The organism is Polaribacter sp. Asnod6-C07, assembly GCF_045063625.1.
Taxonomy (GTDB): Bacteria; Bacteroidota; Bacteroidia; order Flavobacteriales; family Flavobacteriaceae; genus Polaribacter; species Polaribacter vadi_A.
On the sequence record NZ_JBEFOF010000005.1, the window covers coordinates 3,344,546 to 3,402,216 of the forward strand.

Sequence of the window (57,671 nt, forward strand, 5' to 3'; positions counted from 1 at the left end):
TAGAGTTTTAAAAGAATTGACGGGTTTAACTGGCCAATATAAGAAACAATTTAAGGCTTTTGGAGACCCTGATAGACTGAATAATGAAAAAGATTTAATATGGGTAGAAAACCAAAAGTTTAATGTAAGAACAGTTACTATTGCCTATTACTTTTTACTAAAAACTGAAGATGTAGATGTAACAAACAATACCTACCAGGCAAAATGGCATCCTATAAATCAATTGCCTAAAATAGGTTTTGATCACAAACAGATTATCTTAGAGGCTTATGAGGATTTAAAAACTAAATGTTTGTCTGAACCTATTATATTTGAGTTATTGCCTGATAAATTTACAATTAATGATGTACAAGACTTGTATGAATCTATTTTAAATATAGAAATTGACAATCGTAATTTTAGACGTAAAGTAATCAACAAAAAATACATTATTCCTTTAGATGAAAAACAAGTAGGTGTTTCTAAAAGACCTGCTCAATTGTATATGTTTAGTAAAGACATTTATCAGAAAATATATCAAAAAAGTTATTTGATTAATATATAACTTATCTGTTTAAGTTTTTGTCTATAAAAATTCAGTTATTATAATCTAATTATAGTAATTAATAAAAGTTTACAGCAGTGTATGCTAAAAAAGAAGAGCACATAAAATTTTACAGATATGTACTCTAACTATTCAATCCCCCAACTGAATTACTATTAGTTCATTTTATAAGCCTACTTTTTAGTAGGCTTTATTTTACCCTTTTTATAATTGGGTGTTCTACTACTTTTTAGATATCCCTTATAATTCTTATTAATACTAAGACCTCAATTTGTATTAATAGTTCTAAAATAGTTTATAAATAAATGTTAAAAAAAGAAAATAGATATATGCCTTGTAAGTGTCTACAAATAGAAGTTTTATATAGATGAACCTTTTTAATTTCTTTATCACATTGATTGTCAAATACCTATAATTCCATAATTTAGGAGTTTCAAAAAAAACAGAATATAAAAACTCATGTTTTTGTACTGATTTTTATCATTTCAATCGTAGAATTCACTCAAATGGAAAGCGTTTTATCAAAATACATTACAGTTGATCCAAAATAAAAAGAGCACATATAATTTATATTATATGCACTCCTCAATCACTAACCAATCAACCAAATTGATACTTAATTCATTTCTATAATACCTACTATTTCGTAGGCTCTCATGCCATCTACTTGTACTTTTTCGTAAAGTATATTGGCAAATTCATAATATGTTTGTCCGTCTATTACTACCTTTTCTACTTCATTTGGTAATTCATAAACTATGGTACCTATTTCTGGGTCTACCACTTCATAAACATCATTGCTTTGTATGTAAAAAATACCTTCTGTGTAATAATAGTTTCTGTTGTTAAAACGGATTCTTCTGTGGTTACTAGGTAAAGTATTTATACGAAAGCCTACTTTTGGTGCAATCGCTATATAACGTCCTCTAGAATAGGTATAATATCTATTGTTAGCATAATAATAATCTACACCTCTGTGACTTACTACTCGTTTGTTAGGTACATTTCTTACAGCAACTACTTTTCTCGATGATTTTTTATACGTAACCGTAGATCGAGGTATTCTTTTTGTTGATGTTGTTGTTCTTGTATTGTTATTAGTAGTAACTGTTCTTTTGGTTACTGTTGTTGTTTTTTTAGTATTAGTATCTCTTCTTGATTGTGCATTAGCTTGTGTACTAATTGCCAACACTAATAACGAAGGCAAAATAAACTTTGATATCCTTACTTTCATAATTTTAATTTTTAAATTAAACTTCTTTTCTTATCAATACTAAGACCTTGTTTTGTATTAATAGTTTAAAGATATCTTTTAAATAAAAGTTAAAAAAAGAGAATAGACGTTTGCTATAATTTTATCTACAGATTGGTGTTTTTTATAGAAGTGTTTTTTTTTAGTTGATACTTTTAAAGGATGTAAAGTTTACTAATCATGAAACTGAAAGGAGTTTTAGGTTGACCACATAGACACAGAGGGAACATAGTTTTTAGTGAAAAAATTATTAAAGTTAGATGTTTTTAAAGTTTGTTAATTATCAAACTGATCGCATATTTTTGTCATTTCGACTTTATGGAGAAATCTTATTAAAACATAGTTAATTCATAACTAGTTCTCGATACTAATTTTTCTCATTACAATCGTAAAATTCACTCGAAGGGACAAAAGTTTGCTAATCATCAAACTGATAGAATGTTTTTGTCATATCGACTTTATGGAGAAATCATATCAAAACGTAATAAATACAATTGTTCTCGATACTAATTTTATGCATTACAATTCTAAAATTCACTCGATCTGACAAGGGTTATCTTTTATTGTGGTTGGGTTAGAACACATAAGGATATAGTTTATATCTTATTTAGAACAAATTATTTATCCCTAAACTTTTTGGTTGTTGTTACATTGTAAGTAATTCCAAAGTAAAAACCACTTCTTATTCTATTAAAAGTAGGAATCTCAGTAACAGATGCATCTACATATAAACCAATATCATCTTCTCTTACTGCTTTTGATAGCTCTTTTATTTGAGTAAAACTAGCACCAAGATTAATGGCAACTTGATTATCTCTACCAAAAATAGCACTAGTACCTACTAAATATCTTGTTTTACCATCAAAAAGAGATAATGATGCTCCTAAATTAAAACCTGCTTTAAACCAACTTGTATAACGCCAAGATACATGCCCTAAAGCACCTATAGAAACATCTCCTTTTTTAGGGTTTTCTTTAAGTATATTATTAACTAATGTATCTCTTTTTTCTAAATAATATCCTTGATCTACTTTATTAGTATGAAAAAAACCAGAAGAAAAATCAAATGTAAAATTCTGTTTAGTATAAAAATTAATCTTTTGTGATTTTATGGTATCATTTGTTCTTTTATTTATTAAAATCACTTCAGCTTGTAATCCTGTATTTTTTGCTTTAAAAGATTCAAGTTTTATGGAATCTGTAGCCGTTTTAGAAGCATTGAGAAACTCTATATCTTTTAAATAGCCCTCTACAGAAAGCTTTGTTTCAATTTCTTTAAGATACGCATAAAGGATAGTCATTCTTATGGATGGTTTATCTATTTTTTCTAAACGTAATTTAAATACAATTTCTGCTGCCTTTATAAAATACACTGCTCTAGAAACCTCTTTTACTAAATCATTTTTATTACTAACATTGAAATTTTTCAATATACCTTGTTCTAAACTTATAGCTTTAGAATTATCAGAATTAATTAATGTTTCTTTGTACAAATCATTAATTACTTCTTTTAATGTATCTAATAAATCAGCTTTTTCTTCTGCTAGGCTATATAAATCTTCAAAAATATCGTTTTGAATTCGCTCTTTTAATTTCTTTATATCAAATTCACTTAACTCTTCTTTTGTTATATTTTTTTGTTTAGCATAAGCTTCTTTTTCCTCAGACAAAATAAATTCTTCATCTAATGATTTCAATACTTCAATATCTTTAACAGCTTGCATAAACATCTTTTGATCATCCTTATCAAAACTTAATTGGTCAGAACTAGTTATATTTAAAATCGGTTTTAATATTTCTGGTATATCAGAAGCAATCTCAAAATATCTTAATTTAACTGTTGCTTTTACAATGGACGAATTCACATTATTTAATACAATGTTATATTCTCTTTTATCTACTATTTGAGTTCTATCAGCTTCTATATTCTTTTTATCTGAATTATAGCTTAAGATAATATCCTGCTGGGCTTGTAAGCCAGAAATAAATAAGAAAATGAATAGGATTCCAAGTTTTTTCATAATTAATTATTTTAATGCTTGTTGATTACTGCATTAAAGTTAAAACTAATAAAAATTCTATACGATACCTAAATATAAGTATTTTAAAGATAATCAATACAATACATTACATTACATTTATTTTTAGTTCTATATGTGTAGGTATTCTTAATAATAGCAATTTATATTTGCTTCACTTTTTGTTTGGCTTTGGGTTAACCACATAGGGACATAGTAAACTAAATCACTAGTTCTCGATACAAATATTACTCATTACAATCGTAAAATTCACTCGAACTCACAGGACTTTTTAAAGTTTTAAAGTTAAATATTTCTAAAGTTTGCCACCAAACTTTCAAAAACCAACCTATTCCCTTTCCTAGTTTCCTCCCAGTTTGCTTCGGGTTTTCTTCGGAAAAGCATGTATTTAAAAAAAATACACTCAAGTTGTACCCGAACAAAACCCGAAGCAAACTCGAACAAAACCCTATATAATTAAGAGAAATGTGCGCCAGAAGTTACTGAGGTGTTGTAGATAAGCTACTTGTGTTCTGATGTGTTGTGATGTGTTTTGCTGTTTTATTAGCATTCAAAAAAAAGGTACTCCCACTTATTTGTGCTAGTTTGTGCTTATTGCTAACAAGCTTTTGTTTACTAGATGATTAGCCCTTAGTTTTACAGCATATTAACTTAAAACATATATAATTATGGCAACATTTGAAAAAGGGATTCTTGGAGGATTTTCTGGTAAAGTAGGTAGTGTAGTGGGTACGCGTTGGCGAGGTAAAAATGTAATGCGCAGTTTGCCTCAGCATGGTAAGTATACCCCAACTGACAGACAAGAGCTGCAACGTGCAAAATTTAAAACAGTCATTTCATTCTTGAGTCCGATTACGACAATTTTAAGTGCGTACTTTGGGAGTTCGCAAGGTGATAAATCGCGCGCTAATTTGGCTACTTCTTATCATCTTAAAAATGCAGTGGTAAGCACGGCACAAGGTATGATAATGGATTACGAAAAGGTGTTGATCAGCAAAGGTGATTTAAGAGGTTTGGATGGCGCTAGTGCTACTGCTGCTACTGGGCGAATTGTAAATCTGAACTGGCTTGACAACAGCGGCCAAGGTAAAGCTACTACTACCGATGTTTTAATGGCTGTTGTGTACGCACCAGACTTGGGTTTGTTTTATAGCAATACAGCTATTGCTACTAGAGATGCTACGACTGCTAGTGTTACCTTACCGCAGTTTATGGAAGGGTTTGAGGTAGAACTTTGGGCCTCTTTTTACAAAGACGGCACCAATTACGCTGCTACCAGTACTTATTTAGGCCCGTTAACCGTGGTTTAAATATGTTGAGGTAAAAAGGAGATTGCCTAAAAGTGTATTATCTCCATTACAAGCGCATTATGCTCTAACAATCTATTTGTTTTGGGCTAATGCGCTTTTTTAATGGATGCGCAAGTATTGAGTTATAAAGGTTAACGGTTTATTGATTGTCTTCTAAAGCGTTGTTGTTTAAAGATTGTTGTGCGAGTGGTAGAAAGATTTTGTTGATTAACATTTTAGGAAACATGGGTGCATTACCAATTTTTAAGCTTGGTATCATTCGTTTTTTACGCAATTCGTAAATTTTAGATCGGCTAATTTTTAAATAGTCCATTAAATCTTCTGTAGTTAGCCAATCTTCATTTTTAAGCATGTTGCTGTCAAATTCTATCTCTTTGTGTTCTGATACCAGTTGGTTGCTTTTGTTACTTTTTGTTTTTAGTTAATGAATTTGTAATGTGAATTGCGCTACAATTTAGTTAAAAATTTATAAACATCATAATTTTAGGGTTTTATATTGATTTTTATACAACAAATTAAGGGTTTTTCCTGATTATTTGTATCAACACCTACCTATGTTTTAAGCATACCCAACTACTAACCTTTTAGTCAATGGCATCTACCTAACACAAAAGAGTTAAAAAAAATTGGTGGCTATTTAAGAAAATGATATATTTAACAAAAAAATTGTATAAATAACTTTAACTACTTGTTGGTATAGTTTAACTATATAGATATATAAACTGATATATAGTTCAGTATACAACAACGTTGTAAGTAATTTAAAAAAAAATGCTAAAATGAAAATAAAGTTACTAATTATTATACTTTTCTTTTGCTCTAATAGTTTTGCGCAGGAATATCCAAAAAATACAAGACATATAAAGACAATACAATCTACAGTTTACAATAAAAAAGACACGCTGAACCATAGAGAGTTAGTTACATATTACGACAAAGATTGGAATCCATTGACTAATACTAACACACTCTCATCTGCTCTAGATAAAGGTTCCAAAACTGTAACAATTTTAGATACAGACAAAAAATTTGTCCAAGCAATTATTACCTCAAAAAAGGACACCTTGGACTACATCGTATATCTTTATGATAATGATGGAAACAGGACTAACAATTATCAAATAAGGAAAGGAGATACCATAACTGACCAAAAAAGAATTTTTGACAACAATGGAAATAGCCTAGAATTATACAATAAGAAGAATGGTGAATATTATCTAAGGTTAGAAGCAAAATATAACAATCTAAATAAAGTAACATCGAGAGATTGGTATAACCCATTAAATCAATTAGTAAGAATTGAAAAGTTTGAATATTCAGAAGATGGAAAGACTTCTGAATACTACAAAACAGATAAAAAAGGTATTTTAAAATTACAAAGAAAAACCGTTGAAATAGGATTGAGAAAGTATAAAATAAACCACTACACTGAATCAAAAGGAATAAATTATGGAATAACTCTTGAAAAACAGAAAGGATATTATACAATCGAAAAAAAAGATGAAAATGACAACTTGATTTCCTTAGAAATTTTTAATAAAAGGGGTAAGTTAAAAACATCAGTTTATATCACCTACAGTGAAATTCAACAATAAGATTTCAGAAAAACTACTTACAACACCGTATAATTCCAATTGTGAGCATTTGTGTCCTGCGGACACAGACGCTTATGCGTCGAAGTTAGTTCATTTTATTATCTTTACTACCAAACATCTCACAACTGAAAATTATACAAACACGCCGTAACCAATATTACCAATCATAACACAAAATGAAACTAAAAGGAAAAACTTCTGAAAAACTCATTGGAGAGTTGAACTTAATTAAAGCGATAACAGGAGCATTAATTTTTGTTATGCTACTTCTAATCGGAATTTGTATTTATGGATTCTTGACAAAAGAGAATAATACTGTATTTTTCACCTTATTAATAATTCCATTGGCTTTAAGTCCAATTATGTTAATTAACGCTGGAAATATAAAAAAAATAAAAGCGGAATTAGAATCAAGAAAATAAGGTTCAATAATATATTTTAAAACTTTCTTTCACTATATTAGTTACATTCAATATCCATTAATGCTGATTGTAACTTATTTTGTTTTAAGTCCATATATTAATGGAATTAAACAACTTAAGAAAAATCCTGATTTACTTTTTAAAAAACTGAATTTAACGCTTATTTTTATGGGACTTGGTATTAGCTTTTCATCATTACAGGACACATCTAAAGCACAAAACAAGTTTTCAAAAAAAAATTGGGAAAATCCTAAGAAAGGAAAAATTATGATTGCTTTTATGAGTTTTATGATTTTATGCTCTCTAATATTTGGTTTAATTGGATATTTTTCTACAGAAGTTGGAGTTTTAAAAGAACTATCTATTGGAATTATTGTTTTGGGACTAGGGATGTTTGGACTTTTAAAGGCTTCAATTGAAATGTTTGAAAATCATAGAAAAGATAAAAATACTGGTTACAACACTGTATAAACTTTATTGCTATTTTTGGCTCACTTGGAAAATTCTTCCGGAATTTCGCCGTTCGTGTTTTATTTAGTAAATTCATTGCTTAATCAAGTCAATTTTTCTTAAAATTACAACGTTGGCAACCATTAGAATGAAACAATTTCAAATCATAATTCTTCTTTTTTTTAGCTTTTGTGCTTTTGGACAAAAAGTGACATATAACTATGTTGTTGATTCAACAAATGTAGAAACTAAAGAAGTAATGAGGCTTTTTGAAAACTACTTGGCTTCAAATCCTCAAAACAAAGCAAAAAATTCATTTTGGAATATTGAAGAACAAAAAAAATATAAGAACTATGATTTCTTGGAAAGCGAGTTTCAGCCATCGCTTTATATGGGATTTCCAGTTCACATTTTGAGCATAAAATTCAGAAATGACATTTACCAAATTAAAGCTCAGTTTTCGTATTGCAAAGAAGATAAAAGTCCATACGTTTTAGCAATAGGAAACTATTTTGCAAAAAAGGAAAACGGAACGTTTAAACTATTCAATGCGTTGACTATAAATAAACAAACTTGGAATTGCACTACTGTTGGTGTTGTCGACTTTTACTATCCAACATACCATAAGTTCAACTACCAAAAGGCTGAAAAACTAAATGATTTTATAAATGAGACTTGTAAGAATTTTGAGGTGCAACCAAAACCATTTGAATATTTTCTTGCCGATGATTATGACGAAATCCAAAAACTAAAAGGATTTGATTATTACATAGGAATGGGTGGACAGTCTAAACCAAGTGGCAAAGCAACTGACGACAAAGTTTATTGTGGAGGTTTGGGAGAATACTATCCGCACGAAGTTTTCCATATTCAAATAGACAAACATTTTCCAAACAAACATTTTTGGGTTTCTGAAGGAGTAGCCACACTATTAGGAGGAAGTCGTGGCAAAAGCTTGGATTGGCATATAAAACGAACAAATATCTATTTGCAGAAACATTCTGAAATAGACCTGAACGATATGCTCAAGTTAACAAACTTGGATAGTGAAACTTCTTATCATTATGTTTTGGGCGGATTAATAGCAAGGAAAATATTAGAAAAAGGTAGTTGGAGTTTAGTCAAAGAATTTATGTTAAGTGGAAAAACTGATGAGGACTACTACAAAGCGATTGAAAAATACTTAGGAATAAATAAGTCTGAATTGAACGACTATATTAGGGAACAATTACAGCTTGAATCAATAAAATAATGGTTGCCAATAAGGTGTATAAGTAATAGCGGTTAAAGTGATAAAACAGAAGTATAAACATAAAACAAAGGTCAGTGTAAAACTGAAAAGTTAGTGAATAGAAACCCGCTACTCCCCAAACACGAGACCATTAGGCTACATTAAAAATTACATAGACAAATGAAAAGAACAGCATTTTTATTATTAGCAATTTTACCAATTTTAATTTTCGGACAAAGTGAATTTTGTGACAAAAACTTCGGAGAAAGCTATTATCCTCTGAAAATTGGATTCGAAAAACATTTGACTTGGGGAACTGCAACTTATATTGAAAAAGTAACTGGTAAAACCAAAAAAGATGGTGTTGAATATTATAATTACGAACAAGATTTTGGTAGTGGAACATCATATAATTTATTATTAAGAAAACAGAATGACACAGTTTTTATGTTTAGTGAAAAAGAAAAAAAAGATATCATTTTACTAATTGAAAGACCAGTTAAGGGAACAAAATGGAAATCAGGAAAAGTTGTTAATACCAATGGCTTTTTTGAATCACCTTTTTGTGATTACGAAAACCTGTTAGTTATTGAAAACAAATATCCAAATGGAAATAAAGAAAAAAGATATTATAAAAAAGGTCTTGGACTTGTAGCTATTACGACAAAGAAAGGAATAAAAGGAATGTGTGTTCCTAGTAAAGAAGAATCAAAAGCATTATCAAAACCATTTTCCGCTCTTGGTTGTGAAAATCTACCTAGTAAAGAAGAAATAAAAAACTGTACAATATCGTTTATCAATTCTTATTTGGCTGAAAGATTATCAAAGGAAAAAATAAAAACACCTAAAGAAGAAGGAACTTTGAAGTTTAAATTGCATTCTAATAGTAATGGAGAAATAATAAAAATTGAAAAATTGAATTCTATTAGAGGAGGAAAACAAGTTCAGAAAGCAATAATGAAAATTTTATATACTCTACCCAAATTTAGACCTTTAATGACTTCTGAAAAGAAAGCTATTGGAACAAGATTTGAATTATCAATTCCAATCAAAACAAGATAACGTTACCTAGCAACATAAAAGATATTGCTAGTAAAAGCCTACTTACAAAAACCCTAACGGATTTTCTTGATTTGTGATTTATTTACTAACTTTATTACTTACACAAAAACTTTAGATACAAGCTAGTGACAGAAATATTTACGACAAAAAAACTAGAAAATTTAATCAAAAAAAGAATTGAAAAAAGAACTCTGAATGTTGAAAATATTTTTGGAAAATGGAATGCTTCTGTATTATATATTGCAAGAAAAAAATGTTTGATTTTTGTTAATTCCAAAAGTTTCTATTCTGTTATAATTCCGAAGTTTTCGACGACTGAACTAGATAAAATTCATTTATTGTTCCTTGAAAATTTTTACGCACAATTAGATTTTGAAAAAATTAAGACAGATGCAGAATTTCTTGTTGATAATGTTGGAGAATTGAAATTCTACTCGACTGATAACGATAGAAAAATGACTGGAATCATCAACTATAATGTTTCAAAGATAGACTACCTTAAATATGACTATGAGGTTTTTAATTCTTCTGTCATTCGTGAATTAACAGAGAAATTGAATTTGACACCTTTTAAACAGTTGAATTGGAATCAGCCGAAAGAAATAATGAATGAAATAATAAAAAAAGCCAGTGTGTAACATCCTATAAAATTAATTGCTGGTTTTTGCCTATTTACGAAAGTACTAGCGAATTTTCTTTGTCAATAATTATATAGTAAATTAGGTGCTTAAAATACGCAACAAACCTTAAACAAATACCTAGCTACAAGCTAAACCAACCAATGAACTTTGATTTAGAAGATAAACTTAACGAATACGTAAAGCAGAATGAATTAGATTCTGCAATACAAATAGCTGAAACCGAATTGAGCAAGATTCCGCAAACTGATTTCCATCAATTAATTGGAATGAACCTTTTGCATATGGAATCGGATTTGGACAAGTATATTTCCAAATTTTACTCAATTGTCAAATTGAAATACGCTTTGAATTTTGAGAAAAAACTAAAAGCTTTTTACTGCGAAATGAACGGATTTACAATAAACTATGAACGTTGGTTTATAAACTTGTTTTCATTTAGCAAAATTGGACAAGAAGATTATGACTGGTTAGCAGATTATGACCATCTGACAAAAAATGATTTGACTATAACTGGATTTGAGAACTTACAAAAAGTTTACGAAGACGTTTATAAAAACAAAAAATATGAAATACCTGAAATAGAACAAGCCTATGAAGTAGCGGAATTATTAATTATTTTAAGATTGCAGGAACTTTTTAGAAAAACCTATCAAATTGCTAAATCAAACGGAAAAAAATGGACTGAATTTGCAATGTTCGTCACAGCACACGATTACGAAATGATTTATAAAACGAACTGAATTAAATAAAGTCAGCAGGTAACAAAGTACTCTGGTAATCAACAAATTTTGGAGATGTTTGTAAAAATATTTGTAGGTTTTCTATCTGTAATTTATTTGCTAACTTTTATATTTCTTTATTTTAAAATTGTAAAAAATAATTAACAACTTTTAGGTATACTCTACTTCTAGAGTTATTTTAATTGATGGATGTTTGGTATTTATATAATTTGACCAAAATGAAACGCAACCTTTATGGAATAATAGCATCTTTAGAATATAATACCATAAAAAATGAAAATTAAATATTACTTAATAATTACTTTACTGTTTTTTGTAGCATGCAATAAAACAATGGATGAATCCATACCTGTAAGTACATCTTTAATGGTTGGAAAATGGAAATTAACAGAAGCATACATTAGTGCTGGTGGACCTCAATATTGGGTAGATGTTGAAAATGGCCAAGAATTAGAATTCTTTGATAATGAAACTTTCTATTCAGATAGATTTACTGAATGTATGGACGGAAAATTTTCTGTAGAAGGAAGTAAATTGTTACTAGAATATACTTGTGATGGATTTGACAACGAGGCAGAAAACGATGAAGGCTTGATAACTTATAATTTAGATTTTTTTACTAATTACTTTATTCTTACACCCACAAGTGGACCTCTTTGCATTGAGGGTTGTAGCTATAAATATAAAAAAGAACAATAATTATTACGAGCAATGGTTCTAAATAATTACTTGTTCTCACCTACTCTATTACAAGCTGAATTGAAGGGTGATATAATATACTAATAACTAAAAAATCAGAAAAAATTAAGATTTAAAAGTTAACATTAAGCCTGAAAATAATAATGCTACTAATACACAATTTTTAATTAGCTGTTCATTTAATTTTGAGTACATTTTTTTTCCTAAAAATATAGATAACAAGAAGAAAGGCATAATGAATAAGGCATAATACAAATGGTTTAATTTTAAAATTCCGCTAAAAGCAATTAAAGGAACTCGAATTATAGAAACTAAACCTAGAACACCAAACATAGTTGCACGAAATGTTTTTATATCCTTTGTGGCATTTTTGACTACTATTACAAATAATGGACCACCAGTTGAAAATAACCCAGAGAAAAAACCTCCAAAAATGCCAAGTACATATTCCAAAAAAGAAGATTTTTTAATTTTCCCTTTAGAAAAATAACTATAGATCACATAGAGAATAATAAATATTCCTAGAACCTTTTTTAGAAATATAAGATTTCCATAATTTAATATTGATATTCCTGCAGCAAGACCAATTATTGAGGTAAGTGCGAGTTTTACAATCACTTTTTTATCAATATTCGTCCATTCTTTTTGAACCAGATAAATACTCGATAAAAAATAAAATATCGAAATATAAGATATTGCTTCAGGTAAAGCAATGCTAATTAATAATATAGGCAACGCAACTAAAGCACCAGAAAAACCAATAATAGTTTGAATAAAAAAACCTAAAAATATACCTAAACTAATAATTAATAAAACATCTAATTCCATATCTAATTCTTGGTGTTATTATGATATGATAAAATTAAATCTTATACATTTCTACTCAAAATCAATTCAACTGTAAAACAGTTATATATTAAAATAAAAGAAGTATTTTTATGAATAAACAATTGATTCAATGGTAGACAAGATCGATACAGAAATAATTAAAGTTCTAAAGAAGAATTCTAGACAATCTTTTGCAGAAATTGGAAGAATTATTAACCTTTCGCCTTCTTCTGTTAGAGAACGTATACAAAAATTGCAGGATATAGGTGTTATAAAAAATTATACTTTAAATATTGATAACCATAAACTTGGTTATGGTTTAGAAGTATTTATAATGCTTAAACTATTTACAGGCAAACTAAATATTTTTATGAAAGACATAAACACATTCCCAGAAATAAAAGAATCCTATCGAATTACTGGCCCATATAATATCCATATGAGAGTAGTTCTAAAGAATCAATTACATTTACAACAGTTTATTGACAAAATGATTAACTATGGAGACCCAACCACACATCTAATTTTATCTGAATTAGAAAAAATTTAATAAAACTGATTATTAAAATTGAGGAAAAAGGTTGACAATAGAAATCTAATAGAAGTAATTAAATCAACTAAAATAATTATTGTTATTACTTTAACAACTCTGAAAAAACAGCAGGTAAAACAATATAAAAGTTAGTAGTAATTCTCACCTTTATACTTATAAGAAATAAATTTACTCAAATTTAAACCTATCTTATTTATTTTAGTCAAAGACTAAAAACAACCATAAATTATGAAAATAAATTTCTTATCTCTATTTTTATTATATACCATAATCTTTGGTTGCAGTAAAAATGATGACACCATTATTCATAACGAATCTGATGAGGAAGAAGTGATTATATTACCAATTCCTGATAAACCTTACACAATTGTTGATACAAATGTTTTTGAGTTTTACAATGATGAAGCTATAATAACAACACCAACTGTAGGTAAGGCTTTTTACGGACAAGATGCAACTTACAATGGTAACCAACCATCGTACACTGAAAATGGTGATGGAACAGTAACCGATAATGTTACAGGATTAATGTGGCAACAAGATATGGGCAATAAAATTTCTTATGATGATGCTTTGGTATTAGTAGAAACCATCAATTTAGGTGGATATACAGACTGGAGAATACCTACAATAAAGGAACTTTATTCATTGGCTCAATTTACAGGACAATGTTTTGGTGATGATTCTGTAAAAATGTTTATAGATACAGAATACTTTAAACAACCTATAGGAGATGAATCTATTGGCGAAAGAGAAATTGATGGACAGACATGGTCTAAAACACTTTATGTAGGACTTATAATGAATGGAGACGAAGCAATTTTTGGTTATAATTTTGTTGATGGCAGATTAAAAGCCTATCCTAAATACAAACCATCTGATGGTTCTCCAAACACTATGTATTTTAGAATGGTAAGAGGTAACCAAGATTATGGTAAAAACAACTTTACAGATAATGAAGATGGAACAATTACAGATAATGCAACAGGATTAATGTGGCAACAAACTGATAATGGTAATACTTACGATTGGGAAAACGCACTAAACTACACAGAATCCCTTACACAGGGAGGTTACAACGATTGGAGAATGCCTAATGCAAAAGAGTTACAAAGTATTATTGATTATACACGTAGCCCTTCTACCTCTTTTTCTCCAGCAATTGACCCATTGTTTTCTTGTACACCAATTACAGATACAGAGGGTAATTCAGGACAATATGGTTATTATTGGTCAAGTTCACCATTAAAAGATGGCCCCAATCCATATACAGATGCAGTTTACTTCTGTTTTGGAAAATCACAAGGAGTAATGAATGATAATCTTATGGATGTACATGGTGCTGGAGCGCAACGTAATGATCCAAAATCTGGAGATGCAGATAATTACCCAGCCAATTTTGGTCCACAAGGTGATGTTCAATATGTATATAATTTTGTTAGAGCCGTTAGAAATATTGAATAATTACTGACAACAAATTACTGTGTTAAAAAACAAGCAAAAAGGCAATCATACTTACTACAATACTTCTCTTTTCTTTAAAACTAAGTACTAAAATCAAAAAGACAATATTTATCACCTATTGATTTAAAGTAATTCGTATAACCACTATCTCTACTAAAAAAGTAATGATGCTTTTCTTATACATTTACAAAGTATAAGATTTGGATTTTTTTAAGGTTTGTTTAATCTGTTCACTATCCCAATGATTATCAAAATCGACCACGCCCCTTTTAAAATCTTCGTTTAAAAACTCCTCTTGTTGTTTTAATTCTTCTCTAGCCTTAAAAATATAATTTTCGCCTCTATTGGGTTCTTGAGCTAAACGTCTTAAACTGTCTTCATCGTACTTTTTAAAGTTTTGAATTTGTCTATTTAAAGTATATTTTCTAAAACCCATTTTACTCAAAACATCTCTAGCCAATAATAAAGAAGTATCTAAAGATTCCCTATAAATATTGGTATGCCCCAGGTTTAACAACTCATAAGCATCGTATCTATTTTTAGTACGAATCATTAACTCTACGTGTGGGTATTTTTCGAGAACCAGATTACTAATGGCTTTAGAAACCTCTATTTTATTGGTAGCACAAATAACAATTTTAGCTTCTGCAATACCCGCAGATTCTAGTAAATCTACTCTTGTAGCATCTCCATAATATACTTCAAACCCCATCTTTCTTAAAAAATCTACACGATTAGAATCATGGTCTAAAATGGTAGCTTCTACTCCATGAGATCTTAAGAAACGTCCAATAGTACTACCAAAATGACCAAAGCCTACTAAAATTATTTTTTGTGATTTTGCGATATGATCCATAGGTCTTTGTACAGATTCTTTTGTACCTATTTTTGGTAGAATAAGACGTTCATTTATCATACTAATAATTGGTGTTAACGACATTGATAAAGCCGTAATTACCAAAAGCATATCCATTTGTTCTTGCTCTAAAATATTTAATCCGAAGGCAAAAGAAAGTAATACAAAAGCAAACTCCCCAATTTGTGCCAAACCAAAGGTTAGCAATAGGTTTTGATCTAGTTTTAATTTAAACACTTTACCTGTAATAAATAAAACCAGGGCTTTGATAATTATAATGGCAATTAAAACCCCACCAATAGTTAAGGGGTTTTTAGCAATTACAATAAAGTTAATGGACGCACCAACTGCCATAAAAAACAGCCCTAATAATAGATTTTTAAAAGGCTCTAAAGTACTTTCTAATTCGTGTTTAAACTCACTATTAGATAAAACTACACCTCCTAAAAAAGCACCTAAAGCAGGACTAATTCCTACAAACTCCATTAAAAATGAAATACCAAAAACAATTAAAAAAGCGGCTGCAATTAGTAATTCACGCACGCCTGTTTTTGCCACTTTACGCAACATAGGCACAATTAAAAATTTACCTGCAACAATTATAATAACTACGGATAAAATAATAGCCAAGGTTTGGAAACCCATTGGTAAATTCTGAATTAAACTAACAGAATCGCTATGTGTATCTGTAGATACACCTTCATCTGGATTTGCCAATAATGGGATAAAACCCAACATAAAGATGACAATTATATCTTGAAACAACAAAATAGAAAATGCTGATGTACCAAAAGTGGTATCCATTAAGCCCTTTTCTTTAATGGTTTGCATGGCAATGGCTGTAGAAGATAAAGCAACTGCCATAGCAATAACTAAAGCCACTTTAAACTCAAAACCTAATAATGTAAATAAGATATAAGTAACTAACATTGTACCCCCAACTTGTATGCCACCCATACCTAAAATGGTTTTACGCATGTTCCAGAAGTTTTTAGGCTCTATTTCTAAACCAATTAAAAACAGCATCATTACTACACCAAATTCAGCAAAGTGTAAAATATCATCACCCTCTTCACCAATAAAACCAAAAACATAAGGGCCTATTAAAACTCCTGCTAGTAAATAACCAATTACAGAACTTAAGCCTAGTTTTTTAGCTATGGAAACACATAATATAGCACCTGCTAAAAACATTATGGCTTCAAAAAGTAAACTACCTGTCATAATTTATGTGGTATTAAGTTGTGGAATATCATTTAAAAAAGAGATATTTTCGAAATCATTTAGCGTTAAATTGCTCTGTAATAAATCGATTGCTTCTCCGTATTTAATTTTAGATTGCTCTAAAATATCTTCTGTTAATTTATGTGTACCCATTACTGCAAATGGTGGAAAATAAGACATATTGCACAAATTTGCAGTTTGCTCAAAAGGTCTTAAAAACTGTCTTACTGTAAAGCTATTTGTACCTTCAGAACAATACATAGCTTTTGATGCACCAGTTGTAATGGTATTTAAACAAATTTTACCCTCTAAAGCTTTACCTTTTGGTCCATAAGCCCAGTTGAACTCTAACACCATGTCTATCCATTGTTTTAATAAAGGCGGACAACTATACCAATAAAAAGGATGATGCCAAATGATAATATCATGCTGTTGTAACAGTTCTTTTTCTACTTTTACATCGATATGAAAATCGTGATATTTTTCGTATAAATCGTGTATAGTAACATTCTCTTTATCTTTAATATACTCAATTAAAGCTGTGTTTACGGTTGATTTTTCGTATTTAGGATGTGCAAATAGTACAAGTATTTTTTTCATATGGTTGTTGATCTGCTATATTGTAAATGTAGATTTTAAAATCTTAAACTACTATTATTATCTGAGCTTGGAAAATTATAAAATGAAATTAAACAAATTTACATTAAAAGAGGCAAAAATATTTCTTGATACCTTAGAACATTAACCCAATATACTCTTTGTTCTTTAAAAATCTATATTAAAAAAAGGTTTGAATATTTAAATATTCAAACCTTTTTCGTATCAACCTGAGTGCTCTTAATTACTCAGATTTTATAATGATATTATTTTAAGCCACCACCAAGAGCTTCATACAAATCTACAATAGCTTTTAATTGTTGCAATTTACTATCAATTACATTTAACTCTGCACTTAAAGCACTTTGTCTTGCCGTTAATAAATCTAAATAATTGGCATACCCATTTTTAAGTAATTCCTCAGAATTGGCTTCTGCAGATCTTAAGGCTTCTACTTCGTTTTTTCTAAACTGAAACTTCTTTACCTCTGCTTCATAAGAAAACAAAGCGTTAGATACTTCGTTACCTGCTGTTAATAAGGTTTTCTTAAAGTTTAACAATGCAGTTTCTTGATTGGCAAGCGCTACTTCTTTTTGTGTTTTTAACTTTCTTTGATTAAAAATAGGTTGTGTAATTCCGCCAATTATGGTTGCAAAAAGTGAGCTTGTATCAAATAAATTATCTACATCTAAACTCTGTAAACCACCTGAAGCAGTTAATGTTAAAGAAGGATAAAAGCTACTATTGGCAACATTGGTTAACTGAAAAGACTGAATTAAGCCAAACTCTGCAGCCATAACATCAGGTCTGTTTCTAAGTAAGGTTGAAGGTACACCCAAAATAATATCTTGTTCTATTTTTTGATTGTTTAAATTACTACGTTTAAAATTTTGAGGTGTTTTACCCAATAAAATACTCAATGTATTTTCTGTTTTAAATATAGCCGTTTTAATATCTACTTGTAAAGCCAAAGCACTGTTGTATTGCGCTATATTTTGGTCTACAGCAACCTGAGTTACTTGTCCTGCTTCTTTTAAAGCTTTAATTGTTGTTACTCCACTTTTACGAGTTTCAATGGTTTCTTGGGTTACTTTTAATTGCGCATCTAAAGCCAATAAATTGTAATACGTATTAGCAATACTAGCTATCAATTGGGTTTTTACAGCCTGATGACCTGCAACATTTTGCAAATATGCAGCTTGTGTAGCTTTTACATTGCTTTTTATTTTACCCCAAATATCGGCTTCCCAAGATAAATTGGCAGTAACATCGTAAGTATCTAAACCACCACTAAACAAGGAACCAAACTGACTGTTTTCTGATAATTCTTGATGTGTAGCATTTGCACCAATGCTTGCGGATGGCAAATAACCAGCTTTACCTTGTTTTACATAAGCTTCTGCAGCTACCATTTGTTGAATGGCAATACGTACATCCATATTATTTTGTAAACCCTCTGCAATATAGTTTTGCAAATATTGATCTGTAAATAAATTTTGCCAAGAAACATCTGCCAAAGATTTACTATCTGTTTGCAAATTTTCTGTTCTATATAATTTTTCTGTTTCGCTAAGTTCTGGTCTTGTATACTCTTTAGCTGAAAAACAGCTTTGTAGTACAAGTGCCATAATTACTAAAACTGTCCCTTTTTTAAGGTGATTATTTTTTATGATAAGTTTCATCTTTTTTAAGCTTCAATTGTTTCTACTTTAGGTGTACCAGAAATTTTTTCTTGTAACCATTGGAATAAAATAAATAAGATAGGAATTACAAAGACTCCTAAAATGGTACCAATAAGCAATCCTCCAACTGCTCCAGTACCAATAGATTTATTTCCTTCTGATCCTACACCTTTTGCCAACACTAATGGCATTAATCCTAAGATAAAGGCAAAAGAGGTCATTAAAATAGGACGTAAACGAGATTTAGCACCATCTATAGCTGCTTCTGTAATACTTTCACCATTTTTTCTTTTTTGCAATGCTATTTCTACAATAAGAATGGCATTTTTAGCCAACAAACCTATTAACATAATTAATGAAATTTGGAAATAGATATTATTTTCTAAACCTAAAAACTTTGTACTTATGTATGCTCCAAAAACTCCAAATGGTAAAGATAATACCACTGCAAAAGGCAGTAAATAACTTTCGTACTGTGCACTTAATAAGAAATAAACAAATAGAATACTTAGTATAAATATAAAAGTTGTTTGATTACCAGCCCCTACCTCTTCACGAGTTAAACCAGAGTAAGCAACAGTGTAATTGCTTGGTAGTTTAGCCACTTCTTCTTCAATAACTTTAATAGCATCACCTGTACTAAACCCTTGGTTAGTTGCTCCTGTAATACTTGTAGAATTTAATAAGTTAAAACGAGTTACAGATTGAGGTCCATATACTCTTTTTAAGTTAACAAACTGTGTAATTGGGGTCATTTCTCCAGAATCTGTACGTACATACATACTGTTTAAAGCATCTTTATCTGCTCTGTCTTCTGGTAAAGCTTGTATGTAAACTCTAAATTGTTTTCCAAATTTAGAAAAATCAGATGCATAAATACCACCTATATACCCTTGTAAAGTTGAAAAGATACTGGTTACAGAAACCCCCTTTTCTTTTGCTAAAGGTACATTTACTTCCATTTCATATTGTGGGTAGTTTGTGTTAAAGGCAGACTGAGCATATTTAACTTCTGGATGACTCATTAAAGCTGCTGCAAATTCTTGATTAGCTTTGTCTAAGTCTTTGAACTCTCCTCCAAATTTATCTAATAAATTCACTTCAAATCCTGCAGAATTACCAAACCCTCTAATACTTGGAGGTGAGAAAAAGATGATTTTTGCATCAGGCACTGTAGCAGCAATACCAAATAATTTTCCAGTAATGGCTTGTGCAGAAAGTGCATCAGTTTCTCGCTTGCTCCAATCTTCTAACTTTATAATTCCCATACCATAATTTGCACCAGTACCATTAATCAAACTTCTTCCTTTTATAAAGTTTACACCAACAATGCCCTCCATACCATCAATTTTAGCATAAAGTTTTCTTGCAACTGCATCTGTTCTATCTAAAGAAGCACCTGCTGGTAACTCTATATTTGCAAAAATAATTCCTCTATCTTCATTAGGTACAAAACCTGTTGGTGTGGTGGTAGAAGCCCAATAAATTCCTACACCAGCAATAATTAATAGCAATACAGAAACAAATTTGTTTTTATAAAGGAACTGTAATGATTTTCCATATTTATCTACAGTGGCATTAAAACCACGATTAAATAAAGTGTAAAAACGTTTTAAAGGACTTTTACCTTTTAACTCTTCATCATTTTTATGCCCTTTTAATAATAAAGCACATAAAGCAGGACTTAATGTTAATGCATTTACTGCAGATATTAAAATGGCAATAATTAAAGTAACCCCAAATTGCTCATAAAAAACACCTGTTGGACCTGTTACAAAAGTTACAGGAATAAATACAGCCGCCATTACTAAGGTAATTGAAATAATTGCCCCAGAAATTTCGTTCATTGCTGTTAATGTTGCTTTTTTAGGATTGTGTTCTCCTTCATCCATTTTTGCATGTACAGCTTCTACAACAACAATGGCATCATCTACCACAATACCAATGGCTAATACTAAGGCAAAAAGTGTTAATAAATTAATAGAATACCCAAATACATTTAAGAAAAAGAAGGTACCAATAATAGATACAGGTACTGCAATTGCTGGTATTAATGTAGAACGAAAATCTTGTAAAAAGATAAATACAACTAAAAACACTAATAAAAAGGCTTCTAATAAAGTTGTAATTACCTTATCTATAGAAGCATTTAAAAATAAACTTGTATCATAAGGAACAAAAATGCCTAAACCATCTGGTAAATCTTTTTCTACAACAGATAATGTAGTTTTTATGTTTTCTATAATTTCTTGTGCATTAGATCCTTTGGTTTGAAAAATACCCATGAATACTGCAGGGTGCCCTAAGCTCATAGCATTAGAAGCGTAAGATTGTGCATCTAACTCAATCGTTGCCACATCTTTTAACCGTAAGAATTCTCCATTACCTAAGGCTTTTATTACAATATTACTGTATTGTGCCTCGTTTTTAAAACGACCACTATAAGTTAATGTGTAAGAAAAAGATTCTCCATTATTTTGACCTAAAGAACCAGCAGCAGCTTCCAAATTTTGTTCTGCTAAAGCTGCAGAAATATCTGAAGGAATTAAATTATATGCAGCTAGTTTTTCTGGCTTTAACCAAATACGCATGGCATAATCTTGTTGAGAAAATACACTTACATCTCCAACACCACTAATACGTTGCATAGCTGGAATAACGTTAATTTTTAAGTAATTTTGAATGAAAGTAGCATCGTAATTTTCGCTTTCAGAATACATAGAAACAAACATTAATGCACTTGTTTCTACTTTTTGTGTAATAACACCTGTTTGTGTTACTTCCGAAGGTAATAATGGTGTGGCTCTAGCTACACGATTTTGAACATTTACAGCTGCAATATCTGCATCCATTTCCTGATCAAAATAAACGGTAATTTCTGCTGTACCTGTATTTGATGCTGTAGAAGTTATGTAAGTCATACCTTCTACACCATTAATTTGCTCTTCTATAGGTATAATTACACTTTCTAATACTGTTTCTGCATTGGCACCTGTATAGTTGGCTGTAACTTTAATAGTTGGCGGAGCAATATCTGGGTATTCCTCTATAGGTAAACTAGTTATACTAATTACACCTAGTAAAACTATGATAATAGAGATTACTGTTGAAAGAACGGGTCTTTCAATAAATGTTTTTAACATGATGTGATATGTGTTTTATTTATCTAATTTCTAAATAAGGTAGCTATTTGTGTTGTTGCTTCTTTAAATGAAGTTTCTTGAGGAGAAATTTCCATTCCGTTTCTTAGTTTTCCAACGCCAGAAACTATAATTTTATCATTGGTAGTAATACCAGATTCTACAACATACAAATTATCTACAGTTCCTTTGATTTTTAAAATGGAAGCCACAGCTTTGTTGTCTTTATCTAATTTAAAAATCATGATGTTTCCTTGTTGCTCAAAAGTTGAAGTTTGTGGTACAACTATTGCGTTTTTATATTCTATAGGAAATCTAATTTTACCACTATTTCCATTAGTTAATATTTCGTTAGGATTATTAAAAGCAGCTCTAATTTTTATAGTTCCTGTATTTTGGTTTATTTGACCTGTACTAGTTTGAATACGTCCTTTTTCAGAATACATCTTTCCATTGGCTAAAATGAGACTTAAATCTGGTGAGTTTTTAATACGCTCAGCTTTATTCTGACCTTCTGATCTTTGTAAATGATCTATATATTGTGCTTCATTAAAACTAAAAAAGGCATACACTTGGTCTATTTCGCTTACAGTTGTTAAAGCTTTTGCATCACTTGGGCTAATTAAAGTTCCTTCTCTAAAATTAATAGCACCAACATAACCATCTATAGGGCTTTTAATTGTTGCATAACCAATATTTGCAGTAACACTACTATAATTAGCTTTTGCTTGTGCTAAATTGGCTTTAGCTGTTTCTAATTGCACAGCACTAATAATGTTCTTTTCTACTAAAGGAATTAATTTATTTACTTCTACTTGTGCCACGTTTACACTTGCTTTTGCAGCATCTGCATCTTGACTTAAAGATTGTGTTTCTAATTTAAAAAGTAATTGACCTTTATGTACTTTTTGTCCTTCATCTACATATACTTTTTCTATATAACCAGATGTTTTTGCTCTTACATCACTATTTACAACACCCTCTATTGTTGCAGGATAATCTGTATAACCTGTTACAGTTTTTTGTTCAATTTTTGTTACAGGAAAAAGTAATACTGGTGCTTTAGCAACTGCTTGTTTTTGCTCTGTTTTAGCACAACTTGCAATCACTAATAATACACTTAGAGATAATATGATATAAATTTTATTATGTTTCATTTTATATAAATTGTTTAAATGTCGAAATTTTTGTCTGTTAGTTTTATTCTTAATTCTTCCATTGAAGCTCTTGCTCCATCTATAAAATGGATGTAATCATTATGAAAGTTTAAATCGAATTTTTCACTTTCATTTTCTATTCTTTTAATATTTTGCTTATTCTTATAACTTTTAATTTCCTGATGTAGCTTTCTTACTTCTTGCCACTCATTCATTAATTTATCTATATGCTGAATTATAATATTTTTATTAATTACGTAATATTTTTTACGATCTCCTGTTTTTGTGAAATACACTATTTTATTTAAATCTTGTAAATGATGTAAATGAGTAGAAATTGTACTTTTGCTTGCACATAAAATGGTTACCATATCTTCAAAAGTAGTTCCCTGTTTACCTGTTAAAATAATGTAAGATAAAATACGAGCTGCTACAGGAGCTAACTGTTCTCTGTTTTCTAAATGTACTCCTAGTTTTTCAACCAAAGCCATTTTGTCTTTACATGTTTTTTCTTTCATTTTTAATTATTGCTTACTGTCTCTGATTCGTAAATTATCATAAGCAGTAAAGTTCCATGCAAAGATATATAGTTAGTTCTGAACAAACCGAACTAAACGAAGTTAAAAGGATGTTAAATAAAATAAACAAGTAAACACCTGTTATTATGCGTATTATAATATACTAAATAATCAATTTTTGAATTATAACTAACTATTGTTAACAATAATGAAGTACTCTCTAATATACTATTGATTAAAACTTAATCTTAAGCAACTAGATGAGGTGATTCATAATGACATTTACTTTATAATTTATCAATATCAAAAGTATGTACAAGTAGTGTCTTTATACGCATCAAAAGCTGCTAAATAATTCAAGGTATTTGCAACTTTTTCTGCAGAAGAACAAAACTGTCAATAAAATTTATCTCAATTATGGTATAAATAAAGATCCTTGATTTACAGAAATCTTTGTAATATTTGAATGTTTATTACAAAATGGAAGCTACATTTAATTTAAGCAGAAGTATTGTTTGCATTTATAGTAAACTTTCTTTTTGAAATACCTTTTTTAAACTTATACTAATCAGTAGAACTTAAATTCATAATTCAAGTAACTTCAATTAATTTAATATTGGTGAAATATTTTTTGTTAAAATGAATGATGCTAGATAATTAATAGTCATTTTTTTATCAAATAAGTCTTTGAAAAAATATTACACGTTGATAATTTACTTCACATCTAATGTGAAGGTGTTAATATGAGGTGATGAAGAAAATATTATATTAAATTTCACTAATAAATCTGCTGGTTCTGTTTTGGTTTTGTCTCAACAAAGTTTTCTTGCAGACAGACTTTTATCTTTATGTAGTGGATTAACCACCCCTATTCTATTTTGTCTTCAGTTACTACTTCATTTTTTGATGTAATACTTTAGTAGTTGGTGTTTTTGCGTTTGCGTAAACACCAACTATAAAAAACTAATAAGAATGCTATTTTTTATTATACTTACTATTTTTCAATGATTAAGATTATATTTCAGTAAAAATTTCACTTTCTGATAATCTAGATTTTGGAGTTTTTTCTGTAGAATTAAAATCAGAATCAGCTCTATATCCTATAGAAACCGCTACTAAAGAAGTGTAACCTTTTTCTCTTAATCCAAATTCTTCATCTAATGCTTTTACATCAATACCTTCCATTGGTGTAGCATCTATGCCTAAACTAGCAACCCCTAATAAAAAGCTACCAATGTTAAGGTATACTTGCTTTTCCATCCAATGTTGTAAATCTTTTAAATCGTATTTATGAATGCCTGCAAATGTTTTTACAGCACCTAAAAATCCGTTTTTTATATCTTCATTTGGGAATCTTCCACTTTTATCTTCTGTATCAGCAATGTGCTCATAATAAGCATCGTCTGCATCAATTTTAGCACAAAACAAAACTACTGCAGATGCATTTTTAACTTTAGGTTCATTAAAACTGAAAAAGCCTTGAGTACCTTTTGCCATTCTTGCCTTACCTTCTGTAGTTTCTGCAATGATAAAATGCCAAGGTTGCAGATTTACACTAGAAGGACTCATTCTTAATAAATTTTTGACTTCAGCCATATCTTCTTCAGATATTTTTTTGGTTGTATCATATTCCTTTGTTGTGTATCTCCAATTTAAAGTTTCTCTTAAATTCATAATTATATGTTTTTAAATTATACTATCTTTTTTATAGTGACAAAAGTAAGTATAGTAATTATTATTTACAATAACTATCAAAAATGATAGTATAAAAATAGGTGACAAAAAACATCATAAAACAGTAATTAACAATAATTTAAAAAAAATGTTAACTATACTATAAAAAGTATAGTTGTATAATTTATGATAGTATATTATCTTTGCAATTATATTACAAAATTTAAACGCTAAATTATGTATAAATTAAAAGGAAAAGAGTACCCTTGTTGTGCTAGTTTAACAATGGGCTTTATTGGTGGTAAATGGAAAACGGTTATCTTATATCATCTAAGAAAAGATACCCTTAGATATAATGAATTAAGAAAACAAATACCTACTGTAACAGAACGTACTTTAAGCTTACAACTAAAAACACTAGAAGAAGATGGCATAATTAAACGAAAAGTTTATACCTCTAAGCCTCCTTTAAAAGTAGAATATTCTTTAACTGATTTTGGTAAAACATTAGTACCTGTTGTGCAAGCTATTGCAGATTGGGGTGTAGCAACTGTAAAAGAAAAGGGTGAAGTTTTTTAGTTTTTGTATTTTCTAAGTAAAGAATTACAACAACAGTTTTATTTTATTTCAGAAATATTTATTTAAAAAATTATTTGTAAAAATTACTGGTTCACACTCTTTCTAAAGGATGATGGTGTAACACCTACAAATTTTTTAAAAGCTGTATTAAAAGAAGACAAACTGCTAAAACCAGCATCAAATGCAATGGAAGCAATGGTTAAATTATCATTTTTTGAATCATTCAAAAGATTTTTTGCAACATCAATTCTATAAGAGTTTATAAAATCGTTAAAGTTCTTTTGTGCATATTGATTAATAATTTCTGAAGTTTTCTGAGTAGTTACTCCTAACAATTTACTTAGTGTAGTTAAAGAAACATCAGCTTTTAAATACATTTTATTAGTTATTACCAAATCAGAAATTTCTTTAAATAATGCAGCATTTTCATTTACTTTAAAAACTTCTCCATCAATATCAGTAATTTTTAGTAGATATGCTTTATAACTTAAAAAATAAATAACAATAGAATACATTATTGGCCCAATAATATAAGGAACAGCATCTTCTATAATATTTAAGAAATACGAAACCCAAATAATAACAAAACCAATCACTAAAAAGGTTAACCAATCTAAAATTGCTTTTTGAGATTTGGTTTGTAAGCTATTATTTAATTGTTTTTTTAAACGCAATACTATTTTAATAGCTATAAAAATATATGTTGCAAAATGCAGATAAATAAAGATTATAATACTCCCAAATATGATAACAGTAGTCGGATTATTAATATCATTTTTATCCGCAAAAAAACTTGCAATGAATATCATTACAAATGGTAATAATTCTACTAAATGCTGCTTACTTAACTTAAAATTAGGCGTAGTCATTACCAACATATATCCTCTTAAAAAAGGACCAATTAATAAGAGTAAAGCCAAGCCAATTATTATAAATGTAGGTTCTAAATTATCACCAAAATTTAGCATTATTGATTTACCAATTCTAAATGCCATAAAAAAAAGTATCAACCCTAATAAATAGTTTGATACCTTTTTTTTCTTTTTAAACAGAAATAAATGTATTGCAAATAGAATACCGTGTAAAAGTCCTACACTGCTTAAGATGATTAAAAGTATGTCTATAAATTTCAATTATTTTTTATTCCAAATTTAATTATTTTTTCTCTTTTTAAGACTCACAGCTTTTAGTAAATGACAATAAATTTAAAATATTAAAAAAATCACCAATCTCTACTTTCATAACTGAGACAATTGTATGTTGTGCTAATAACATTCTGTCTATAGATTTGTTTTCTAAATTTATCATATTTTCGATAGCATTTTTTGCTTTCTGTTTGCCTTCTTTACTATAAATGGATAAAACTTTAATTGCATTTTCTTCTGCAGTTAATCTTCTTTTCTTAGGTGTATTACCAAGTTGTTCTATCATTTTTTCTGCTAAAGCCCAAGTAGACCAAGGATTTTGACCTGTAATTAAGTTTTTATCTTGACTAATTTGTTCTAAATACATACCTCCTTTATTAAAATTAGCTCCTTGTTCAGTTAATTTTTCTTGCAATAAAAATGGAAAAATAGATTTTGCATCAGGAATTAGAAGTAACTCTTCTTCATTTGTAAAACCACTTACTGATTTATTCTCTAATAAATGTTTACCATTAGTCAACCTAACATTTACCAAAGCTGCAGGTCCATGACAAACTGCACCAATCACTTTATTAGATTCATAATACTCTTTAACAATATTTTGAATTGATTTATCATTAGGAAAATCGAACATTGCACCTTTACCACCAACAAAATAAATAGCATCGTAATTGTCTGCTATTACATCTTTCATTGCAATGGTATTATTTGTTTTTTGTTGTGCAATTTTATCATTTAAAAAAGCAAAATCATAAGCACCCATATCATCATTATCGATAATAACTTTAGGTTTACCACCTAACGTACTTGCAACATCTACTTGATAACCATTGGCTTTAAACACATAATATGCTCTTGATAATTCAGTTAATTCATAACCTGTTTTTTTACCTGTAATTCCTATAGTTTTAGTACTGGTAACAACTGCTAAAATTTTCCCTTTTTGAGGAATAATATTTTCTGATAAATAAGGTAAATCTTTAACTGTAGTACTTTCTAAATTTAGATTCGTAGATGGTAATAAACTCACAAACCAAAAACCAAAACATACTAGTATTACTAAAAGTGATAACAAAAAAAGTAAAACCTTTTTTACAATTGGGTATTTTTTAAACATAACATTTCATTTTAATTATTTGGCTAAATAATGCGGTTTTTATGACAAAACCTGATGAAATGATAATTCAGTCAGTGTAAAAATTATTTAATTACCCTTAAAATGGAAATTAAATCTTGTTTGATCTAAAAATTACTCAAAACATTTTTTCTAACTTTAAAATTTAAAAATGCCTAAACCTCTTTTCTTAAAACTTCTAAAGGCGGACTTTGTAAAACTGATTTTAAATTACTTAAACCAATTAAAACTACTAGAATAGTAATAGTTGGCACAAAAACTAAAAACGGAATTGCAGAAGGTATAAAAGGTTCTTTAAACAATAATGTTGCTAATAATTGGCTACCTACTAAAGACAAAAGAATACCTGTTAAACTACCCAACAAACCTAAATACACATATTCTAAAGCAGTTATTTTTAATATTTGCTTGCTTTTAGCACCTAGAGTTCTCAATAAAACACTCTCTTTTATTCGTTGATATTTACTGTTACGTACAGAACCAATCAACACAATAAAGCCAGTTAAAATACTAAAAAATGCCATAAAATTAATAATCCAAGAAATTTTATCTAAAATATCTTCGACAATTGTAAATACTTGTCGTAAATCTAAAATGGTAACATTTGGAAAATTTTTAACCAAATCCCTTTGTAAATCTGCTGAACTTTCTTCATCTGCAGCATAGGTTGTCATTACATTAAATTGTGGTGCTTTTTCTAAAACCCCCTTAGGAAAAAGAATTAAAAAATTTACTTGCATACTACCCCAATCTACTTTTCTTATACTCCCCACTTTTGTGTTCATTAATACACCTTGAATATTTAAAGTAACCTTGTCACCAATTTTTAAATTGGCATCTCTTGCTAAACTTTCTGATACAGAAATTGGCACAGGTTGTTCTCTATCAAATTTACCTGTAAACTCCCCTTCTAACAGTTCTTCAGTTTCTACTAAATGATCTCTATACGTAACCCTGAATTCTCTATTTAACATCCATCTACGCATTTTAACAGTAGTATCTTTTCTAATTTCATTCGCTAATTTTCCACGAATACTATGCATACGCATTGTAATAATTGGTATGTTATCAATTACCTCTAAACCTTTACTTTCAAAATTCTGTATCAATGCTTTTTCTTGAGTGCTTTGCACATCCATTAAAATAATATTAGCATCAGTTTTTTTGTTTTCTATGGATGTTTTTGCTAGTAAAATATCTTTGGTAAAATACAAGGTGCTAATTAAAAAAGTACCTAAACCAATAGCAACAACTAACACCATTGTTTGATTATTAGGTCTGAATAAATTTAATAAACTTTGCCTACTTGTAAAGCCCCAGGAACTTGGAAAAAACTTTTTTATAATCTTGATAAATAAATTAGAAACACCTGCTACTATTGCAAAAGTGATGAAAATTCCGATGGTAAATAGCAATCCATTTAATGCACTTTTTAACATCCAAAAAGAAAACAAAAAGATGAATAACAGAATGGCTAAAACTACTAATATTCTTGCTTTTTTAGGTTTCTGCTGATTTTCTTCTTGACCTCGTAAAACTTCTAAAGGCGAAACATACCAAGTACCTAACAAAGGTAATAAAGCAAATAAAACCGACATTATAATCCCTAAAACAATCCCCATTAAAATTGGTTGAAAAGAGATAGAAATTTCTACGCTAAAAGGTAAAAACTCTTGTAAAATATAAGGAAATAAGAATTGCAAAGCAGTACCAATTGCAGATCCAATAATACCTCCAATCAATCCAATTCCTAAAATTTGAATCATATAAATTAAGAAAGATTGTTTTCTAGAAGCACCTAAACACTTTAAAACAGCTACATTCTTTAATTTTTCTTTAATATAAATATGTACAGAACTTGCAATACCAATACAACCTAATAAAAGTGCAATAAACGCTACTAAATTTAAAAATCTTCCTACATTATCATATCTTCTGCCTAGATTTCTACTCGTACTTGTATGTGTATCTAAATCAGCATTTTCATCATCTAAAATAGGATCTATTTTTTTGTCTAATGCTTCTAAATCTATTGTAGGATTTTTAAAAAAATATTGATATTCTGTTCTGCTTCCTAATTGTAATAATTCTGTTTTTTCTAAAAATCGAAAAGGAATTAACACAGAAGGTGCTATTGAAGATGAAATAGCTGTACTACCAGGAATCGATTTTAAAGCACCAATTATTGGAAAGGTAACTTTACCTAGTTTTATAGAGTCTCCAACAGCTAAATCAAATTGTAACAACAAAGTAGCATCAACCAAAGCACCACCTAATTCTTGATAGGTTTTACCAGCATTTTCAGGAACTGTAGTTAAATTTCCATAAAAAGGGAAAGCCCCTTGTAAAGCTCTTACTTTTACTAATTTTGTACTTTCATTTTTTGAGAAAGCAGCCATAGAAACAAAATTGACTTCAGAGGCGTCTGCCCCTAAAGAATCTATAATTTTCTGTACTTTTTCTGATGGTTTTTGTCTGCTATCAATAATAAAATCTGCACCCATTAAAGATTTGGATTGCTTTTTAATATTGTCTTTTAAATTATGGCTAAACAACTGAATAGAAACCACAGCTGCAATACCTAAAATGATAGATGCCATAAAAAGCATTAACCTAGAAAGGCTGGCTTTACCATCTCTCCATGCCATTTTTAACAACCAATTGAAACCTGCTTTTGAGTTCTTTTTGCTCATTAAACTTGTGCTGTTTTTTCGTTAGAAATTATCTTGCCTCCTTTTAATCGTAAAATTTGCTGAGTTCTGTTTGCTAAATCTAAATCGTGAGTAATGATTACTAAAGTTGTACCAGCTTCTTTGTTTAATTCAAACAATAATTGAATTACTTTTTCACCAGTTTCTTCGTCTAAATTACCTGTTGGTTCGTCTGCAAATAAAATTGCAGGTTTGTTAGAAAAAGCTCTTGCTAAAGCTACTCTTTGTTGTTCACCACCAGATAATTGTGTTGGGTAATGATGTAATCTATCTCCTAAACCTACTTTTGTTAAAAGTTCAATTCCTATTTTAGAAGCATTTTTATCACCTTGTAATTCTAAAGGTACAATTACATTTTCTAGTGCTGTTAACGTGGGTAATAATTGAAAATTCTGAAAAATAAAACCTACATTTTTATTACGTAAAGCTGCTCGTTCATCTTCATTTAAATCATGTAAAGAAGTACCACATAACTCAACTGTACCTGCTGTAGGATAATCTAAACCAGCACATAAACCTAAAAGGGTTGTTTTTCCACTACCAGAAGGACCTACAATAGAAAAAACACTTCCTTTTTCTACAGAAAAAGAAATATTGTTAAGTACTGTTAATTGTTTAGAACCACTGGTATATGTCTTCTCTAAATCATTAATCTTTAATATCTTTGACATTATTTATTTTTAACTTTAAATTAAAATATGCTGAATCTGAAAAATAATCATTTGCTAAAGAATATCAACAATCAAAGCCGTACAATTTTCTTAAAATTCTGTTATTTTTCTTTAGCATTATTGTTGTTTTCTTGTAAATCTGATGCTCCTAAATCAGAAAATTCATCAAAAACAATTGAAAAAGAAATACAATCAAAAGTTGAAGAAACTGCGTCTAAAAGAATTGTTTTTTTTGGTGATAGTTTAACTGCAGGTTATGGTTTAGATGATGTTGAAAATGCTTTTCCTGGACTGATTCAACAAAAAATTGATAGTTTAGGCTTGTCTTATACTGTTGTAAACTCTGGGATTAGTGGCGAAACTACTTCTGGTGGAAAAAACAGAATTGATTGGGTTTTGAATCAAAAACCTGATGTTTTTATCTTAGAATTGGGGGCAAATGATGGTTTAAGAGGTATAAATTTATCAGAAACAAAAAAAAATTTACAGTTTATAGTTGATGCTGTAAAAACAAAATATCCTGACACAAAAATTGTTTTGGCTGGTATGCAAATTCCGCCAAATATGGGACAAGATTACACTTTTGAATTTAGAAATATTTTTCCTGATTTGGCTAAAAAAAATGATTTAACGTTAGTTCCATTTTTGCTAAAAAACGTTGGTGGCATTCCTTCTTTAAATCAATCTGATGGAATTCACCCAACAAAAAAAGGCCATAAAATATTGGCTAGCAATGTTTGGGACGTTTTATATCCTATTTTAGAATAAGTTAATTTACACATCTTTTTAAGCCCACTCTTTTAATTGCCTTTATATAATGGATTTGGTTATGGCAAATTTTTAATGAGTTTCATTAAAAGTAAATATTTCAATGTGCTGTATTATTATTGATTTATATGATTTTTTGCTAATGAAATAATCAATCCTGAAATTAAAAATTTGATTAAAAAAACATCTAAAATAAAAAACAACCTTAGTTATCTAAAGTTGTTTCATATTTCTAATTTAATATTTTATTATGCTTATCTATTTTTCAGAAAATTCTCGTACTTTTTTTTGCTTCTGTATGTCCAAGCAATTTCACCTAACTGCCCTATAATTTTAATAGAATCTTTCATAGATAATTTAGATCCATCAGCATGAATCCACCTTTTTAAAGGTTGTTCACACAACATGACTTTGGCTTTATCAAGACCATAATGTAATGTCATTCGTTTAAAAATCTCTACATCAAAGATCCATTGTGTAACAAATTTATCTTTAAAAGAAACCTCTATTACATCTTTATGGAAAATTTTAGCACCACATTGTGTGTCTTTAAAATCCATTTTAAGAATTTTTCTAATAATGTAGTTTACAGAAAGACTAATAATTTTTCTTGCAGATTCTTTTGTAATATTTGCACCCATTCTACTAATTCTAGAACCACTAACAATTTTATATTTATCGTTATTTTCTATGGTGGAAACTAAATCATCAAAATCTAATAAATCTGTAGATAAATCTGCATCTAAGAAACCAATGTAATCTAAATCTTCTTCTTTAGCCATGTGCAGCATACCTAATCTTACTGCTTCTGCTTTACCTCCATTTTGTTCACAGTCGTAAACTGTAATAAAATCTTCTCTACCTTCTCTTAATTTATTTAAAACTTCTAAAGTTTTATCTTTACTACCATCGTTTACAAAACATAGGTGATACCCAGAATTTTTATCAATAAAATTTAAAAACTCTTTACTTAACAATCTATCTTCTTCGTTATAACAAGGTATTACAACCCCAACACATCTTTGTTGTATAAGAACATTTTTGTAGGCTATATTTTTACTTTCTTTATCAGGTACTCCAATTAATCTTTTTGTTCTTGAAAAAACCTCATTTAAACTTAATGGCTTTTTCATGTAATCATTAACACCTAAATCAAAAGCTTCTGTAATTATATCATCATCTGTATTACCACTTAACACCATAATTGGGGTTTGTGATTTTTTTTCTTCTCTAATATACTTTACTACTTCTATACCAGAAGTTTCTGGCATATTAATATCAACAATAACTAAATCTGGTTTAATGGAATCGAATAATTCCATTCCTTTTTTTGCATTTGTTTCTGTAATTACTTCGTATCCAAATTCCTTTAATCTACTTTCGAGGGGAATCAATACTAATTTTTGATCATCAATAGCTAAAATCTTCATAACAAAAAGTTTAATTGTTGGTTAAATATACTACAAAAATGACTGTATTATGATTAAATATCTATAATAATTGACTAAATAGCATACATATTTAGTTGAATTACATTTTAATAGCGATAAATAAAATTTAATCGATAATTAATTTCATTTATCTTTACATAATAAAAGCTGTTATTACCATTAATGAAAGAAAAAACGAATAAATATCTTATTGCTGCAGTAATTCTTGCGTTAATATTTCATGGTTCATCAATCTTTTTTACTTTAGAGTATACTTATGATGCATTAATTCATTTATTTTTTGCAGATCATTATGCTAATAGTTGGTTTGAACCTTGGAATTATAAGTGGTATACTGGTTTTACAGTTCAGAGTTATCCTCCATTAGTACATCAATCAATTGGTGCTTTATCTTTAATTGGTGGTTTAAAATTTGGGCTTTTTACAGTCGCCATTATTAGTATCATATTATTTGTAACTGGTGCCTATCGTTATTCTTTACTAATTACAGCAAATAGAACTGCATCTGGTTATGCAGCAATTTTAGCTGTTTTTTCATCATCATTTGTAGAAACTTTACATATTTTTGGTCAACTACCCAGTATTATTGGAGTTTCTGTGCTAATGCATTCTCTACCAGAAATATATTTATGGCTAAAAACTGGTAAATTTAAATTCTTTTTAACCTCACTTTCTTTAATTTCTGTAACTGTAACTTCTCATCATGTTACTCCTATTTTTGGGATGTTATTTTTCATATTTCCTCTAATAGGTACTGTTATTATGGATGTTGCTAGAGAAGAGGTAGATTCTTTTAAAGATGTAACTTTTGGTCTCTTTTTAAAAACCTTTTTTAAGCAACTAAAAAAGAACTTGGCCTTTGGGTTTTCTGCACTATTTTTAATTATATTTTGCATTTTTCCTTATTGGTTAAATTCTAAAAAAAATCCTATTACACAGGTTCCTATACCTCATGGCTCTAGAGATAATTTTCTAGAAATAACGTCTTCTGGCTTGGTATTTTTTACAATTCCTTGGGGAATATTAATGTTTATAATGCCTTATATTTTTTATAGATATTATAGTAAAAGATACATCTGTTTTGGTTTATCATTTACCATGCTAACTATTTTAGGTACAGGTGGTACAACTCCTATTCCTAAAATGATTTTAGGTGAAACTGCATTTAATATTTTAACTTTAGATAGGTTTACTCTTTGGGGTTCTATAATGTCTATTCCCATATTTGGTGAGTTTGCTTATAGATTTGTAGAAGGTGATTTAAAAGATTTAATTCAGAAAAGATTTGGTGCAGTTTATCATAGATTATTAGGTGGTCTTTTAGCAGGTTTTTATGTAGCAATGGTAATTTTCACAATGAGTTTGGGGTATTTTAGACCTTCTCAGCCTCAGAAAATTAAAATGCTTCCAATTGTAAATTTTTTAAGTCAAGATTCGCATGATAAATGGCGGCATTTAACTTTAGGTTTTGGAGATCAAATGGCTTGGTTAGCAGCACAAACGAAAGCTATGAGTGTAGATGGTAATTATCATTCTGCAAGAAGACTACCAGAATTAACCACAAGGCCTATAGAACGTTTAGAAAACTCAAAATTTAAAGGTGTTGCAGGTATTGGTTCTTTGCAACAGTTTTTAACAACACCAGAAAAGTATAATTTAAAGTATATATTTTCTAATGATAAATTTTATGATCCAGTTTTATTTTTCTGTGGATGGCAACGTTTATCTCAATTAGAAAACGGAATTATGGTTTGGGAAAAGCTAAATGTACCACCAGTTTCTTCAATTTTACCAAAAGAAGATGTACAAACTTGGGTAAAAGTTATGTGGGGTACAATCCCTTTTTTAACGGTACTTTTAGCTTTTATTTTTAATGTACAATCAATATTTATTAATAGTTTAAAAACAAAATTTAAACCTAAGCCAGCTTATTTTAAATTTCAGAATAATTACAGTAAATTCTCTAATAAAGTATTAAATGCTTTACATATTTGGGCTGTAGTATTAATTATTACAATTGCTTTTGCCTGCTATATGTTTTATATTAAAAATGAAACACAAAGGTCTCCAGAAAATGTAGTAAAAGCTTATTATGATGCTATTGATTTTAAAGAACTAAACACAAGTTTTACTTATATAGACCCTAAAGATGAACTAACAAGAGACCAATATTTACTAGAAATCTCTGTTACAGATGGTTTACTCAGTTCTTATGCAAAATTAGATGCTATACAAACAGAAATACTAAAAGAAACTGATAGTTTAACGACTTTAAAAGTTGAAACTAAATGGATTACTCCTTTAGAAAAACTAACAAAAACTGAATATAGAACTGCAGTAAAAAGAAAAGGAAAATGGTACATTAAACCTACCAGAAAATCGATTGATTTACCACCAGACCAACTATATTCAAAGAATTCTACTGGTTATTTTAATCAAGGTAGACGTAGAATAACAACAGAGCAAACACATCATGAAGATATTTTAAAACAACCCGTTTTAGAAATTGTATCTGCTAAATTGATAAAATTTAATAAACGTTATTCTATTATTGGTAAAGTGCAAAACATAGATAATGTACCTGCAGATGTTGTTTTAAAAGGAACTTTATATAATGATGATAACAAGGAACTAGCGACTTATAATGCTAAGCATATATTAAAACATAAATTAATGCCTAAAGAAATTTCTGCTTTTAGAATAAATTTTGAGGGTATTGCTTGGTCTAAAACTAAAGATTCTATTCCTAAAACATTTAATCCTGATGAATTTACACCTGTAGAATTAAGTGAGCAACCAACAAAATTTAATTTACAAGCTGCAGGTAATGTTTCTAATTCTGATTTATTTAAAGATGTAGTTTTAAGCGAAATAAACATTAAACCAAATACAATTAGTGGTACTTTGTTTAATAGTGGAATTCAAGAAATTACAATTCCGCAAATTATTATTACTTTTTATAATGATAAAAAAGAAATGATTTGGGTAGATAATCTATTCTTAAAAGAAGGAATTAGACAAGAAAGAAAATTGAATTTTAATTACCCAATTCCTGAAAACCCTATTGTAAAAGTTATTAATGATGATATGAGTTTTTGTTTTGTAAATGGTTTACCTAATAAAGACATTGCACACAAAATAATCCCTAAAAGAATAAAAAATCATACTCTTGGTAAATTGCAAAAAATAGAGCATCCGATATTTAGTTATGCAAAAATTGAATTAAATATTTACATAGGTAACCCCAAATAATTATGTTTAAAAAAGTTTTTTTACTACTTTTCTTACAACTTATAATTGTTTCTTTTAATGCACAAGAAACAAATGCTGTGCTGTTATCAAAAAAAACAACTTACACAGTACATGAAAATATTAAACTAGAATTTAATATAAAAAACGACACTTTAATTAAACTATATTGTACCAATAGTTATGGTTCAATCTTGCTAAAACCAACAATTTTAAAAGACAAAATTTCTTTCGATATTCCAAAGTTTTTATCAAAAAAAAGAGGAATACTATACTGGAAAACAATTAACTACAAAGAAACCATTTCTGGAAAAATTTCTATTTCCTCTCAACAACAACCCAGAACTTTAGAGACTTATATTGGCCCACCAAGTATAGATGCAGGTGGTTTAGATTACACAATGTTGGTTGTAATACCTACTGATAGTTTAGACAACCCTATATTAGATAATAGTAATGTTGACGTTAAATATCAGTTCTTAAAATCAGAAAGAAAAGTACCAATTAAAACTAAAAACCTTATTGCTTATAGAAATATTTATTCGCCTCGTAAAAGTGGTAGAATGATTGTTTCATCAGAATCTTATGGTTTAAATTCTAAAGAATTTGATGTAAATATTATGCCAGCTATTGCTACTAATTTTAAAATTTACTATCATAGAAATCATGATTATGCAGATGGCAATCAAATAACCACTTTTTATACATCAATAATAAAAGATAAAAACAAAAATATTGTAAGTGATGGTAGTTATATTGAGTTTTACATCACCAATAAAAAAGGTGGTATTTTAAAAGCTTCTGGTACCACTATAAATGGTGTAGCTCACACAAAAATAATACATCCAGATTTTGAAGAAAGCTGGAAAGTTCAAGCGTTTTTTATAGGTATTTCTCAAAGTAATGTTATTAATTTAACCTATAAAAAAGTTATTGAAGATTTTAATACTCAGTTTTTTGATAGTAATAGAGAAATAAAAATAGGACCTTTAACTAGTTTTATGGATCAATTGATACCTGATGGTTTAGCTGTTAAACTTTTTATTTATAAAGAAAATAAAATTGTAGGAGAACTGTTTAAAGAATCTAATCAAGGTTACGCTTCGTTTTATTTAAACCCTAATATATATGAAAATGGTTCTTATAAAATGGTAGTAGAAACAGCAGGAATTAAAAAAGAATATAACAATATTAAACTATGGTAAGTACAAATAAAAAAATTCTTAGAGTAGCTTTAATGTTAACCTATACGTTTATCATTTTTATTCTTTTATTTTTACTAAGCTCTCTTTATACTTATTTTAATACTGGTGCAGATAGAAGTGCTATGCTGCATACAGAAGTAAAAAAAGTAGACCAATATTTACCAAAAGTAGATTGGAAAGAAAATGGTAATGAAGGTAGAGAAATTAGCGATCAAAAAGTAGCCGAAATTTTAAACGATTATTTAGATTCCTGGTATGTAAAACAAGCTTCTTTTTTATCTAACACAAGGTTAGGTATAGATGATTATTTTACTAAAAATGCAAGAAAAAACATTTTTAATATTATAGATTACAACAAAGAAAATAATATTTCTATAGAGTCTACAACATTAAAACATAATTTAGATTTAGAGTTTTTTAGTGAAGATGGTCAACTAATTGTTTTAAAAGACAATGATGTTGTTGAGTATAAAAAGACGCTAAAAAATAATGAAATTATAATGGAAACTTCTGAAATTTCTGATTACAAAGCTGTTTTACTTTTAGAAGATGGTTTTTGGAGAATTAGACATTTAGTAAAAGAAGCAACCAAAGATTTTGATAAAACTACAACAGCTGCTCAATTTGATTTTACTACTCTAAAAGGAATTAATTATTATCCACAAGCTACTCCTTGGGATATGTATGGAGATCAGTTTGATATAAATATCATTAAAAATGATTTTAAAATTATTAACGATGCAAAATTAAATTCGATAAGAATTTTTGTACCCTATGCAGATTTTGGTAAGGCAAATGTTAAAGAAGATAAGCTGCAAAAACTACAACTAGTATTAGATGCTGCTTTAGAGGTTGATTTAAAAGTAGTAGTTACTTTATTTGATTTTTATGGGAATTACAATGTATTAGATTGGACTTTAAACCACAGACATGCAGAAAAAATTGTAGATAGATTTAAAGATCATAAAGCTATAATTGCTTGGGATGTTAAAAATGAACCCAATTTAGATTTTGATTCTAGAGGTAAAGCAAATGTAATTGCTTGGCTAGAATTTATGATTATAACTATTAAAGAGATTGATAAAAATCATCCTATTACAATAGGCTGGTCTAATGTAGAAAGTGCAACAATTCTTAAAGATCAATTAGATATCATTTCTTTTCATTACTATGAAGATATATCTGATTTAGAACAACAATACTTAGCTTTAAAAACTAAAATTAAAGACAAACCTATTGTTTTACAAGAATTTGGCTTGTCTTCTTATGGTGGTTTCTGGAGACCTTTTGCAAGTTCAGAAAAAAAGCAAGCTGAGTATTATAAAGAAATACAAAAAGTCCTGACAAAGAATTCAATTTCTTTTATGTCATGGACTTTGTATGATTTTGATGTAGTACCTAAAGAAGTTTTAGGAAGATTACCTTGGCGAACTAATCCTCAGAAAAAATTCGGTTTTATAAATAATAAAGGCGAAAAAAAATTATCTTATAAATACATTTCTAATTAATATTATTTTTTTCTTTCTATAATCTTAAAAAATTCATCTAAATAAATATCTGTAATTCTTTGCATTGGGTAAGCTGTTGCAGCTTTATAATTTGTTTCTCCTAATTCAATTCTATAAGCATCATTAGTAACAATTGCTTTAATCGCTTTCGCTAAACTTTCTACACTTTCTGGCTCAAAAAACTCACCTCTATAACCTTCATCTTCTATTAAAGTAGTTAAATCTCCTAAATTTGGCATTACTACTGCCCTACCATAACTACCTGCTTGATGTAAAACTCCAGAACTACCAGTTGTTGATGTATAAGGAAAAACGACTACTGCACTTTCAGTAAAAATAGACTCTACCTCTACTTCTTCTACATAACCTGTAAAAGTTAATTGTGGCACGTGTTTATAAGTTTCTTGTGCATTTGCTAAATAACCAGGTACATTTGGGTTATCTGTACCAGCAATTACTATTTCTAAATCTAAACCTGTTTCTTTTCTTACCAACTCAACAGCTTCTATCATAGATTCTACTTTTTTGTAAGTACCAAACTTACCAAAAGTCATCACTTTTAAAGGTCCAGTAGGTAGTTTTTGAGATGGATTTGGTGGTATTTCAAAAGTACCATGAGGTATCATTTTTACATTATCAATCTCATATTTATTTTTTAAAGTGGTTACATATTTATCCATAGTAACAGTAACTAAATCTGCTTTTAAAATTAACTTAGTTAATGTTGTACCTATAAAATTATATACCTTTTGTGCTAATTTATTTGATGTAAAACCTGCGCTTTCTAAATCTACTTGTTCTAAAATATTATGTAATAATACAATTGTAGGAATCTTTTTCATTCTACAAACCATTGGTATACATAAACCTAAAGCTGCAGCTACTTTTTTATCACCAAATTTCATAAATTGTAAATTAAACAAAATTGTATCTGGTTTTGTTGCATTTATAGCTTTAGTAACATTAATAATGTTTGTGTAGCTATTAAATTTCCAACATTCTTTTACAATGATTTTACAACCATTTTCAGTAAAATGAATGTCTTTTTCACCTTCTGTTTTATCACAAAGTAAAATTAGTTCAGTTACTTTTTCACTTTGTCTAAAACTTTTAACTAAATGATATGCATATTCAGTTAATGTTACTTTACTTGGGGGGTAAGCTGTTACAATAGCTAGTTTCATAGTAGTTGTTTTTAATAATTTTTAAATTTAAAAAAATCTAAAAAATTTATATTTATAAATTGTTTAAAGACAGAAATCTTTAGTTAAATGGTGTTATTGTTTAGATTTTGCTAATCGTTCTTTAAAGTTAGATAAAAAGAAAAAACTTAATTGCATAATCAATAATAATATCATAGTTAATATTTGCACATGTACTACTTGCTCTAAAGAATCATGATAAAAAATGATGAAAACAACTTGCATCATACCAAATAAACCAGACAATACAACTGGTATATATTTATCTAATGACAAATAGTAATAGGCAAATATATTTGATACCGCAAAAATACCAGTAGCCAAAGCATATTTCCATAATAAAGGAGCTATAGAAACATATTCACCACCAAAAAGTATTCCTATAATTTGATTCGGAAAAAAGAAACAACTTATAATAATAGTAGCAGCAATTGCAGCTATATAACTTACATATTTCATTAAAATTGGTAATGTAGATTTACCTTCTTTTTTTAATTGAATTACGGTTGGTAATAATAGCATTACAAACATCCAAGCAATAAAATATACTACTCTACCAATTAATGCTAATGAAGCGTATAAACCTGCATCAACAGAATTAAAATAATGTTTTACTAATAAAATATCGCTATTATTAATAATGATTTGAGTTAATTCATAAAATGCAGTAATTATAAAAAAGTTTCTAACTAATTTTCTTTCTGTGTCTTCTAATTTAATCGATTTAAAAAAAGAAATATTTTTTGTTTTAAAAGGAAATAAAGCAATGATAAAAGAACAAAAAATACCAATTGATATTAATATTGATGATTCAATATCTAACAACCAAAAAAGTAAAAAAGTGATTAACAATCTGCTAATCATTTCTCCTTGATAAGTGATTGAAAGAGAATTAAGTTCTTTTTTACCTTGAAAAATACCTCTATTTACACTCATTAAAAAGTAAAAAGGGATTCCTAAACCAAAAACCACAAACATTGTTGCTGTAGTTGTTCTAAAGAATATTTGTAGTTGGGTAGAAAACAACACTACAAGTAAACCTAAAATTACACCTACAATTGTAGAGTTTTTAAACATTTTAGATATAAAATTATTAAAAACTGTGCCTTCGAATAAAACTGAGAATTTTGCAGTAACCAACTGAAACGTCATGGCTACAAAAGATAAAACAAGCAAAAAAGTGATTAAAATTGCAGCATCTGCAAATTTTTCTGGGCCTAAATATCTTCCTAAGATTAAATTGTATAAATAATTACCACCATTTACAAGCAAAACGCTTAACATAAATACTTGTTCTGGTTTTACTTTTTTTAGCAATGTTTTGAGGGACGAAATCATACTAATAATTTTAAATATTGTTTGATTTAATTTTTTATTAAATTAATATAAATATCATACAGAAACAAATTTTTAAACTATTATATTAAACAAAAAACAATTACCTTTATTTCTGATAATTAAATTCAATTATTTAACCTCCAATAAAAAGTTCTATGCGTTTAAAATTTATTTCATTTTTCATCTTATTTATATTGAGCCTCAATTGTTTTACACAAGAAATGAAAGAAGGTTTTACTTATTTAGAAACAGGTAAATACAAAAAAGCTGAAGTTTTTTTCAAACAAGTATTAAAAGAATATCCAACTAATAAAACAGCTAGATTATGTTATGGTAGAGCTGTAGGTTTAAATGGTGATGCAGAAAAAGCTGTAGGTATTTTTGTAAATTTATTAAAAGATTATCCTACAGATTTTGAAGTTAAATTAAATTATGCAGAATCTCTTTTATGGAGTGCAAATTACCCAGATGCAAAAGTCTATTATCAAAAATTATTAAAAGAAAATGATAAAAGTTTCGCTGCGCTTTTAGGTTATGCAAATACTTTATCTAATTTAAAAGAATATAAAAATGCCTTAATAAATGTTGATAAAGCTTTAGAAGTGTTACCTGGTAACCCAAATGCACTGGTTTCTAAAAAATATATGCGTTTAGGTTTAGCAAATACGCTAGTTACAGACCAAAAATATAAAGAAGCAGAAAATCTTTTAAAAGAGAATTTTAAATCATTTAAAGATGATAAGGAAACCCTTTTAAATTTAGCCAATTTATATTTAATTTCTAATCAGTTTAATAAAGCAGAAGAAGTTTATCAAAAATTAAAAAAAGATAATCTACTTACTTCTTTAAACGGAATTTCTTTAGTATATCATTTAAGAGAAGATGATAAAAAAGCTTTAGAAATTAGTAATGAAGCTGTTAAAAACATTACTCCTGAAACTGATAAAGACCTAAAAAAACAAACTACAGAAAGAAATATACAGGCGTTAATTTGGAATAAAAAATATAAAGAAGCAGATACAGCAATTAATGAATTAATAGAAAATAGCAAACCAATAGAAAATTGGATGTTAAGTTTAAGAGCAACTCTTAATATTTATAAGAGTGATTTTAAAAAGAGTATTGCCGATTATAATTTAATTTTAGAAAAAGATAGTGCTTCTTTTGATGGTAACCTTGGTAAAGCAAATGCATTAAAAGCTTCTGGTTATTATAACAATGCCTACACTAGTGCAGAAAACACCTTAAAATTTTACGATAAACAAAAAGATGCTACTAATTTTATAAAACAGTTAGATTTAAGTTTTACACCAAATTTTGAAGGTAAAGCTGCATATTCTTATGATAATGGTAATAATGAAGCTTATTCATATACTGCTAACATAGAAATTCCTTTTTCTACAAAATTTAAAGTTTTAGCAAATTATAATTTTAGAACAACATCTAACAGTGTTACAGATTTAAAAGCTTCATCTAATAACTTGTTATTAGGTGCATCATATCAATTACTAAATAATTTAACTTTAAAAGGTACTTTAGGAGTTACTGCATCAGATTCAGAAGTAAATAAATACAATCAATTAATTGCAGATATTTCATTACAAATAAAACCATTTAAGCTTCAAAATTTAGAAGTTGGTTATAAAAGAGATATACAAAGTTTTAATGCAGAATTATTAGATAGAGAAATTGTACAGAATAATATTATCGTGAACTATAGTCTAAATACCAATTTTAATTTAGGTTGGTTTAGTCAATATTATTATACTTTTCAAAATGATGATAATGCAAGAAATTTATTATTTACCTCTTTGTATTATAATATTTTAGCAAAACCATCAATAAAAGGAGGTATCAATTATCAATATATATCATTTAAAAATCAAGTACCAACCATTTACTTTAGTCCTAGTAAATTTAATGCTGTAGAAGTTTTTGTTAATTTAATAAAAGATGAAGCTGCTGCAAAAAAGAAAGAATGGTTTTATGGCCTAACTGCAGCAACTGGTTTACAGTATATTGAGGATGATGACCAACAAAGTACTTATAGAATTCAAGGTAATCTTGGTTATAAGTTTTCTGAACGTGCATTAATTAATTTTTATGGCCTACAAAGTAATATTGCTTCTGCAGTTGCAACTGCTGGTTCTGCAGGTTTTACATATACTGAGTTTGGTTTACGTTTTAAATGGTACTTTTTAGCTAAACCTTTCTATAAAAAAGAAAAGACTAAAGATAAACTTTAGTCTCTTCAATAAAATTAGGGATTTTTATTTATAAAATATTATTGTCTTATTACAAAAGTTCCTTTGTAAGTTTTATTAGAATCATCTTTTAATACGAATTTATAAATACCTGTACCTAAAGAAGGAGCAGTATAACTTACTTTATTGTTTGTACTTGAAGTATCTAAATTTTTAAAATCTACTACCCTACCTAATAAATCAAAAACTTTAATTTGAACAGCACTAGATATAGTTGGTAATACTATAGTTGTAGTACTTGAAAAAGGATTTGGATAGTTTAAAACTTTACTTTCATCTAATATTGAAAATTCTTCTGTAGATAATACACTATTAGAAGCACTTAAAGATAGGTTGTCTATTGTTAAATTGAATGTTTTAAATGTAGAATAATCACCAATTACTGAAAAAACAATTGTTTTAATGTTTTTAATTTCTGCTGATGTTCCATTTGCATCTTTAAACATATCAAAAGAAAGACTCATTTCATTTTTATCAGAATTTACTGGTATTGTATATCTTAATCTATTATCCCAAGTTCTATCATCTTCTTGCATAATTACAATTTCTACAGGTTGATTATTAGAAATTTTAAAGTTCATAAAATTAAATTCAGTAGCTTCTAAAGTTTGATCTCCAGGTAAAAGGTGTCTGAATAAATTAATGTTTCCTTTTACATTACCTGTTAAAGATATATTTCTATCTACATCAAAATTATTATCATCATAAACCCTTTCTTCTGTTGTAATGTTAAATTCGTTTACTTCTGCTAAATCTTCTAAATAATCTAATCCCCAAGGACCGTCTGCTAAGTATAAAGCATCTTTTTGTAGAGAAGAAGCTGTTTCTAAAGAAAAACCAATATCAAACAAAACACCAGTTTCTATTTTTAAAACTTCGTTATAATTACCTGTTAAAGTAAATGTTTCTCTAACTTCTTGATGATTTGAAACTTCTGTATTTGCAATACTCCCTACAAAATCTACAGATGTTTCATTTGTTTTGTTTACAATTTGTAATTCTATTACACCATTTAAATATTTACCAGATTTTACAAAAACATTAGGTAAAACTTGGTCTACTTTAGTGCTTTTTAAACCATTTAATTCAGTATGAGTATCAATAATATGATTTGCAATTGTGAAGACTTGTGAAAAAGAACTTCCCCAAATTTGAAAGTTTTGATAATCTCCTTCTGGATATTGTTCAATATTCCAAAAGCTGAACAACTCAAAATCATCAGAATCAGTTTTTATAGAAAAACTAAGGGTATGTTCTAATTCTCCTGTAGCTCTTTTAATAGAACTTGCTATTATTTGATGTCCTCTTGTTTGTATTGTTCTAATATCCTCTAAACTAGAATTGTTTAAACGATCACAGATTATTTTAGAATGGTCATATATTTTACCTTCTGTAGTTGTTGCTAATACTGCAGAAACTCTTTTTTCTCCTAGATACATATCTAAAGAAAAAATCTCTTTAGCATTTGTAATATCTAATAAGTCTTCTGGGCTAGAAACTTTTGCAACTTCTGTTTTATACATACCAGTTTCTGGTAAATATTCTGCTAAACTTATTGTATTAGATTTTGAATTATATGCTGCTTTAGAATATTTTTCTTGATTTTCTTTCTTATTATAATTATTCTTAACTTTTTCTCTTGTAAAATTTCTTTTTGCAATTAAGTTAGCTAAAGAACCATTACTTTCTAAACCACCATCGTTAGCAGATGTTATATTATCATCTTCTGTAACTTCAGTTAAATTATCTGTAATTATGGCTGTGTAAGGACTTGCAGTTACATAAAAAATAGCATCATTAAAATCATCATCAGAACCATAATCTCTTCTTAAATCTTCAAAACCTAAAATTACTCTTTCGTTATCTGGGTCTGCTAATAAAACATTATGGTTTCTTAACTCTTCATTATTCTCTGGATTAAAATCTGGATTAGAATATAATCTCCAATTACCCCAACCAACAGCTTCTGTAGTTTGGCTCCATCCATTTGCAATTAAAACCCAACCAATACCTGTTCCAGCTTCAAAGTTTCCAATTTTTACTTTATCACCAACTTGCAGTCCACCCCCACTATGTAAAGCAGAAGCATTAGGAAAAATTATAGTTATATCTTGTAATGCTGGCGATTCTGTAAGTGGGCTATCTAAATCGTAAGTATAAAAGCCTAAAGTATTTTTAAATCCTGCACCTTCACTAACAAATGTTACCCAAACATCTGCCTTTTCATTTAATTTAATATCTGTATCATAACCAGCAGTTATGTATTGTGGATTGTAATCTGGTACTGGATAATTTTCTGGTAACGACTTGTTAATCATTTCTAAAGTTTCATTAGAAACAACATCTCTTTCTGATTCTAAATATAATGGAACTCCGATGTTAGAATATTCGCCTAAGTAACTGTAAGTTTGTGCTTTTAATACACTTACGAATGTAATTGTAAGAATTAATAATAGTTTTTTCATGGTGGATTTATTTTTTATACCACAAAAATAAAAACTATTTAAAATCTAAAATTTGATTTTTCGTTATTTACATTTTATCTATAGATAAAATAAAATTAAGTGAAGATTAATGTTTTAAAGTAAATCTAAACGTTTCATTAATTCTGGTCTTTTAGACCTACTGATTGGTATAACATCTTTTTTTATTAAGACACTGTTGTCTTCTATATCAATGATCTTTTTTATATTTATAACATACGATCTATGAATTTTTAAAAACAATGATTCTGGTAATTTTTCTTCAATTTTCTTTAATGTAGAATGAACAATATAATTTTTATCATCTGTTTTAATTTGAATATAATCTCCTTTAGCTTCTACCAAATATATAGATGATAAATCTATTTTTATTAGACGTCTATTTATATTTACATAAAAATCATTAGAAACATCTTTTTCTTGAGTGCCTGAGGATTTTTTTATTAAAGGTATTCTTTTATTTTCTGCTTTTTTAATTGCTTTTGTAAAACGAGCTAGTTCTATTGGTTTTAATAAATAATCTACTATAAAATCATATTCAAAAGCTTGTAAAGCAAATTTTGGGTCTGAAGTAGATAATATAATATTTGGTGGATTTTTTAATGATTTTATAAAATCTAAACCACTAAAATTCGGCATATGAATATCTAAAAATATTAAATCTACAGTATTTTCATTTAAGAATTTTATGGCCTGTATTGCATCAGAAAAATCATCAACAATTTCTAAATTATTGAATTCTTTACACAGCGTTTTAATAATTTCTCTAGCTGTTTTTTCATCATCAACAATAATACATTTCATAGTAATCTATTTTTTTTATTAAAATTAAATAATTTTAATGATAATTACTATTATTTTTAGTGAAATCTACAATTTTTGGTTTACCAAATGCTATTTTTTTAATAATAGCTTGATTATTTTTATTCTTTTTTAATTGTAAAATGAAAAGTAGTTCCTTTACCAAGTTCAGATTCTACCCAAATTTCTCCTTTATAAATATCTATAATTTTCTTTACTATAGATAAACCTATTCCTGTGGAATCTTCGGATATTTTTAGTGATTGGAAAATCTTAAAAATTTTATCAAAATGTCTATTTTCTATACCTATTCCATTATCTATAACAGAAAATTTATAAAACTCTCCTTGATCTTTAAAATCTACATTTATAAATGCATTTTCTTTGTCACTAAATTTAATTGCATTACCTATTAAGTTTTGAAAAAGTTGCTCAAATTTTACACTATCACCTTGAACAATAGGAAGAGTATTTAATACATTTATGCTTATAATATCTGGCACATACATTGTATTAATAAGGTTTTTTACCAAATCATTTAAATTAACCTTGTCATTATCTTTGGCATTTGTATTTATACTCGAAAACTTTAGAATATCTGTAATTAAATTCTCCATTTTCTCTAAAGTTAAATCGATATTATCAAAATTTTCTAAACTATTTTCATCAAATTTATCTTCATTATCCATTTTTATCCAAGTTGCAAGAGCGGATATACTTCTTAATGGTGATTTTAAATCGTGAGAAACAATATGTGCATATTCTTTAAGTTCATCATTACTTCTTCTTAACTCTGCTACTAAATCTTTATTTTCTTGTTCAACTTTAATTCGTTCTTTTAAGTTAATAGCACTCTTTAATTGTAAAGAAACAAGGTTTGCAATATTTTCTATGGTTTTTTTATGTTCTAGAGTAAAGTAATTTTTATGTTCATGTTCTGCATCTATAACTCCAATAACTTCACCATCACTAATAATTGGCACTGTAATTTCTGAAGACCTTATTTTATCTTCATAAATATATCTTTTATCTTTAGAAGTGTCATTAATAATTTCTGATATACCTGTTAATGCTACACTACCAGAAATACCTTTACCTAGTGGTAAAATTCCGTTATTATAAACTTTATTACTACCATTAACTTTTTCGCCATAAGCAGCAATTTGATCTAAAGTATTATTTTCTTTATTTACCAAGTAAAGTACACAATCGTTATTACCTAAATAATTGGCAATATTGCTAGAAATTTCCCAAGCAATTTCACTTAAATCTTCTTTTCCTAAAACAGATTTAGCAGTATTATTTACTAAATCTAAAACTAATTGTTCTTCTCTCTGCTTGGTTACATCTCTAACAATACCTTGTGCTGCAATGGGTTTATTATTCTTATCATAAATTATACTAGCATTTATATTCACCCATTTAATTTTATTGTTTTTTGACGTAACTCTTGCACTAAAATTAGAAAAACGACCTTTATTTAATAGTTCAAAAAAAGATTTTACTGCATAATCGTAATCTTCTTTATATATTAAATCTAGTACATTAACTTCTGTTTCTTTTGGGTTAAAACCAAAAAGGGTCTCTGCAACATCATTCATTTTAAGAACACTACCATTAATTGCCATTACTAAATAAGCATCATTAATGTTCTCGAAAACACCTTTTAACTGAGAACTTTTTTCATCTAACAAACCCTCTAACTTTTTATTTACTTCTTTTAATTGTTGTGAAGTATTATAAAGCGTTAAAGATTTTTCTTCGAGAATTTTTTCAGCTTGTTTTCTGGCGGTTTTTTGCCTTAAAAGTGCTCTTTCTAATATGTCAATTTTATCTTGACTCATTAATTTTTTGTAATTACAAAACGAACTTCTGTACCATCTTCTTTAATTTTTTCTAGCACAATTTCTGCAGAACTATTAAAATGTTCGAATGTTTTATTCATTAAACCCAAACCAAAATGATGCATGGCTCTACTTGACTTATAAATAAGTGTTAATGAATTTTTTGTTTTTTCTTCTAAAATAAAAACAGGTAATTCTGCATCTGGATATATTTTTCTAACTTCTATATGAATATGATTTTCTATTGAAGATATCATTTCTATAGGATCTTTGTAGGTAGCTAATAAACCAGGGTAACTTTTTTCTATGACACTAAAAAAATGTTCTGCATAAACTAATAATAAATCATCTATAGAAACACCAGTATTATTACTTAAATGTTGTAAAAGTTGTAACATTTCAGAAAAACTATAGGTACCAATAGAAGTATAAACTCCATTAGATTCTAAATCTGATGAAGTAATAATTTTATCTACCATTTCTATACCAAACTTCTCTTCTACTAATTCTAAAAATTCTGTAAAAACAATACCTTTCATAATTTTATATTTTTAAAAATTCGTTGAAATTCCAATAATTCATTATTGCTTGTATTTTTAACTCGTAATCTTCAAATTTAAGAGGTTTTACTACATAACCTGCAATACCTAATCTATAACATTCTGATATATCATCATTGTTACTTGAAGTGGTTAATATAATTACAGGAATGTGTTTTAAATCTTTTTTCTCTTTAATTATGGTTAAAAATTCAATACCATTCATATCTGGCATGTTTAAGTCTAACAAGATCATACTAGGTATATCTTTTTCTACACAAGACAGTGCTTCTAAACCATTATTTGCAATTGTTAGAACATAATTTTGAAGTTCATTAGAAATAGATTTTTTTAATTTTATTATTTCTATTTTATTATCTTCTACCAATAAAATTTTTAATTTACTTTTATGCATCATAGAATGGTTTAGCCAAGCAAAATTACTTTATTTTTCTAAATAAAGTATATTACAGCAGATAAACACCAAACTAGTGTCGATTAAAATAAATTTAGTGTAGATAAGTAAAACAAAAATTTACTAGTGACATTTAGTTATTGTATCCCCTGCCATTTCTAATATTGGTGCAGGAGAAATATATGGAATACCCAAACCTAACCCTCTAACAATAAAAAAAACACCAATAAATATAACTAAAATAGGTATTACTTTTTGAATTTTATTTCTAAAACTGCCTTTTGTAAAATTTCCTAAATAGACAAAAGCTGTCATTAACGGAATTGTACCTAAGCCAAATAAGAACATATATAAGCTGCCTAAAAAAGCATTAGAAGTTGCTAAAGCTCCAAAAAGTGCCATATATACTAAGCCACAAGGTAAAAACCCATTTAAAAAACCTATTGTAAAAAAAGTGTCATTTCCTTTCTTTTTTAATTCTTTTCCTAAAGCATTTTTAATTTTTAAAATAATAGTACTTATTTTTTTTGATATTGAAAATTTCTGTAAAATTTTAGGAAATAAAATAGATACAATCATTAAAACTCCAACAATTATTGATAGTTGTTGCTGAAAACCAAACAAGTAAAAACCTTTACCTAAAAAACCAAATAAAAGACCTATTAAACTGTAAGTAAACAATCTACCAAAATGATAACTAACAATTTGAAAAAAACCTTTAACTGGTTTTTTTCTATCTACAGGTAACATAAATGCTATTGGCCCACACATACCTATGCAGTGAAAACTACCTAATAAACCAAATATGATTGCAGATAACAACATTAGTAAACAATTTCTTCTTTTAATAAATAATCTTTATTTTTATAGTTCCAATGAATTTTAATGTTCCAGCGACCATCTAATAAACGTTGTTCAGGCACGAGCAAATAATTTTTAGAAATTGAAATAGGTATTTCAAAATCTAATTGTTTATTAGATGGTCTATATAGGAACACTTTTCCTTTAATTTCTTTTGGTTGATATTTTTCTGGAAATTTAATTAACAAACCTTTACTATCTCTTTGAATATTAACTTTATCGTCTAAATTAAATGCATTTTGTTTTGCATCTATTTCTTGCTGATAATTTAATTCTGCTTCGTAATATTTTTCTGTTACTAAATCGTGACTATAGGCATGATCTGTACTCATTGTAATTACAAAATACATTATAAACGCTATAAATGCGATGATAGTTATTACAATACCTGTTCCCCAATTAAATTTCATAATTTCTTATTTTATTTTAGTCTTTGCCTGCATTACTATGTAATCTCTTAATTAATCTATAATAATTAACATACTATTTCACTCGTTCATCAATCGTAAAGATTTTCATTTTTATTAAAAATCTAAGCTTCTAAGATTTATCTATAATTTCTTGGCCCTAAGAAATTTGTTTCTGTTGTTTCAATTAACTTATCACCACTAAAAACACCAATTTCTATATCTATATTATCGTCTTTTAAGACAGATGCATTTAATTCTATAAACAAAGTACCTTCTGCTAAACCTTGTTTTGGCACTACAAAATTGTGATTAGAAACCAGTTTTATTTCTCCATTATGAGATAGAATTTTATAGCTAACATCCTCTATATCTTTTGTAGTTTTATTAATTACTTTGTATGTATAAACATTACTGATAATATTATTTTCTTTATGTTCATACAATTGGCCTGGTAATCTTAAAATGGTTGCTTCTACATTATTTCTTAAGAACAGCATACCAACTAAAATACCAACTAAAATTAATAAAACTGCAGAATAGCCTTTAATTCTTGCACTAAAATGAAATGTTTTTTTCTCTGCAATATTTTCTTCGCTTGCGTACCTAATTAAACCTTTTGGTAGGTTTATACTTTCCATAATATGATCGCATTCATCTATACAAGCAGTACAGTTTACACATTCTAATTGTGTACCATTTCTAATATCTATATTTGTAGGGCAAACAACCACACATTGTTTACAGTCTATACAATCTCCTTTTCCTAAAGCTGCTCTATCTTCATTTTTCTTAAATTTAGATCTACCTTGTTCTCTTTCTCCTCGTTTGTAATCGTAAGCAACATTTATAGTTTTATTATCTAATAAAACACCTTGTAACCTACCATAAGGACAAGCAATTATACATACCTGTTCTCTAAACCAAGCAAACACAAAGTAGAATACACCTGTAAAAATCAATAAAGAAATAAGTGTTCTAATATTATCTAAAGGATTACCTGTTATGTAACTTATTACAGTATCTCCACCAATTAAATAAGCTAAAAACACATTTGCAATTAAAAATGATATTATAAAAAAGATAAACCATTTTAGTAAACGCTTTTTAATTTTTTCTGCATTCCAAGGTTGTTTTTGTAAACGGATTTGTTTTCCTCTATCACCATCAATCCAATACTCTATTTTTCTAAAAACCATTTCCATAAAAATGGTTTGAGGACAAATCCATCCACAGAACAAACGACCAAAAACTACCGTAAATAGAATTACAAATACAACACCTGTAATCATTGAAATTACCAAAAGATGAAAATCTTGTGGCCAAAAAGGAAATCCGAAGATATTAAAACGACGTTCTAATACATTAAAAAGTAAAAATTGATTACCATTTATTTTGATAAAAGGTGCTGACAATAAAAAAATAAGTAAAAAGTAACTTACATAGGTTCTGTACTTGTAAAACTTTCCACTTGGCTTTTTAGGAAAAACCCAAGAACGTTTACCTTCTTCGTTTATAGTACCAATACTATCTCTAAAATGTTCGTTATTGGGTGTTTCCATACTACTATTACTAACTAACTTTTAATTCTTTATTTACTTTTCTATTTAGATTTTCAAAAAATATTAAAGCTTACTTCTATATCTTTTTTAATCAGCTTTCCACACTTCTCCTTGAGGTGCTTTTGGTTTTGCAGGTGTTGTGCCTTGCAAAGACAAAACATAACTAGAAACCTTTGCAATATCTTCTGCTTTTATAGTTTTGTTCCATGCAATCATACCTTTACCATCTCTACCACCTTTAGAAACTGTATTAAAAACATTTTTAATTCCACCACCAAGAATCCAATATTCATCAGTAAGGTTTGGCCCAATAGAACCACCTCCATCTGCTAAATGACAAGAAGCACAGTTTAAATTAAAAACAGCTTTACCTCTTTTTAAATCTTTTTCGTCTGTTAAAAGTTCTAAATTAGCTACATCAAAAACATCTGGTGAAGTTGCTTTGTATTTATTAATTTCTATTCTTGCTTCTGCTACTGCTTTTTCATATTCCATTTCTGGTGTATCACCATCCATTACTTCAAAACGAACTAAGTAAACAACAGCAAATATTATTGTAGCATAGAACATATATACCCACCAAGGTGGAAGAGAATTATCTAATTCTTTAATTCCGTCATAATTATGATCTAAAATAATTTCTTCTTCTTGCTCAACTGCTTTAGCCTTTGTCCAAGATTTTATAATCTTTTTAATCCAAAGATTTGGTGCTTCTGGTGCAATACCATCTTTTTCGTTTTGTAATTCTCTAGCTTTAGTTATAGCTAAAACATTTACATATTCTTTTAAAATCAATACTAAAATAAAACCTATTAAAGCCACCCAAACTAAAGGGTTTTCTAAGAAATTTAATGGTTTTTCATAAGCCATAAAAGACTTTAAAAGTGCAAAAAATGTTATTATTACAAATAATATATAAACTGTAGATTGAATCTTTTTTTTCATTTCTTTTGTTTTTTTAGTGATCTAAAGGAATGTTACTTACCTTATTTATATATTCTTTTTTTGCAGTAAACACCCACCAAAACAAGGCTACAAAAAAGGTAAAGAAGATAATTAATGATATTAATGGGTATATTTCTATACCTGTAATACTTTCCATATGGTTTTTTACAAATTTTAGCATACTTTATTTTTTAGAAATTTGTTGTTCGTCTTTTACTTTAATATCTGTACCTAATCTTTGTAGATAAGCAATAAGAGCAACGATTTCTCTATCTTTCATTTCTACAAATTCTTGCCCATTATCTTTAGCGTATTTTTTATCAGCTTCATAGGTTTTAGCAAAATCAGGATCTTGATATAGGTTCTCTTCAATTTGTTTTCCTTGAGTATCCATTAATGTTTGTGCATTTGCTATTTCTTCATCAGAATAAGGAACACCTAAAGAAACCATAGCTTTCATTTTACCTTCTGTAGATGATTTATCTAACTCACTACGAACTAACCATTTGTAAGCAGGCATTATTGAACCTGGAGATGTACTTTGCGGATCGTACATATGGTTTAAATGCCAGCTATCTGAATATTTAGAACCAATTCTATGTAAATCTGGTCCTGTACGTTTACTACCCCATAAAAATGGATGATCATAAACAAACTCACCTGCTTTAGAATATTCTCCATAACGTTCTACCTCACTTCTAAAAGGACGAATCATTTGAGAGTGACAACCAACACAACCTTCTCTTATATATAAATCTCTACCTTCTAATTCTAAAGGACTATATGGTTTTACACTGCTTATTGTTGGTATATTAGACTCGACTAATAAAGTTGGTATAATCTGTACAATACCACCAATTAGAATTGCAACTGTTGCATAAATTGTTAATTTAATAGGTTTTCTTTCTAACCAAGTATGGTAGCCTTCTCCTTTTGTTCTGTGTTTTGATACTTTTGTTAAAGCTGCAGCTTCTGCTAACTCATCTTCTACTCCTCTACCTTGTTTTACAGTTCTTACAACATTGTAAAGCATTACAATTGCACCAATAATAAACATTGTACCACCAATTGCACGCATCCAATACATAGGTATAATTTCATTTACAGTTTCTAAGAAATTACCATAAGTTAAAGAACCATCAGGGTTAAATTGTTTCCACATAGAAGCTTGTACAAAACCAGCTACATACATAGGTAATGTATATAAAATAATACCTAAAGTACCAATCCAGAAATGGAAATTTGCTAATGCTTTAGAGTATAATGTAGTTTTAAACATTCTAGGAATTAACCAATACAACATCCCAAAAGTAAAGAAACCATTCCAAGCTAATGCACCAACATGAACGTGAGCAATAATCCAATCAGAAAAGTGAGCAATTGCATTTACATTTTTAAGAGATAGCATTGGGCCTTCAAAAGTTGCCATACCATAACCAGTAATTGCAACAACCATAAATTTTAAAGTTGGGTCTGTTCTTACTTTATCCCAAGCACCTCTTAAAGTTAATAATCCATTTATCATACCTCCCCAAGAAGGAGCTATTAACATAACAGAAAAAGCAACCCCTAAATTCTGCGCCCAGTTTGGTAATGATGTATATAATAAATGATGTGGTCCTGCCCAGATGTAAATAAAAATCAAAGACCAAAAATGTACAATAGATAATCTATAAGAATATACAGGTCTATTTGCAGCTTTGGGTACAAAATAATACATTAAACCTAAAAAAGGTGTTGTTAAGAAAAATGCTACAGCATTATGACCATACCACCATTGAACTAATGCATCTTGTACACCTGCATAAACAGAATAACTTTTTAAGAAACTAACAGGTAATTCTAAACTATTAAAAATATGAAGCACTGCAACTGTTACAAATGTTCCTAAATAGAACCAAATAGCAACATATAAATGACGTTGTCTTCTTTGTAATATAGTCCAAATCATATTTACACCAAAAGCTACCCAAACTAAAGCAATTGCAATGTCTATTGGCCATTCTAATTCAGCATATTCTTTAGATGTTGTATAACCTAAAGGCAATGTAATTGCGGCTGCTACAATAATAGTTTGCCATCCCCAGAAATTAAAATTGCTTAAAAAATTACTAGCCATTCTTGCTTTTAATAATCTTTGCAATGAGTAATAAACCCCAGCAAAAATTGCATTACCCACAAAAGCAAAAATCACTGCATTTGTATGTAATGGTCTTAATCTACCAAAACTTAACCAAGAAATTCCGTCTGTTAAATTTGGGAATAAAAACATAAAAGCTAAAAGTAAACCTACACTAAAACCTACTATCCCCCATAGAAGTGTAGCGTAGATAAACTTTTTGACTATTTTATTGTCATAATAAAATTGTTGCATTTCCATAAATTGATGTTTAAAAGTCTAATTAATTTTTATTGTTTTCTTTTACAAGTTCATCATCAAACAACATTCTTACAGAAGGCGTATAAGAATCATCATACTGCCCTTTTTTTACTGAATAAATAAATGCGATAAAGAATACAATTGCCACTAAAATACTTAGTGCTAGTAGTAGGTATATTACGCTCATATCTTGCCTGATAATTAATACACCAAAAGTAGTTTTGATTACTTTTTTAAAATATGACTTTTATCATATTCTAATTTTTTTTCAAAAAAAAAGCAGCATATCATCTGGATATGCTGCTTTCTTTAAAATTACAATCTTTTTAGAATAGTTTAAACTAATCTAAAATGAGCCAAAAACAAATGTGATACTTAAAATAAAAATTGAAAATTTTAATAAGGCACCTGAAAATTTGCGAAGTAAAATTAAGGTTCTAAGGTATTTGATTCTATTACTTTTCATTAGGGGGGTATTTAAAGTTGATATAAATTTAGAAAAAACTTATTTTATATCAAAATAAAATCTC

Annotated in this window: 48 protein-coding genes (1 of these 48 cut by a window edge); 18 read left to right on the forward strand and 30 right to left on the reverse strand. The window is 28.2% G+C overall.

Annotated elements, in window-relative coordinates; all coding sequences use genetic code 11:
* Nucleotides 1-544 carry the 3' portion of an NrtR DNA-binding winged helix domain-containing protein gene (locus ACJJVK_RS14585; RefSeq protein WP_405567239.1) on the forward strand. It extends 194 nt beyond the left edge of the window, so the window shows 544 of its 738 coding nt (coding positions 195-738); its start codon lies beyond the left edge, outside the window; the stop codon is at nt 542-544.
* A 616-nt stretch (nt 545-1,160) separates the two neighbouring features.
* On the opposite strand, the gene ACJJVK_RS14590 is transcribed toward ACJJVK_RS14585, so the two are convergent.
* Together ACJJVK_RS14590 and ACJJVK_RS14595 are read right to left on the reverse strand one after the other, a co-directional pair.
* Nucleotides 1,161-1,778, reverse strand: a complete 618-nt coding sequence (locus ACJJVK_RS14590) for a DUF6515 family protein (protein ID WP_405567241.1) — start codon at nt 1,776-1,778, stop codon at nt 1,161-1,163.
* A gap of 635 nt (nt 1,779-2,413) precedes the next feature.
* Nucleotides 2,414-3,817, reverse strand: a complete 1,404-nt coding sequence (locus ACJJVK_RS14595) for a hypothetical protein (protein ID WP_405567243.1) — start codon at nt 3,815-3,817, stop codon at nt 2,414-2,416.
* Nucleotides 3,818-4,503: 686 nt separating this feature from the next.
* On the opposite strand from ACJJVK_RS14595, the gene ACJJVK_RS14600 reads away from it, so the two are divergent.
* The gene (locus tag ACJJVK_RS14600) at nt 4,504-5,145 is read left to right on the forward strand and encodes a DUF6266 family protein (RefSeq protein WP_405567245.1); all 642 of its coding nucleotides are present in this window, start codon (nt 4,504-4,506) and stop codon (nt 5,143-5,145) included.
* Nucleotides 5,146-5,284: 139 nt separating this feature from the next.
* Here the strand turns inward: ACJJVK_RS14600 and ACJJVK_RS14605 are convergent, their stop codons facing one another.
* Entirely contained in the window at nt 5,285-5,497 is a 213-nt protein-coding gene (locus tag ACJJVK_RS14605) for a helix-turn-helix domain-containing protein (RefSeq protein WP_405567248.1), read from the reverse strand.
* Nucleotides 5,498-5,924: 427 nt separating this feature from the next.
* Between ACJJVK_RS14605 and ACJJVK_RS14610 the strand changes: the two genes are divergently transcribed.
* The 8 genes from ACJJVK_RS14610 to ACJJVK_RS14645 all read left to right on the forward strand — a co-directional run bounded on the left by ACJJVK_RS14610 (nt 5,925) and on the right by ACJJVK_RS14645 (nt 11,985).
* Nucleotides 5,925-6,740 (forward strand): hypothetical protein, encoded by an 816-nt coding sequence (locus tag ACJJVK_RS14610; protein WP_405567251.1) that lies wholly within the window; start codon nt 5,925-5,927, stop codon nt 6,738-6,740.
* Nucleotides 6,741-6,916: 176 nt separating this feature from the next.
* A complete protein-coding gene (locus ACJJVK_RS14615) occupies nt 6,917-7,162 on the forward strand; it encodes a hypothetical protein (RefSeq protein ID WP_405567253.1) in 246 nt (81 codons plus the stop codon).
* Nucleotides 7,163-7,222: 60 nt separating this feature from the next.
* Entirely contained in the window at nt 7,223-7,633 is a 411-nt protein-coding gene (locus tag ACJJVK_RS14620; RefSeq protein ID WP_405567256.1) for a hypothetical protein, read from the forward strand.
* A 112-nt stretch (nt 7,634-7,745) separates the two neighbouring features.
* The gene (locus tag ACJJVK_RS14625) at nt 7,746-8,864 is read left to right on the forward strand and encodes a hypothetical protein (protein ID WP_405567258.1); all 1,119 of its coding nucleotides are present in this window, start codon (nt 7,746-7,748) and stop codon (nt 8,862-8,864) included.
* A 159-nt stretch (nt 8,865-9,023) separates the two neighbouring features.
* Nucleotides 9,024-9,905: a hypothetical protein gene (locus ACJJVK_RS14630; RefSeq protein WP_405567261.1), complete on the forward strand. Its 882-nt coding sequence runs from the start codon at nt 9,024-9,026 to the stop codon at nt 9,903-9,905.
* A 125-nt stretch (nt 9,906-10,030) separates the two neighbouring features.
* Complete coding sequence (locus ACJJVK_RS14635; protein ID WP_405567264.1) at nt 10,031-10,543, forward strand: DUF6933 domain-containing protein; 513 nt, start codon at nt 10,031-10,033, stop codon at nt 10,541-10,543.
* 143 nt (nt 10,544-10,686) lie between these two features.
* Entirely contained in the window at nt 10,687-11,286 is a 600-nt protein-coding gene (locus tag ACJJVK_RS14640) for a hypothetical protein (protein ID WP_405567267.1), read from the forward strand.
* A 273-nt stretch (nt 11,287-11,559) separates the two neighbouring features.
* Nucleotides 11,560-11,985, forward strand: a complete 426-nt coding sequence (locus ACJJVK_RS14645; RefSeq protein WP_405567270.1) for a lipocalin family protein — start codon at nt 11,560-11,562, stop codon at nt 11,983-11,985.
* 105 nt (nt 11,986-12,090) lie between these two features.
* Here ACJJVK_RS14645 and ACJJVK_RS14650 read toward each other — a convergent pair whose 3' ends face one another.
* Nucleotides 12,091-12,813, reverse strand: a complete 723-nt coding sequence (locus tag ACJJVK_RS14650) for a sulfite exporter TauE/SafE family protein (protein WP_405567271.1) — start codon at nt 12,811-12,813, stop codon at nt 12,091-12,093.
* Nucleotides 12,814-12,943: 130 nt separating this feature from the next.
* On the opposite strand from ACJJVK_RS14650, the gene ACJJVK_RS14655 reads away from it, so the two are divergent.
* Together ACJJVK_RS14655 and ACJJVK_RS14660 are read left to right on the forward strand one after the other, a co-directional pair.
* Nucleotides 12,944-13,363 (forward strand): Lrp/AsnC family transcriptional regulator, encoded by a 420-nt coding sequence (locus ACJJVK_RS14655; RefSeq protein ID WP_405567274.1) that lies wholly within the window; start codon nt 12,944-12,946, stop codon nt 13,361-13,363.
* 231 nt (nt 13,364-13,594) lie between these two features.
* Complete coding sequence (locus ACJJVK_RS14660) at nt 13,595-14,830, forward strand: DUF1566 domain-containing protein (protein WP_405567277.1); 1,236 nt, start codon at nt 13,595-13,597, stop codon at nt 14,828-14,830.
* Between the two features lie 184 nt (nt 14,831-15,014).
* Here ACJJVK_RS14660 and ACJJVK_RS14665 read toward each other — a convergent pair whose 3' ends face one another.
* The 7 genes from ACJJVK_RS14665 to nfsB form a co-directional block, all read right to left on the reverse strand.
* A complete protein-coding gene (locus tag ACJJVK_RS14665; RefSeq protein WP_405567280.1) occupies nt 15,015-16,910 on the reverse strand; it encodes a monovalent cation:proton antiporter-2 (CPA2) family protein in 1,896 nt (631 codons plus the stop codon).
* A 3-nt stretch (nt 16,911-16,913) separates the two neighbouring features.
* Complete coding sequence (locus tag ACJJVK_RS14670; protein WP_405567283.1) at nt 16,914-17,510, reverse strand: NAD(P)H-dependent oxidoreductase; 597 nt, start codon at nt 17,508-17,510, stop codon at nt 16,914-16,916.
* A 263-nt stretch (nt 17,511-17,773) separates the two neighbouring features.
* Nucleotides 17,774-19,189: an efflux transporter outer membrane subunit gene (locus ACJJVK_RS14675; protein ID WP_405567286.1), complete on the reverse strand. Its 1,416-nt coding sequence runs from the start codon at nt 19,187-19,189 to the stop codon at nt 17,774-17,776.
* A gap of 5 nt (nt 19,190-19,194) precedes the next feature.
* The gene (locus tag ACJJVK_RS14680; protein ID WP_405567289.1) at nt 19,195-22,332 is read right to left on the reverse strand and encodes an efflux RND transporter permease subunit; all 3,138 of its coding nucleotides are present in this window, start codon (nt 22,330-22,332) and stop codon (nt 19,195-19,197) included.
* A gap of 23 nt (nt 22,333-22,355) precedes the next feature.
* A complete protein-coding gene (locus ACJJVK_RS14685) occupies nt 22,356-23,486 on the reverse strand; it encodes an efflux RND transporter periplasmic adaptor subunit (protein WP_405567291.1) in 1,131 nt (376 codons plus the stop codon).
* A gap of 14 nt (nt 23,487-23,500) precedes the next feature.
* Nucleotides 23,501-24,004 carry a GbsR/MarR family transcriptional regulator gene (locus ACJJVK_RS14690; RefSeq protein WP_215996087.1) on the reverse strand — a complete coding sequence of 168 codons (504 nt, stop codon included), beginning with the start codon at nt 24,002-24,004 and terminating at the stop codon, nt 23,501-23,503.
* 1,014 nt (nt 24,005-25,018) lie between these two features.
* Entirely contained in the window at nt 25,019-25,678 is a 660-nt protein-coding gene (gene nfsB, locus ACJJVK_RS14695; RefSeq protein ID WP_405567294.1) for an oxygen-insensitive NAD(P)H nitroreductase, read from the reverse strand.
* 237 nt (nt 25,679-25,915) lie between these two features.
* Here nfsB and ACJJVK_RS14700 point away from each other — a divergent pair, with 237 nt between their 5' ends.
* On the forward strand, nt 25,916-26,257 hold the full coding sequence (locus ACJJVK_RS14700) for a winged helix-turn-helix transcriptional regulator (protein WP_405567296.1): 342 nt from the start codon (nt 25,916-25,918) through the stop codon (nt 26,255-26,257).
* Between the two features lie 83 nt (nt 26,258-26,340).
* Here ACJJVK_RS14700 and ACJJVK_RS14705 read toward each other — a convergent pair whose 3' ends face one another.
* The 4 genes from ACJJVK_RS14705 to ACJJVK_RS14720 all read right to left on the reverse strand — a co-directional run bounded on the left by ACJJVK_RS14705 (nt 26,341) and on the right by ACJJVK_RS14720 (nt 31,919).
* Nucleotides 26,341-27,252, reverse strand: a complete 912-nt coding sequence (locus ACJJVK_RS14705; protein ID WP_405567299.1) for a helix-turn-helix domain-containing protein — start codon at nt 27,250-27,252, stop codon at nt 26,341-26,343.
* A 175-nt stretch (nt 27,253-27,427) separates the two neighbouring features.
* On the reverse strand, nt 27,428-28,519 hold the full coding sequence (locus tag ACJJVK_RS14710; RefSeq protein ID WP_405567301.1) for a type 1 glutamine amidotransferase domain-containing protein: 1,092 nt from the start codon (nt 28,517-28,519) through the stop codon (nt 27,428-27,430).
* A 173-nt stretch (nt 28,520-28,692) separates the two neighbouring features.
* Nucleotides 28,693-31,185 (reverse strand): ABC transporter permease, encoded by a 2,493-nt coding sequence (locus ACJJVK_RS14715; RefSeq protein WP_405568385.1) that lies wholly within the window; start codon nt 31,183-31,185, stop codon nt 28,693-28,695.
* A gap of 44 nt (nt 31,186-31,229) precedes the next feature.
* Nucleotides 31,230-31,919, reverse strand: a complete 690-nt coding sequence (locus tag ACJJVK_RS14720; RefSeq protein ID WP_215996082.1) for an ABC transporter ATP-binding protein — start codon at nt 31,917-31,919, stop codon at nt 31,230-31,232.
* A 27-nt stretch (nt 31,920-31,946) separates the two neighbouring features.
* On the opposite strand from ACJJVK_RS14720, the gene ACJJVK_RS14725 reads away from it, so the two are divergent.
* Nucleotides 31,947-32,687 (forward strand): arylesterase, encoded by a 741-nt coding sequence (locus ACJJVK_RS14725; protein WP_405567303.1) that lies wholly within the window; start codon nt 31,947-31,949, stop codon nt 32,685-32,687.
* 254 nt (nt 32,688-32,941) lie between these two features.
* Here the strand turns inward: ACJJVK_RS14725 and ACJJVK_RS14730 are convergent, their stop codons facing one another.
* On the reverse strand, nt 32,942-34,117 hold the full coding sequence (locus ACJJVK_RS14730) for a response regulator (protein WP_405567305.1): 1,176 nt from the start codon (nt 34,115-34,117) through the stop codon (nt 32,942-32,944).
* Nucleotides 34,118-34,300: 183 nt separating this feature from the next.
* Between ACJJVK_RS14730 and ACJJVK_RS14735 the strand changes: the two genes are divergently transcribed.
* From ACJJVK_RS14735 to ACJJVK_RS14745, 3 genes are read left to right on the forward strand one after another with little or no spacing between them, the layout of a single operon-like run.
* Complete coding sequence (locus ACJJVK_RS14735) at nt 34,301-37,390, forward strand: hypothetical protein (RefSeq protein ID WP_405567307.1); 3,090 nt, start codon at nt 34,301-34,303, stop codon at nt 37,388-37,390.
* Nucleotides 37,391-37,392: 2 nt separating this feature from the next.
* Nucleotides 37,393-38,592 (forward strand): hypothetical protein, encoded by a 1,200-nt coding sequence (locus ACJJVK_RS14740; protein WP_405567310.1) that lies wholly within the window; start codon nt 37,393-37,395, stop codon nt 38,590-38,592.
* Nucleotides 38,586-40,100: a glycoside hydrolase family 2 TIM barrel-domain containing protein gene (locus ACJJVK_RS14745; protein ID WP_405567312.1), complete on the forward strand. Its 1,515-nt coding sequence runs from the start codon at nt 38,586-38,588 to the stop codon at nt 40,098-40,100. Before ACJJVK_RS14740 ends, ACJJVK_RS14745 begins: the two co-directional genes overlap by 7 nt.
* Before the next feature lie 2 nt (nt 40,101-40,102).
* On the opposite strand, the gene ACJJVK_RS14750 is transcribed toward ACJJVK_RS14745, so the two are convergent.
* Both ACJJVK_RS14750 and ACJJVK_RS14755 read right to left on the reverse strand, forming a co-directional pair.
* Complete coding sequence (locus ACJJVK_RS14750) at nt 40,103-41,284, reverse strand: glycosyltransferase (RefSeq protein ID WP_405567315.1); 1,182 nt, start codon at nt 41,282-41,284, stop codon at nt 40,103-40,105.
* A gap of 93 nt (nt 41,285-41,377) precedes the next feature.
* Complete coding sequence (locus ACJJVK_RS14755) at nt 41,378-42,640, reverse strand: sugar isomerase (RefSeq protein WP_405567317.1); 1,263 nt, start codon at nt 42,638-42,640, stop codon at nt 41,378-41,380.
* 155 nt (nt 42,641-42,795) lie between these two features.
* On the opposite strand from ACJJVK_RS14755, the gene ACJJVK_RS14760 reads away from it, so the two are divergent.
* Nucleotides 42,796-44,886: a tetratricopeptide repeat protein gene (locus tag ACJJVK_RS14760; RefSeq protein WP_405567320.1), complete on the forward strand. Its 2,091-nt coding sequence runs from the start codon at nt 42,796-42,798 to the stop codon at nt 44,884-44,886.
* A 38-nt stretch (nt 44,887-44,924) separates the two neighbouring features.
* Here the strand turns inward: ACJJVK_RS14760 and ACJJVK_RS14765 are convergent, their stop codons facing one another.
* From ACJJVK_RS14765 to ccoS, 12 genes are all read right to left on the reverse strand, one after another.
* Complete coding sequence (locus tag ACJJVK_RS14765; RefSeq protein ID WP_405567323.1) at nt 44,925-47,369, reverse strand: DUF4114 domain-containing protein; 2,445 nt, start codon at nt 47,367-47,369, stop codon at nt 44,925-44,927.
* Nucleotides 47,370-47,483: 114 nt separating this feature from the next.
* Nucleotides 47,484-48,191, reverse strand: coding sequence for a LytR/AlgR family response regulator transcription factor (locus ACJJVK_RS14770; protein WP_405567326.1), 708 nt, complete (start codon nt 48,189-48,191; stop codon nt 47,484-47,486).
* Nucleotides 48,192-48,310: 119 nt separating this feature from the next.
* Nucleotides 48,311-50,032, reverse strand: a complete 1,722-nt coding sequence (locus ACJJVK_RS14775; protein WP_405567329.1) for an ATP-binding protein — start codon at nt 50,030-50,032, stop codon at nt 48,311-48,313.
* Entirely contained in the window at nt 50,032-50,571 is a 540-nt protein-coding gene (locus ACJJVK_RS14780) for a heme NO-binding domain-containing protein (protein ID WP_215996070.1), read from the reverse strand. Before ACJJVK_RS14780 ends, ACJJVK_RS14775 begins: the two co-directional genes overlap by 1 nt.
* 4 nt (nt 50,572-50,575) lie before the next feature.
* On the reverse strand, nt 50,576-50,989 hold the full coding sequence (locus tag ACJJVK_RS14785) for a response regulator (RefSeq protein WP_405567332.1): 414 nt from the start codon (nt 50,987-50,989) through the stop codon (nt 50,576-50,578).
* Nucleotides 50,990-51,109: 120 nt separating this feature from the next.
* The gene (locus ACJJVK_RS14790) at nt 51,110-51,811 is read right to left on the reverse strand and encodes a sulfite exporter TauE/SafE family protein (protein ID WP_405567335.1); all 702 of its coding nucleotides are present in this window, start codon (nt 51,809-51,811) and stop codon (nt 51,110-51,112) included.
* Nucleotides 51,811-52,257: a FixH family protein gene (locus ACJJVK_RS14795; RefSeq protein WP_405567338.1), complete on the reverse strand. Its 447-nt coding sequence runs from the start codon at nt 52,255-52,257 to the stop codon at nt 51,811-51,813. Before ACJJVK_RS14795 ends, ACJJVK_RS14790 begins: the two co-directional genes overlap by 1 nt.
* Nucleotides 52,258-52,394: 137 nt before the next feature.
* Nucleotides 52,395-53,816 (reverse strand): cytochrome c oxidase accessory protein CcoG, encoded by a 1,422-nt coding sequence (gene ccoG, locus ACJJVK_RS14800; RefSeq protein WP_405567341.1) that lies wholly within the window; start codon nt 53,814-53,816, stop codon nt 52,395-52,397.
* Nucleotides 53,817-53,903: 87 nt separating this feature from the next.
* Nucleotides 53,904-54,761, reverse strand: a complete 858-nt coding sequence (locus tag ACJJVK_RS14805) for a cbb3-type cytochrome c oxidase N-terminal domain-containing protein (RefSeq protein WP_405567344.1) — start codon at nt 54,759-54,761, stop codon at nt 53,904-53,906.
* A gap of 13 nt (nt 54,762-54,774) precedes the next feature.
* Nucleotides 54,775-54,942, reverse strand: a complete 168-nt coding sequence (locus tag ACJJVK_RS14810; protein WP_068359046.1) for a cytochrome C oxidase subunit IV — start codon at nt 54,940-54,942, stop codon at nt 54,775-54,777.
* Nucleotides 54,943-54,945: 3 nt separating this feature from the next.
* Nucleotides 54,946-57,141: a cytochrome-c oxidase, cbb3-type subunit I gene (gene ccoN / locus ACJJVK_RS14815; protein WP_405567346.1), complete on the reverse strand. Its 2,196-nt coding sequence runs from the start codon at nt 57,139-57,141 to the stop codon at nt 54,946-54,948.
* Between the two features lie 22 nt (nt 57,142-57,163).
* Nucleotides 57,164-57,328, reverse strand: coding sequence for a cbb3-type cytochrome oxidase assembly protein CcoS (gene ccoS, locus ACJJVK_RS14820; protein WP_405567348.1), 165 nt, complete (start codon nt 57,326-57,328; stop codon nt 57,164-57,166).
* Nucleotides 57,329-57,671 lie beyond the last annotated feature (343 nt).

Bases quoted from the DNA above. Each gene is read 5' to 3' on its own strand.
- ACJJVK_RS14595 (WP_405567243.1), bottom strand. From the start codon at position 3,817: ATGAAAAAACTTGGAATCCTATTCATTTTCTTATTTATTTCTGGCTTA.
- ACJJVK_RS14610 (WP_405567251.1), top strand. From the start codon at position 5,925: ATGAAAATAAAGTTACTAATTATTATACTTTTCTTTTGCTCTAATAGT.
- ccoG (WP_405567341.1), bottom strand. From the start codon at position 53,816: ATGGAAACACCCAATAACGAACATTTTAGAGATAGTATTGGTACTATA.
- nfsB (WP_405567294.1), bottom strand. From the start codon at position 25,678: ATGAATTTAAGAGAAACTTTAAATTGGAGATACACAACAAAGGAATAT.
- ACJJVK_RS14690 (WP_215996087.1), bottom strand. From the start codon at position 24,004: ATGAAAGAAAAAACATGTAAAGACAAAATGGCTTTGGTTGAAAAACTA.
- ACJJVK_RS14795 (WP_405567338.1), bottom strand. From the start codon at position 52,257: ATGAAATTTAATTGGGGAACAGGTATTGTAATAACTATCATCGCATTT.
- ACJJVK_RS14705 (WP_405567299.1), bottom strand. From the start codon at position 27,252: ATGGCATTTAGAATTGGTAAATCAATAATGCTAAATTTTGGTGATAAT.
- ACJJVK_RS14660 (WP_405567277.1), top strand. From the start codon at position 13,595: ATGAAAATAAATTTCTTATCTCTATTTTTATTATATACCATAATCTTT.
- ACJJVK_RS14720 (WP_215996082.1), bottom strand. From the start codon at position 31,919: ATGTCAAAGATATTAAAGATTAATGATTTAGAGAAGACATATACCAGT.
- ACJJVK_RS14665 (WP_405567280.1), bottom strand. From the start codon at position 16,910: ATGACAGGTAGTTTACTTTTTGAAGCCATAATGTTTTTAGCAGGTGCT.
- ACJJVK_RS14600 (WP_405567245.1), top strand. From the start codon at position 4,504: ATGGCAACATTTGAAAAAGGGATTCTTGGAGGATTTTCTGGTAAAGTA.
- ACJJVK_RS14590 (WP_405567241.1), bottom strand. From the start codon at position 1,778: ATGAAAGTAAGGATATCAAAGTTTATTTTGCCTTCGTTATTAGTGTTG.
- ACJJVK_RS14680 (WP_405567289.1), bottom strand. From the start codon at position 22,332: ATGTTAAAAACATTTATTGAAAGACCCGTTCTTTCAACAGTAATCTCT.
- ACJJVK_RS14765 (WP_405567323.1), bottom strand. From the start codon at position 47,369: ATGAAAAAACTATTATTAATTCTTACAATTACATTCGTAAGTGTATTA.
- ccoN (WP_405567346.1), bottom strand. From the start codon at position 57,141: ATGGAAATGCAACAATTTTATTATGACAATAAAATAGTCAAAAAGTTT.
- ACJJVK_RS14775 (WP_405567329.1), bottom strand. From the start codon at position 50,032: ATGAGTCAAGATAAAATTGACATATTAGAAAGAGCACTTTTAAGGCAA.
- ACJJVK_RS14700 (WP_405567296.1), top strand. From the start codon at position 25,916: ATGTATAAATTAAAAGGAAAAGAGTACCCTTGTTGTGCTAGTTTAACA.
- ACJJVK_RS14770 (WP_405567326.1), bottom strand. From the start codon at position 48,191: ATGAAATGTATTATTGTTGATGATGAAAAAACAGCTAGAGAAATTATT.
- ACJJVK_RS14730 (WP_405567305.1), bottom strand. From the start codon at position 34,117: ATGAAGATTTTAGCTATTGATGATCAAAAATTAGTATTGATTCCCCTC.
- ACJJVK_RS14805 (WP_405567344.1), bottom strand. From the start codon at position 54,761: ATGAAAAAAAAGATTCAATCTACAGTTTATATATTATTTGTAATAATA.
- ccoS (WP_405567348.1), bottom strand. From the start codon at position 57,328: ATGAGCGTAATATACCTACTACTAGCACTAAGTATTTTAGTGGCAATT.
- ACJJVK_RS14675 (WP_405567286.1), bottom strand. From the start codon at position 19,189: ATGAAACTTATCATAAAAAATAATCACCTTAAAAAAGGGACAGTTTTA.
- ACJJVK_RS14745 (WP_405567312.1), top strand. From the start codon at position 38,586: ATGGTAAGTACAAATAAAAAAATTCTTAGAGTAGCTTTAATGTTAACC.
- ACJJVK_RS14760 (WP_405567320.1), top strand. From the start codon at position 42,796: ATGCGTTTAAAATTTATTTCATTTTTCATCTTATTTATATTGAGCCTC.
- ACJJVK_RS14715 (WP_405568385.1), bottom strand. From the start codon at position 31,185: ATGGCATGGAGAGATGGTAAAGCCAGCCTTTCTAGGTTAATGCTTTTT.
- ACJJVK_RS14645 (WP_405567270.1), top strand. From the start codon at position 11,560: ATGAAAATTAAATATTACTTAATAATTACTTTACTGTTTTTTGTAGCA.
- ACJJVK_RS14640 (WP_405567267.1), top strand. From the start codon at position 10,687: ATGAACTTTGATTTAGAAGATAAACTTAACGAATACGTAAAGCAGAAT.
- ACJJVK_RS14670 (WP_405567283.1), bottom strand. From the start codon at position 17,510: ATGAAAAAAATACTTGTACTATTTGCACATCCTAAATACGAAAAATCA.
- ACJJVK_RS14750 (WP_405567315.1), bottom strand. From the start codon at position 41,284: ATGAAACTAGCTATTGTAACAGCTTACCCCCCAAGTAAAGTAACATTA.
- ACJJVK_RS14650 (WP_405567271.1), bottom strand. From the start codon at position 12,813: ATGGAATTAGATGTTTTATTAATTATTAGTTTAGGTATATTTTTAGGT.
- ACJJVK_RS14615 (WP_405567253.1), top strand. From the start codon at position 6,917: ATGAAACTAAAAGGAAAAACTTCTGAAAAACTCATTGGAGAGTTGAAC.
- ACJJVK_RS14785 (WP_405567332.1), bottom strand. From the start codon at position 50,989: ATGATGCATAAAAGTAAATTAAAAATTTTATTGGTAGAAGATAATAAA.
- ACJJVK_RS14605 (WP_405567248.1), bottom strand. From the start codon at position 5,497: ATGCTTAAAAATGAAGATTGGCTAACTACAGAAGATTTAATGGACTAT.
- ACJJVK_RS14755 (WP_405567317.1), bottom strand. From the start codon at position 42,640: ATGATTTCGTCCCTCAAAACATTGCTAAAAAAAGTAAAACCAGAACAA.
- ACJJVK_RS14685 (WP_405567291.1), bottom strand. From the start codon at position 23,486: ATGAAACATAATAAAATTTATATCATATTATCTCTAAGTGTATTATTA.
- ACJJVK_RS14725 (WP_405567303.1), top strand. From the start codon at position 31,947: ATGCTGAATCTGAAAAATAATCATTTGCTAAAGAATATCAACAATCAA.
- ACJJVK_RS14630 (WP_405567261.1), top strand. From the start codon at position 9,024: ATGAAAAGAACAGCATTTTTATTATTAGCAATTTTACCAATTTTAATT.
- ACJJVK_RS14780 (WP_215996070.1), bottom strand. From the start codon at position 50,571: ATGAAAGGTATTGTTTTTACAGAATTTTTAGAATTAGTAGAAGAGAAG.
- ACJJVK_RS14790 (WP_405567335.1), bottom strand. From the start codon at position 51,811: ATGTTGTTATCTGCAATCATATTTGGTTTATTAGGTAGTTTTCACTGC.
- ACJJVK_RS14735 (WP_405567307.1), top strand. From the start codon at position 34,301: ATGAAAGAAAAAACGAATAAATATCTTATTGCTGCAGTAATTCTTGCG.
- ACJJVK_RS14810 (WP_068359046.1), bottom strand. From the start codon at position 54,942: ATGCTAAAATTTGTAAAAAACCATATGGAAAGTATTACAGGTATAGAA.
- ACJJVK_RS14620 (WP_405567256.1), top strand. From the start codon at position 7,223: ATGCTGATTGTAACTTATTTTGTTTTAAGTCCATATATTAATGGAATT.
- ACJJVK_RS14710 (WP_405567301.1), bottom strand. From the start codon at position 28,519: ATGTTTAAAAAATACCCAATTGTAAAAAAGGTTTTACTTTTTTTGTTA.
- ACJJVK_RS14655 (WP_405567274.1), top strand. From the start codon at position 12,944: ATGGTAGACAAGATCGATACAGAAATAATTAAAGTTCTAAAGAAGAAT.
- ACJJVK_RS14740 (WP_405567310.1), top strand. From the start codon at position 37,393: ATGTTTAAAAAAGTTTTTTTACTACTTTTCTTACAACTTATAATTGTT.